We start from the raw sequence: 54,044 nt of genomic DNA on the forward strand, positions 1-54,044 counted from the left end.
TCGGAGTTCACCGACGGCGCAGCGGACACCCCGCCACCACCACTGCTGCTACAGGCAGTGAGCACCACCATGGAAGCGGCCCCGACGGCCAGCCATCCTCTGCGCATCTCGCTCATCCTTCACGCTGATCGTCCGTGTGACACGGGGGAAGCCGCAGCCGACAGGGCGTGACCGACCTTCCGGGCTGCTCGGCTGCTTAACGTAGACGTCACATCGCGGCCATGTCCATAGAGCGGTCAACATTGATATCCACCAGTTTTGTTGCCGAACAAGGCTCGATTTACTAAAACTTTGCTTAACCGACTGTCGAATCAGCCTTCGTTATCGGACCGCGACCGGGAATCGCTGGACAACGTTGTCAAGGCGGGCGAGAATCACCGGGTACGATCCGGCAGCGCCCTGCCCAGCACCGTGGCGCTCCCTTGCCACACCCGCGGAGACGTCACAATGAGTTACGACATGGCCGGTACCGCCGTCACAGCCGGACCCCACGGGTCCACGCCGGACGGCGCCGCCCCCGGGCCGCTGATCGCGGCCCTCGACATCGGCGGCACCAAGATCGCCGGAGGGCTGGTCGGCACCGACGGCGCCCTGCACCACCAGCTCCAGGTGCCGACCCCCGCCACCGGCGACCACCGCGAACTGATGGCCGCCGTCGACCGCGTCCTCGACGACCTCGCCCGCCACCCCCACTGGCCGCACGTCCGGGCCCTCGGCATCGGCAGCGCCGGGCCGGTCGACACCGCCCGCGGCACCGTCAGCCCCGTCAACCTCCCCGGCTGGCGCGAGTTCCCGCTCCGGGACGAGGCCGGGCGGCACCCCGCCGCCGCCCACCTGCCGGTCACCCTCGGCGGCGACGCCGTCGCGATGACCGCCGCCGAGCACTGGCAGGGCGCCGCCCGCCCCTACCGCAACGCCCTGTGCCTGGTCGTCTCCACCGGCGTCGGCGCCGGCCTCGTCCTCGACGGCACCCTGCACCCCGGCACCACCGGCAACGCCGGGCACCTCGGCCACATCACCGTCGACTACAACGGCCGCCCCTGCCCCTGCGGTTCACGCGGCTGCCTCGAAGGCCTCGCCTCCGGCACCGCCATCGCCCGCACCGCCGCCGAACTCGGCTGGACCCCCGGCCCCGACGGCGACGCCACCGCCACCGCCGTCGCCCGCGCCGCCCACGGCGGCGACCCGCTCGCCCTCACCGCCTTCGACCGGGCCGCCCGCGCCCTCGCCGCGGGCATCGCCGCCACCGCCACCCTGGTCGAACTCGACGCGGCCGTCGTCGGCGGCGGCGTCGCCCGGGCCGGTTCCGTGCTCTTCGAGCCGCTCGCCCGGCACCTCAGCAGCTACGCCACCCTCGCCTTCACCCGCCACCTCGCCCTCCACCCCGCCCGCCTCGGCACCGACGCCGGCCTGATCGGCGCCGCCGCCCTCACCCTCCACCACCTGCCCGCCCACTCCTGAACCCCGCCCCGTCGTGCCCCTCCCCCGCACCTCCGGGGGCGGGGCGCGACGTCGCGTGCGCGGCGGACCCCTGCCGCTCCGGGACGGCAGCGCCCTCGACCGGTCGGGCCTCCCCGGCGGTTCCTCCGCGACCACCACGCACCCGGATCCGCCCGGCGCCCGCTCGGCCTTCCCGAGGTCCGCGAGGTCCAGCTCGCCCCCCGCCCGGGCGCGGGGAGCCGGGCGCGCCCCTCCCCCCTGCCCGGGTGCGCCCCTCTCCTCCCGCACCCCCCGTCCCCGGCCGCCGGGCGGACGGCCCCTCCCGTAGGATCGGGAGGACGACCCTTCTGCTGGGCACCCCTTCTGGTACGGGAGGACCACCGCATGACGGAACGCAAGCCCCCCGGTGTGACCTTCGAGAGCTGGGTCGACCGGCAGATCCGCGAGGCCGCCGAGCGCGGCGCGTTCGACGACCTGCCGGGCACGGGCAAGCCGCTGGCCAACGAGCAGCAGCCGTACCACGAGATGTGGTGGATCCGGGAGAAGATGGAGCGCGAGGGCCTCTCCTACCTGCCGCCGTCCCTCGCCCTGCGGGCCGAACTCCGCGAGGCCCTGGACACCGCCCGGCTGGCCCCGACCGAACCCCTGCTGCGCAGTCGCCTGACCGAGGCCAACGCCCGCATCGAGGCCGCCCTGCGCCGCCCGATCGAGGGCCCCCCGCTGGGCCTGTCCCCGGTGGACGTCGAAGCGGCCGTCACCGAGTGGCGCCGCTCCCACCCCTGAACCGCCGCCCCTCCCCGCGCCCCCAGCAGGCCGGCCGCACAGGGTCCGGACGGCCTCGTCGACCGACCCGGGCTCCTGCCGGTCGTCGTCGTCCGCCGTCCACGGAACGCCTGTCGTCATCGTTCTCCCCCTTCTCCCCTTCCGGCACGGAAGCCTCCGAACTCCCGCTCCGGGAGCAGCGGTTGGCGCCTCCGCCCGGTGTCCGGCCTCTCCGCAACCACCCGAACGCGGCCCTGCACGGGCCGCCTCGGCGGTGAACCCGCCGTCGCGCACCGAGGACTGGGTAAGGTGGGGGGCGTGGTGAGTCCCGAGTCGGACGAGGTGGGGGCTTTCGGTTCCGCCGTCAGCCCCTCGAACGTCCTGAACGCCTGAACACCCGCGCGCCGCACGCCGGGTGACCCACCCGCGCGCCCGTACGCCTGCGCGCCGCGGGTTGCGGTGGCGGTCGGGCGGCGGGGTTGGCCGTGGTGCCGAGACGAGGTCCCTTCGGTCCCCCTCAGCTCGGAGTCGCGTTCGATGCCTCTCGCCCTGTACGTCCTCGCCCTGGCGGTGTTCGCCACCGGTACCTCGGAATTCCTCCCGGCCGGTCTGCTGCCGGAGATCGCCGCCGGTCTCGACGTGTCCGTCGGGGCGGCGGGCACGCTCGCGTCCGCCTTCGCGCTCGGGATGGTGGCGGGTGCGCCGCTGATGGCGGCGTGGGCCCGGCGGTGGCCGCGCCGGGCCGGGCTGTTCGGGTTCGTGGCGGTGTTCGCGGCGGCGCACGCGGTGGCTGCGGTGACGGGGTCGTTCGCGGTGCTGTTCGCGACCCGGGTGGTGGCGGCGCTGGCGAACGCCGGGTTCCTGGCGCTGGCGGTGGTCACCGCGGCGGCGCTGGTGGCGCCGGACCGCAAGGGGCGGGCGGTGGGGGTGCTGCTGTCGGGGACGACGGCGGCGACCGTCGTGGGGGTTCCGGCGGGAGCGCTGCTGGGCCAACTGCTGGACTGGCGAGCCGCGTTCTGGGCGGTGGCGGCGCTGTGCGTTCCGGCGGCGGTGGGGGTGCTGCTGGGCGTCCCGGCGGGGGCGGACGCGTCGGCGGCCCCGCCGTTGCGCACCGAGCTGGCCCAACTCGCCCGTCCGCGGCTGTGGTTGACGCTGCTGCTGGCGGCGCTGGTGAACGCGGGGACGTTCGGTGCGTTCACCTTCCTGGCCCCGGTGGTGACCGGCCCGGCGGGGCTGGGGCGGGGCTGGGTGCCGGTGGTGCTGGTGCTGTTCGGCACGGGCACCTTCCTGGGGGTGAGCGCGGCGGGGCGGCTGGCCGACACCCGGTCCCGTCAACTCCTCTACGTGGGTGGCCCGTTGCTGCTGATCGGCTGGCCCGCGCTGGCGGTGTGCGCGGGGCGTCCGGCGCTGCTGCTGCCGTTGGTCCTGCTGCTGGGCGCGCTGTCCTTCGCGGTCGGCGCGACGCTGGTCACCCGGGCGCTGTACGAGGCTCCGAGCGCGCCGACGATGGCGGGCGGGTACGCGACGGCCGCGCTGAACCTCGGCGCGGCCGCCGGTCCGCTGCTGGCCGCCACCACCCTGCCGTCCGCGACCGGGCCGTTCCGGGCGGCCGCGGCGCTGGTCGCGGCCGCGCTGCTGCTCGGGGTGGTCGGCCGTTCCCTCACCCGCGGCTGAGCCGCCGCCCGCCCCGACCTGCGGCGGTTCGTGAACCCCGGGGCCGGGGACGCCCCCGCCCGGGGCGACGGTACAGTGCTCGCGACCATCAATCGGAAGATCACATTCCGCTATGCGAGGGGGCGCCGTGCCGAGCACCGAGCAGGACCGGGAGAGAGCGCAGTCGATCGACAGCCTGCGGTCGATCTGGGCGGCGGGCGGACAGCCGCAGCCGGTGCCGCCGTGGTACCGGCGGGTGACCCGGAGGCAGGCCGGCGCCACGGCGGCCTGCCTGGCCGTGCTGCTGCTGGCGTACCTGGCGATCCGGTCGGTGGACTCGGAGGTCACGCAGCACCGGGTGGCACTGCCGACCGAGCTCGCGGGCCTGCCCCGGGCCGCCGAGGACCAGGACCTGCGCACCCTCCGGTCCGAGTACGAGGCGCAGCAGAGCAGGCGCTACGCCCTGCGGGCCGTCCAGGTGCAGGGGTACGGGCGGCCGGGCGCCACCGGCCTGCGGGAGAGCGAGCTGCTGGCGGTGGCGATGGAGGGCTCGTTCCCGGACGCCGCGCAGGCCGCGACCGCGATGCTGGGCGGCTACTCGCCGACCGGCGGCTCGCTGCGGGACGGCACGCCGGTGGCCGGGATGCAGACCTACGCCCCGGGCCCGCTCGGCGGCACGATCGCCTGCGCGACGGTCGGCGAGCCAGACTCGGCGTCGGCGGTCTGCGCCTGGGCGGACGGCAGCACCCTGGGCGCCCTGGTCGACCGCACCGGCGAACTGACTGCGGAGCAACTCGCCGACCGTACCCGGCAGTTGCGCGCCCTGACCGAGCAGCCCGCCTGAGGCCCCGCCCGCTTCGTCACTTCAACCCGCCGCTGCTGTGCAGGAGTTGGCCGTTGACCCACTGGCCCTGCGGCGAGCAGAGGAAGTCGACCAGGTGGGCGGCGTCCCGCGGGGTGCCGATCCGGCCCAGCGGGGTGTGCCGGGCCGTGTCGGCCCGGTGCTCCTCGCTCATCCAGCCGGTGTCGGTCGGGCCGGGGTCGACCACGTTGGCGGTCACGCCGAGGTGGGCGAGTTCGCGGGCGGCGGCGCGGGTGATCCGGTCCAGGGCGCCCTTGCTGGCCCCGTAGGGGAGGTTGCCGACGGTGTGGTCGCTGGTCAGGGCGACGATCCGGCCGGTGCCGAACGCGCCGGTGAAGCGCAGGCCGAACTCGCGGATCAGCAGCCAGCTCGCCCGGGCGTTGACCGCGAAGTGCCGGTCGAAGCTCTCCACCGTGGTGTCGAGCAGCCCGGAGTCGACGGATTCGGCGTGGCTCATCACCAGCGCGGTGACGGGGCCCAGCCCGGCCTCCACCCGGTCGAACAGCTGCCCGGGCGCGGCCGGGTCGGCCAGGTCGGCGGGCACCGCGAGGTGCCGCGCCCCGTGCGCGCCGATCAGCGCACCGACGGCCTCCACCGCCCCGTCCTCGACGCCCCAGACCATCCGGGCGTCGTAGGGCGTCCAGTAGCTGTAGGCGATGTCCCACCCCGAGGCGGCGAGCCGCTCGGCGATGCCCGCGCCGATGCCGATCGTCCGGCCGACGCCGGTGACCAGGGCGACGGGGCGGGTGGCGGGGTCCGTTGTCTGCTTCACGACCGCCGATCCTGACCGTCCGTCAACCCGCCCGACAAACCCTTTTCCGCCCTACTCCCCCTCGGCCCTACTCCCCCTCGGCGTGCAGCACGGCCCGGACCGGCCCGTCGGGGTGCACGGTGAGCCGGTACGCGGTCCCTGCCGGGGCCTCGGTGATCTCCGCCCGGTACGCGGGCAGCAGCTCCTCCAGCAGCAGCACCATCTCGCGGACGGCGAACTGCGCGCCCAGGCAGGCCCGCGGCCCGAGGCCGAACGGGAAGTACGCACCGGGAGCGGGCCGCCGCTCGGCGTCCAGGAAGCGCTGCGGGCGGAACTCCTCCGGCTCCGGCCACAGCTGCGGGTCGCGGTGGGTCAGGTAGGGGGAGAGCAGCACGGTCGTCCCGGCCTCGATCGGGAGGCCGTCCAACTCCCCGTCCTCGGCGGCGTACCGGGGCATCAGCCAGGCGACGGGGTACAGCCGCAGCGTCTCGTCGACCAGGGCCCGGATCGCGGCCGCCCGCTCGGCGGACCCGGCCGGTCCGGCGGCCAGGGCCCAGGACCGCTGCTCGGGGTGGGCGTCGAGCAGCAGGAACAGCCAGCTGAGCGCGGTGGCGGTGGTCTCGTACCCGGCCACCACCAGCGTCATCAGCTCGTCGCGCACCAACCGCTCGGTGTAGTCCGGCAGTTCGGCGGCCGCCCGGAGCAGCACCTGCACCAGTCCGGGCTCCTCGGCCTCCCCGGCGAGGGCGATGGCGTGCTCGGCGACCCGGTCGACCTGCTCGTTGGCCTCCGTGAAGTCGACGGTGGTGTCGCCGGTGGCGGGCGCGAACGCGGGGATGGCGGCGAAGCCCTCGCTGGCGGCGACCAGCCGCCGGTGGGTCTCCGGGTCGAGCGGGTGCGCGGTGAGCGAGCGCCAGATCACGTCCAGCGAGAAGTACCGCAGGTCGGCGTCGATCTCGCGGGTCTCCCCGCTGCGCGCCGCCTCCTGCCAGCGCGCGGCGGCGGCCGCCACCCCGGCCCGGATCTGCGGCTCGTACGCCCGGATCCCCCGGACGGTGAACTGCGGCTGCAGCAGCTTGCGTTGACGCCGCCACGGCTCGCCCGCGGCGCACAGCAGCCCGTCCCCGAGCAGCGGCTTGACCCGGTGCCCGCGCTTGACGTAGTCGTCCGGCTGCCTGGCCAGCACCTGCTGCACCTGTGCCGCCCCGGTGACCAGGACGACCTTCCGCTCCCCGATCCTGAATCCGGCGACCGGCCCCAACTCCCGCACCATGGACATCAGTTCGACGACCCGGCCGCCCCCGGCCCGCCAGCGGGCGAGCGCCTCGGCGTCGAGTTCGGGAAGGACGCTGGTCGCGGCCGTGGCCAAGGCGGTCTCCTGCCGTGCGGGGTCGAGCGGTGCGGACACCGACCACCCTAACGCCGGGTCAGACCGCCTGCGCCCGCTCCCCGACCCCGCCGGAAGCCCCGCCGGAAGTCCCGGAGGCGCACCCCGCGCACCGTCCGAGCCCCCGTGCTCCCCCGCTCACTCCGGCCGCCGCTCCCCCAGCACCCCGTCCAGCAGTCCGTGCAACCGCTCCTCGCCCAACTGCGGGTTGGCGGCCGCCCCTTCGCGCAACTCCGGGTCGGCGAGCAGCTCGGCGACCCGCTCCGCCCCCAGCCGCGGGTTCGCGGCGGCGGCCAGTCCGACGGCCCGCTCCGGGTCGGCCAGCAACGCCTCCAGGTCGCCGTCGAACTCCGGGTCACCGGCGGCCAGTTCGCGCACCTCGCGGTCGACGTGGCGGGTGAGTCCGGCGGGCAGCCCGGCCCGCGGGAAGGCGGGGCGCATCCGCAGGCGCTCCCGGTGCGCGGGGTGGCGCAGGTAGGCGTCCAGCAGCAGCGCGGGCGGCGCGTCGGGGTGGTGCAGGGCCAGCAGGTCGCGCACCTGCTCGTCCTCGTCCGCGGCGAGCCGGCGGACCGTCGGCCCGTCCAGGTGGGGGCAGGTCGCGGCGGCCCGGCGCAGCAGCGGCAGCGGCGAGAGGGCGCAGGCGAGGTACCAGGCCGGGTCGGGGACGTCGAGGGGCTCGTCGAGGTCCCCGAAGTCGGCCCTGCGGTAGCCGTACGGACTCTCCCGGGGCGAGGTCTCGTCCAGCACCCGCCCGCGGGCGGGGTCGCGCGGTGCGGGGTCGGCGGCGGCCCGGGCGGCGACCTCGGGGTCGGCGTCCGCGGCGAGGAGGTCGATCAGGTCGGCGGTGAGTCCGGGGTGCCCGGCCAGCCGGTGGCGCACCCGGCGGTCGGGGTCGGCGGCGAGCTGCACCATCGACGCGGGGGCGAGCGCGGGGTGTCGGGCGACCGTCGCGCGGATGCCCGGGTCCGGGTCGGCGGCGAGGGTGCGCACGGCCTCCGGCGGCAGGTGCGGGTTGCGGGCGAGCTCCGGGAGGCACCGGCGCTGCGCGAACGCGTCGGCGATCACCTCGGACGGCAGGGCGCCGCCCTGGTAGAGGTAGGAGCGCTCCCGTTCCGAGGTGATCTGCCCCCACTCCCCGGGGGTCACGTGCCGCGGCCCGGTGGCGCGTTCGGCCGCGGCCCGGACCCGGGGGTCGGGGTCGGCGAGCAGCGCGGCCTGCTGCGCCGGTGGCAGCCCGCCGATGAACGGGCACGCCTGGAGGCGCAGTTCGGGTTCGGGGTGGCCGGCCATCCGGCGGCGGAAGGCGTTCCTGATCACACCGATCCCGTGCATCTCCATGAGGATCTCGTTGCGGGTGAGCAGGTGCGTCTCCCGCGGGAAGGTCCCGAGCAGCACCAGTTCGACCGCCTCGTCGGGCAGCGGCCGCGGGCGCAGCCGGGCACTCCGGCTGCCCACCGCCTGGAGCGCCACCAGGTCCACGGGGTCGCGGGCCAACCGCAGGCAGTGCGCGTCCGCCAGCCAGGGGTTGCGCGCCACCCCGCTGCGCACGCCCCGCTCCGGGCAGTCCAGCGCCAGCTCGACGAAGTCCGCGGGCAGCGGCCGCAGCCCGAACCCCTGCCAGGCGGGCCGCCCCGCGGGGACCAGCAGCCTCCGCAGCACGGCCGTCCCGGCCCGGGGGTTGGCCACCACACCACGCAGCAGGTCGGCGCCCGCCTCTTCCGGCTCGTTCACCGCGCCATGCTGTCACGCCCGGCCGACCACGGGCCCCGGCCACCGGCCACTGCCACCCCCGCAGCGGCCCCGCCGCGACCGCGACACCGCCCCGCGCCGCCGCCGCGGGTGAGAGATGTCTCAGCACTCCACCGCGGTCCGGCGGAATACGCCGCCTCCGCCGGGGGCCCGTACCCCGTGCCACCCGTTCCCCACCCGCCCCGCACCCCCTTTATGCAGGGCTTATTCACAGATCGGGCGGTCACGGCGGGGACGGTCGGCCCCTCGTCCCGGGGCCTTCGGCGTGCCATACTCCTTCACCATGACCGGCTTCCACGCGACCAAGGCCCTGCGGGGCGCGGTGTTCACCGCGCTCGCCGTGCCGCTGGCCGCGTTCGGTCAGGTGGCGATCACCGGGCGCGCCCTGCCGCTGACCCTGGTCGCGGCGGCGAGCGTCGCGGTCTTCCTGCTGGCGGTGCTCCTCGACGGGGCGCGCCGCCGCTTCCTGCTGCTGTCCTCCGTGCTGGTGCCGGTGGAGCTGCTGCTGAACACCGCGTTCAACCTCGGCCAGGACGCCTGTGCGCGGCCCGCCCGGGGCATGGACCTGCTGGTCTGCGGCGGCGACTCGGTGAGCGGTTCGGAGCTGTTCGCGCAGTGGACGCACGGCTCGGCGGGCCTGGTGCGCCTGCTGGTGCTGGCCGTGCACCTGGCGCTGGCGCTGGCCGCCGCGGCCTGGCTGCGGCTCGCGGACGCGGCGGTCGCCGGGGTCACCGAGGCGCTGTCCGCCCTGGCCCGCCTGCTGCCCGCCCCGTGGCGCGCCCTGCTGCTGGCCGCCCGCCCGGGCTGCCCGGCCGCGCTGCTGCCGTCCCCGGGCACCGAACCCGCGGCCCGCCGTCCGCAGGTCCTCCTGCTCTCCCCCGCTCCGCGTCGCGGTCCCCCGCAGTTGGCCCTCGCCAGCTGACGGACCGTCACCCGGACGCGTTCCGTCCCGGGCGCCCATGCGCCCCTCCCCTTCCCCCAGCCAGCACCCGGCCGCGCCGCGCCCCCGTCCCCGTACGGGCCGCGACGGGCGCCGCCGCGCGGTGCCGAGGAGACGACGGACACCATGACCAGCACCCCGAAGAACCAGAACCCGCACCGGAACACCACCGCCCGCGAGCGCCTCAAGCAGACCCAGCAGGCCGAGGCCCGGGCCGCCCGGCGCCGCCGCGGCCTGACCGTCGGCGTGTCGATCGCCGCCGCCGTGGCCGTGGTCGCGGGCGGCACCGCCCTCGCGGTCTCCACCGGCTCGAAGGGCGACGGCCCCGCCGCGTCGGCCGTCGCGCCCGCCAACGTCTCCGCCGCCGACGACACCGTCGTCGTGTACGGCAAGGCCGACGCCCCGCACACCCTGTCGGTGTACGAGGACTTCCGCTGCCCGGTCTGCCGGGCCTTCGAGACCTCGGCCGGCAAGAGCGTCCAGCAGCTCGCCGACCAGGGCGACTACAAGATCGAGTACCACCTGGCCACGTTCCTGGACAACAACCTGGGCGGCAAGGGCTCCAGGACCGCGCTGGCCGCGGCGGGCGCGGCGCTGAACGAGGGCGTCGACAAGTTCAAGGCCTTCCACGACGTGCTGTACGCCAACCAGCCCGCCGAGAGCGAGGACGGCTTCGGCGACGTCAACCACCTGCTCGACCTGGCCGGCCAGGTGCCCGGCCTGAAGACCGACGCGTTCACCAAGGCCGTCACCGAGGGCACCTACAAGGGCTGGGCGGCGAAGGTCTCCACCGCGTTCAACAAGAGCGGCGTCTCCGGCACCCCGACGGTCGAGCTGGACGGCAAGCAGCTCTCCGTCATCGGGCAGGACGGCAAGCCGCTCACCGGCGAGCAGTTCACCGCCCTGGTCCGGCAGACCACCGGCGGGTGACCCGGTGACCACCGCCCGCACCCCCGTCCCCGCCACCCGCGGCTACGCCTGGCTCCTGCTGGTCACCGGCCTGATCGGCCTGGCCGCCTCCGCCGTCCTCACCCTCGACAAGCTCAAGCTGCTGGAGAACCCGGCCTACCGGCCCAGCTGCAACATCAACCCGGTCATCAGCTGCGGCTCGATCATGCGCACCGCCCAGGCCGAGGCCTTCGGCTTCCCCAACCCGCTGATCGGCCTGGCCGCGTTCGGCGCCCTCGCCGCCATCGGCGCGGGCCTGGTCGCGGGCGCCGCGTACCGCCGCTGGTTCTGGCTCTCCCTGCAGGCGGGCACCCTGCTCGGCCTCGGCTTCGTCGCCTGGCTGATCGACCAGGCCCTGTACGAGATCGGCGCCCTCTGCCCCTACTGCATGGTCGTCTGGGCCGTGGTCATCACCGCCTTCTGGTACACCACCGTCCACAACCTCCGCACCGGCACCCTCCCCGCCCCACCCGCCCTCCGCCGCCTCGCCGCCCTCCGCCTCCAGTGGCTCGTCCCGGTCGGCGCCTACCTGGTGATCGCCCTGCTGATCCTCAACCGCTTCTGGTACTACTGGTCCACCCTGCTCTGACCCGGCCCGCTCCGGACGGCTCCCACCTGCGCTTCCGCAGCTGGGGGCCGTCGGCGTGCGCCCTGCGGCGCCGTCCGAGCACACCGCTGCGAACGGGACACCGGTTCACGGACCGCCCGCTCAGGAGCGGTAGCCCGGCAGGAGTCGGCGGGCCTGTTCGGCGGCGCGGTCCAGGCCCGCCTTGACGCCCTCCCGGTCGTCGAGGATGCTCACCAGCTCGGCGCCGAACAGGTCGTACAGCGAGCCGTACTCGGCGAGGGCGGCCCGGGGCCGGCCGACCGGCAGCACCTTGCGGAAGCCGATCACGCCGGGGTTGGCCTCCACGTAGGAGGTGGTGGCGTCGGACCGGGTGGGCAGCGTCGAGTTGCGCACCGCGGTCCAGGTCTGGGCGTTGGCAGAGGTCATGAAGGCGATGAACTTCTCGGCGGCTGCCCGGTGTTCGGCGTCGGAGGCGGCGGAGGCGACGAGGTTGTGGCCGCCGAGCGGCGAGCCCGCCCGCCCCGAGCCGCCGGCCGGCACGGGCGCGATCCCGAGGTTGTCCCGGTCGTCGAACGCCGCGCCGCGGGTGACGTTGGCGTTCTCCCACGGTCCCTCGACGACGGCGGCGACCCGACCGGCCGAGAACGCCGCGAGCAGCGCGGAGCGGCCCTGGGGCGTGCCGTCGTCCTTGGTCACGCCGGGTGCGGAGAGGAGTGCCTTCAGTCCGGTGACCGCCTTGACCGCGGCCGGGGAGTTGACGGTGATCGTCCGGTCGGGGACGTCGACCAGGTCCACGTCCTCGCCGTACAGGAACGGCATCGCGTAGTACCCCTGGACGTGCAGGGCGAAGCCGTCGGCACCCGTCCGCGCCTTGATCGCCGCGGCCGCGGCCTTGAGGTCGGACCAGGTGGCCGGCGGCCCGGAGAGGCCCGCCGCGGCGAACAGCCGCTTGTTGTACAGCAGCGCCAGGACGTCGGTGGACTGCGGCACGGCGTACAGCCGCCCCTCGTAACGGGCCTGCTCGATCAGCTGGGGTTCGAACTTCGCGACGTCCGCCGCGGCCTCGGTCCCGTCCAGCGGGACCAGCCGGCCCGCCTGCGCCAGTCCGGCCGTCCAGCCGACGTCGGCGCGGAGCACGTCCGGCGCGTCCTTCCCGCTCGCGGCCTCGAACCGGGCGCGGGCCTCGGTGAACGGGACGCTGACGTACTCCACCTTGATGCCCGGGTTGACCTCCTCGAAGTCGTGCACCAACGTGCGGAAGGTCGGACTTTCGGTCACCGGGTCGGAGGTGTCCCACCAGGTGATGGTGACGGCGGGTTCGGGGCGTCCCGCCGACGAGGTGGTGGCGGGGCCGCAGGCGGTCAGCACGAGGGCGACCGCGAGCGCGAGGACGGCGGGCGGGCCGGCACGTCGCACGGTGACTCCTGTCGGGGGTGGGTCGTCGGACGGAACGGCCGAATCCCAACACGTGTTCGCAAGGCGTGACAACAGTTTTCGCAAAATTGTGCAAACTGTTCCGCCGGGCAGCCGTCCCGACCCCGACGCGCCGCACCCCCGACAGGCGTCCCCGGTCAGCCCTGGCCGGTCGCGGTGGCGGCCGGGTCGCAGGTGAGCAGGCCGGTCACGTAGTTCATGGTGGTGCCGTAGCCCGCGTAGGTCATCCAGCCGTCGGCCTGGATGACCTGGCACGGGGAGACCGTGCCGTCCTGGTACTGGACGGCGACGGCCTCGGCGTCGGAGCAGCCGTTGTGGACCTGGGTGTACCGCCAGCTCGGGTAGTACTCCACGCACGACGGCGCGGGGGTGCTCTCGACAGCAGCGGCGGAGGAGGCGGCCGCCAGCGGGGCGAGCACACCGACGGCAGCGACGGCGGCGACGGCGAGGGAGCGGGGAATCCGGCGAAGGGCGGTGGTCGTGTTCGTCATGCCGGCAGCGTCCTTCACCTCCAAGATCTTGCGCAAGTGTCTGAAAACTCTTTCAGTCATTCTCGTCCGACGAGCGGCCCGGGTGCTGAACCCCCTGCTCATGCGCCGTTCCCCGGCCGTTCTCCAGGGCCGCCGCGCCGAACGGGCGAAGGCGTACGAAGCATGTCCCTCCGGTGAAAACCGATCACGGACGGAGGGCGGGACCTCGGCCGGAAACCGACGGTCGCCGGGTCGGCACCCGCCCGGGCTCTCGACGCGCCGCGACTGCCGACCCCCTCTCAGCAGCGTCCGAGGGGGAGCGTCGGAGCCGGCACGGCGTGCGGCGCGAGGAGGATGTGGGCCGGGTCGAGCAGGGAGACGAAGCGGTCGACCAGCGGGTTGGTGCAGTTCGGCGACCAGACCGCCGAGACCTCGGCGATGCCGGTGCGCGGGGTGACCGGCAGGTAGTCGACGCCGGGGTAGCGGTTGGACATGCCGGCGCCGGACAGCGAGACCAGACCCTGGGCGGCCACCGCCAGCGCGAGGGCCATCGGGTCGGTGACCTCGCAGACCACCTCGGGGGTGAACCCGGCCCGGCGGCACAGGTCGAGGGAACGGTCGAAGACCACCGGCTTCGAGGACCGGCCGATCATCGCGAACCGTTCGCCGGCCAGCTCGGCCAGCCGCACCTCGCCGGTCCGGCCCGCGGGGTGGCCGGCCGGCAGCAGGGCGAGCAGCGGGTCGTCGAACAGCACCCGGCGGGCCAGGGCTCCGAACTCCTCGGGGTGGGTGACCCGGTGGAGCGCCACGTCGACCTCGTCACGGCGCACGGACGCCAGCTGCTCCAGGCCGCCGACCTGGCGCACCGACACGGTCACCCCGGGATGCCGGGCTCCGAGTTCGCGCAGGGCGGGCATCACCATGTCGTACAGGCCGCCCCAGGTGACGCCGACCCGCAGCATTCCGGCCCGGCCGGCGGCCACCGACCGTACGGAGGCGTCGAGTTCGGCCGCCTGGGCGAGCAGGCGCTGCGCGCCCGCGAGGAGTTCGGCGCCCGCGGTGGTCAGGCGCAGCGGCTGCGAGGTGCGGTCCACCAGCGTCGCGGACAGGCGCCGCTCCAGCAGGCGGATCTGCTGACTGAGCGCGGGTTGGGAGAGGTGCAGGCGCCGGGCGGCGGCGGTGAAGTTCCGCTCCTCGGCCAGCGCGACGAAGTAGCCCAGCAGGCGCAGGTCCACGCCGACTCCCATTGCTCGCGCTTATCGCTCGGAAAGGGCCAAGTATTGGACTCCCGGGAGCCGTTGCTCAAGTCTGGACGCACCAAGGCCGAACCGCCCCGCTCCGGAGGACCCGCGCATGACCGCCACCGCCCGCACCGCCCGTCGCACCACGCTCCTGGGCGCCGGCACCCTGCTGCTCGCCGGGGTCGGCGTCGGCGCGGCCGCCGCCTCCCCGCACGACGTCCCGCCGCCGGTCTCCGTCGCCACCACCGGCACCTTCTCCTTCCACCCGTGCGCCTCCGGCACCCCGGCCGCAGACTCCTGCCTGACCGACCACGTGACCGGCGCCCTGCCCGGCCTCGGCTCCGTGAGCGGCGTGTTCGAGGTGCACATCGCCACCTCCGCGGCCGCGGCGGACGGCTGTGCGCCGATCGACAAGCACGGTGCGTTCACCGTTCCCGGCCGGGGCACGGTCGAGGTGCGGGCGACCGGCGTGTACTGCAGCGCGCACGCCACCGCCGCCTACGAGTACCGGGTGACCGGCGGCACCGGGGAGCTCACCGGCGCGGGCGGCCGCGGCCAGTGGCTGGTCCCGGCACCGGCCTCCTTCGCCGACGGCAACGGCAGCGGGACCGAGTACTTCTACGGGACGCTGCACGGCTGACGGAGGGTCCGCCCCTGCGGCCGGGCCCCGTGGGCCCGGCGCGGACGGCCCGGTTCACAGCGCGGCGAGGAGCTGTTCGGTGACGGTGTGCAGGCGCAGGGCGGCGGCCGGGTCGAACGCGGGGGTGTCGGTGCGGATGCGGCGGCCCTCCAGGACGGCGGTGAGGCCGGGGGCGGGGGCGTCGAGGTGGGGGAGGATCTGGGCGACGGCCGCGGTGGCGGGTTTGGCGTGGGCGCGCAGGTGGCTGACGTGGGCGGCGGTGGCGGGGTCGTACTCGCCCGCGAAGCCGGTGGCGGTGACGCCGGGGTGGTTGACCACCTGGGGGACGTCGGGGTGCAGGTGGGCGAGGTGGGTGGCGAGCAGGTCGCAGAGGGCTCCGCCGTGGCCGAGGGCACCGGTGCCGGGGTAGTTGCGGCGTAGCTGGAGGTCGTCCCAGCGGACGGGGCCGCCCTGGCCGGCGGCGCCGAAGTTGAGGACCACGGGGCGTGCGGCGCGCCGGAGTTGGGGCAGCAGGCCGTGGGAGAGCAGGTGGCGGCTGAGGTAGTAGAGGGCGAAGTTGCTCTCCAGGCCGTCGGCGGTCTCGACCCGGGTGGAGCGGTGGTAGCGGGCACCGAGGACGAGGAGGTCCACGGCCGGGTGGTGGGTGGCGACGTGGTCGATCAGGCGGCGGTTCTCGGCGACCAGGCTGAGGTCGGCGGCCAGGAAGTGGGCGCGCTCCCCGGCACCGCGCCGGTGGGCCTCGGCCCGGAACGCCGCGCCCTTGGCCGGGTCGGTGCCGACCACCAGGACGTGGTGCCCGCGGTCCAGGTAGGTGGTGGCGAGTGCGCGGCCGATGCCGTCCGTACCGCCGGTGATCACTGCTGTGGCCATGGTTCCCCTCCGCGCCCCGAATGTTTTGATGAATCAAAGCATCTGCGCGTGGAGCAGGCAACTGCCCTGCTCGGCACGTGAGTTGCCCGGCCGTCCGGTCGCCCGGCCGTCCGGTCGCCCGGACCGGCCCGGTACGCTGGGCGGGTGACCGCGACCCCCACCCCACCGTCCACCGCCCCGGAGCTGGCGCGGCTGGAGACGGCGCTGTCCGCGCTGGTCCGGTGGAGCGAGAGCAAGCACGTCCGCGCCGAGGTGGCCCGCCTCGCCGGGTGCGACCTGCCGTCCAGCGCGCTGCGGCTGCTGGAGCACTTCGCGGCGGCCGGCCCGATGCGGGTGTCGGACATCGCCGAGTGCCTGCGCATCGACGTCTCGACGGCCTCGCTGCAGCTGCGCCGCCTGCGCGCCGACGCGCTGGTCGTCCGCCGCACCGACCCGTCCGACGGCCGCTCCGGGGTGATCGCGATCACCGAGGAGGGCCGCCGGGCGCTGGCCCGGATCCGGGCGGCCCGCTGCGGTCTGCTCGCCGAGGTCTTCGGCGCCACGCCCCCGGAGCAACTCGGCCGCGCCGCGGACGTGTTGGGTCTCGTCCAGGAGCACATGCTGGCGGCCGCGGCGGAGTACGCGCCCCCGGTCGGCCCTGCCACCGACCCCGCCGCCGACCGGTCGGCGGACGCCCCGTGAACACCCGCCACCCCGCCCCCGGGCTCACGGTCTCCGGGCCCGACACCGCTCCCCCGCTGGTCCTGGTGCACGGCATCCGGCTGTCCGCCACGATGTGGCGCCCGCACGTCCGCCGGCTCGTCCCCGACTTCCGGGTCAGCACCCCCGACCTGCCCTGCCACGGCGCCCTCACCGAGCACCCGTTCACCCTGGACGCGGCCGTCGCCACCGTCCGCCGGGCCGTCCGGGAGGCCCGCGAGGCGACCGGACGGCCCCCGCTGCTGGTCGGCCTGTCCCTGGGCGGGTACGTCTCGCTCGCCCACGCCGCCCGCCACCCCGGGGAGGCGGCCGCGCTGCTGCTGCACGGCTGCACCGCCCGCACCAGTGGCCCGCTGCCCGCCCTGTACGCCACCGCCGGACGGCTGAACGACCGCCTGGGGCCCGAGCGTTCGGCCCGGCTGCAGGCCCGGGCGATGCGCCGGATGCTGCCGCCGGAGTCCGCCGAGGCGGTGCTGGCCGGGGGCTTCCACCTGCCCGCGCTCACCCAGGGCGTCGCCGAGCTGCGCCGCCACGACTTCCTCGCCCTGGCCGCCCGGCTGACCGCCCCCACGCTCTTCCTGAACGGCCGCTCCGACCTGCCGTTCCGCGCCGACGAGCGCCGCTTCCTGGCCGCCGTCCGGGCCGCGGGCACCCCCGCCCGACTGTTCCACACCCGCGGCGGCCACCTGCTCAGCCTCACCGACCCGGACCGCTTCGCCACCCTGCTGCGCCGCGCCCACCGGCACCTCCTGCCGGAGCCGGGCTGAGCGCCCGCCCGGGCTCAGCCCCGCAGCCGGTACACCACCGCCCGCCGCCCCGGCCCCGACGCCACCTGCGGGTCCAGGAAGTCCTCCGCCGGGTCGTGCACCATGCCCAGCCGCCGCGCCACCGCCCGCGAGGGCGCGTTCGCCCCGGCGATCACCGCCAGGATCTCCGGCAGCCCCAACTCCCGGAAACCGTAGTCGAGAACGGCCCGTCCGGCCTCGGTGGCGTAGCCGTGCCCCCAGGCGTCGCGGTGCAGCCGCCAACCGGCCTCGACCCCGTCGAAGGGCATCTCCGCGTCCACCGGGTCGAGTCCGGCGAAGCCCAGGAACCGCCGCTCGGAGCGGAGTTCGACCGCCCACCAGCCCCAGCCGCGTTCCGCCAGCTCCGCCCGGAAGTGCTCCAGGGACGCGGCCGACTGCTCCCGGTCGAGCAGAGTGCCGAAGTAGCGCCGGACCTCGGGATCGGCGTTCAACTCGGCCCACCGGTCGAGGTCTTCGTCCCGCCACTGACGCAACAGCAGCCTGGACGTGGTCAGTTCGGCAACTGCCATGGTGAATTCCTCTCTCCGCCGCGGCTGTTCAGCCCTGTACCGCCCCGGCCAGCACCTCGGCGGCCAGCGCGTCCGACGCGTCCAGGACGGCGGCCAGGCTCGCCGGGTCGGTGCCGCCGGGGGCGAAGAGCTGCTGGGCGCGCCGGGCGAACTCCGGTGGTGCGCACGGCAGTCGACCGGCCGAGGCGATCGCGCCCTTCTCGTTGACCAACCACTGCCCGGCCCGCGCGTGCAGCACGTGCACCAGCAGCCCGACGGCCCGGAACAGGCACCCGGCGACGTAACCGGCGTCCCCCCGCACGGCTCCCTTGCGCGCGTTGGCCAGGGCGAACGGCGCCTCCCAGGCCGCGTCCGACTCCAGCGTCCGCGCCAACGCGGCCGGGAACGCCGCGACGTCGGCCTGCAGCGCGGTCAACTCGCCCTCGGGGTCGGCCAGGACCCGGGCGAGCGCGAGTTCGCCCGGGTAGGCGTAGGAGGGCACGCCGTACGGGTGCCCGGCCTGCTGGCCGGTGACGTAGCGGCCCGCGCGGGCCTCGGCGGCGTGGTGGCGCACCCGCTGCACGTCCCGGTACAGCCAGTCGACCCGGACCGGGCCGAGGTCCAGCCAGGCGCCGCCGTCCACCCAGGGGCCCCAGCCGCCGGGCTCGGTGACCTCGACGGGCCGCCCGCACAGTTCGGCGGCCAGCTCCCGCAGGGCTCCGGTGTCGAGCTCGCCGGGGCGGTAGTACAGGCCGAGGTCGTAGTCGGATCCGGGGCGGTGCGCCCCGCGCGCCCGGCTGCCGCCGAGGCAGACCCCGACGATCCCGCCGACCTGCGCCAACCGCCCGGCGATCCGGTCGAGTTCCCCCTCCCCCAGCTCGCCCTCGCCCGCCGCCGCCGTCGCTCCACCACCGTGCTCAGTCATCGTCCGCCACGATGCCGCACCGCCCCCTCCGCCGCCAGCCGTTTTCCCCCGGTCGGCCGCAGCACCCGAACGGCCCGGCGCCGGAACGCGAAAGCGCGCGGTGGGGGCGCCGCACCACCCCCACCGCGCTGCCGGACGCCACCCGCGAGGTGTCCGGCTAGGACCCGGACGGTCCCGGGGGCCGCCCCCGTCGTGACACGGCCCCGCTCCCGTCCGACCCCGGCTCAACCGGCCGTGCAGGCCACCCCGTTGAGGGTGAAGCCGCTCGCGGCGGCTGCGTTGCCGGTGTGGTTGGCCTGGAAGCCGAAGCTCGTGGAGCCCCCGGCCGGAATCGCCGCGTTGTACGACAGGTTGCTCGCGGCGACCTGCCCGGTGGCCGGGCTGACGGTCGCGTTCCAGGCGTTGGTGACGGTCTGCCCGCCGGGCAGCGTGAAGGCCAGCTTCCAGCCGTTCACGTCGCTGCCGCCGGTGTTGGTGACCGTCACGTTCTCGGTCAGGCCGGTGTTCCAGGCGCTGACCTGGGTGCTGACCTTGCAGGCCGCGCCGGTCGGCGGCACCGACGGCGAGGCGGAGGAGGACGGCGACGAGGACGGCGAGCTCGACGGCGAGGTGGAGCCCGACGGGGACGGCGAGGTGCCGCCGCCGAGCGCCGTCACCGTCGCGTTGTACGCGGCCTTCGGCTGGTAGTTGTCGTCGTACATGGTGGCCGCGCCGTAGCCGGAGAAGAAGCCCGGGATCCAGGAGTCCGGGTCGCCGACGCCCCACTGCGAGACGCCCACGCAACCGCTCACCGCGAGGCAGGAGTTGACCACGTAGGCGTAGTCGGTGGCCTGCTGGGCGAGGTTGGCGGCGCTGGCCGGGACGGGCATCCGGTCGTCCAGCTCGGTGATGGCGACGTTGACGCCGAGCGCGGTGAAGCGCTGGATGTTGGCCTTCAGGCTGCTGGGGACCTGGCCGACGATGAAGTGGCTCTCGAAGCCGACGCCGTCGATCGGGACGCCCTGCTGCTTGAGCGAGGACACCAGCTGGTACATGGCGTCGCTCTTCGCGCCGAGGCCCTCGATGTTGTAGTCGTTCAGGTAGAGCTTGGCGTTCGGGTCGGCGGCGTGCGCGGTGCGCAGCGCGTCGGCGATGTAGCCGGAGCCCATGGCGTTGGTGAAGGCGTCGGTGCGCAGCGTGCCGTCCTCGTTGAACGGCTCGTTGACGACGTCCCAGGAGTAGACCTGGCCCTTGTAGTGGGTGGCCTCGGTGGTGATGTGCTTCTCCATCGCGGCCTGCACCTGGCTGGTGGGCAGGCTGCTGACCCAGTTGGGCAGCTGGCTGTGCCAGACCAGGGTGTGGCCGCGCACCCGCATGCTGTGGGCCTTGGCGAAGGAGACGATCTGGTCGCCGGGGCCGAAGTTGAAGTTCCCGGCGGAGGGTTCGGTGGTGTCCCACTTCATCTCGTTGCCGGGGGTGACCATGTCGAACTGGGTGCCCGCGATGGCGGTGATGGTGGAGCTGCTCAGGTTGGACTGGGTGAGGGCGGTGCCGAAGTAGCTGCCCTTGGCCTCGGCGAGGTCGCGCAGGGTGGTGCCGGCGGCTCCGGCGGGACCGCTGCCGACGGTGGCGGCGGCCAGCAGTCCGCCTGCTGCGGCGAGGGCGAGCACCGCGAGGGCGCGCCCGGGCCGGCGTGCTGCGCGCAACTGTGCAGCCATGGTTCGTCCTTCCGGGGGTGGGTGGGGTGCACGGACCGTACGGCGGGGCGTACGGGCCCGGCAACGGAGGCCCGGAGGGGGCCGGCCACCTGCCCGGTACCGAAATTTTCGACGTCCGTTCGACTGCCGTTCGACGCTCCCCGCCCCGACCTGCGGCGGTCTCCCGAAAACGACGCGGCGGCCGCGGCCCGGCGTACCGGGTCCGCGGCCGCCGCAACCGGCCCGCGGGGTGCGAAAGTTACAGCGCTACCGCACGTCAGCGGGCTGCGGCACCGGGACGGCGGCGAGTTCCTTGCCCATGCAGACGCTCTGCTCGTGGTCCTTGTAGTAGCCGAACTTGCGGATCTCGGCGTAGCCCTCGGAGGTGTAGAGCGCGATCGCCTCGGGCTGCAGGGTGCCGGTCTCCAGCACCAGCCGGGTGCGCCCGGCCGCGAGGGCGCTGGCCTCCAGGTGGCGCAGCACGGCGCGGGCGTAGCCCCGGCCGCGGGCCTCGGGGACGACGTACATCCGCTTGAGCTCGGCGTCGGTGTCGCGCAGGCCGTCCTCGTCCTGCTCCTTGGCGCGCCACCCGCCGCAGGCCACCGGCCGCCCGTCCTGGTAGCCGATCACGAACAGCCCGGCGGGCGGGTCGAAGTGGTCGGCGCGGATGGCGGTCTGGTCGCCGTCGCCGTACCTGCGGACGTACTCCTGCTGGACGTCGGCGGCGAGTTGCTGGGCGTCGGGGTGTCCGAAGCCGGTGGTGCGGATCTCCATGGCGCCCAAGGGTACGGGCCCGCTCCCCGGCGGCGGGGTGCGGGCCCGGGCCCCGGGTTCAGGGGCGGGTGAGGCGGGCGATCAGGTCGTCCTTGCCGAACATCCGGGCGGCGTCCAGCGCGGAGGGCGCCCCGGCGTGCGGGTCGGCGCCGTGGGCGAGCAGCGCGTCGACGACCTCGGTGGCCCCCTTGAAGACGGCGCCTGCCAGCGGGGTCTGGCCGCGGTCGTTGGCCCGGTCGGCGTCGGCGCCGCGCTCCAGCAGGACGGTGACGGCGGCGGCGTGGCCGTGGTAGGCGGCGAGCATCAGCAGGGTGTCGCCGCGGTCGTTGGTGAGGTTGGCGGGCGTCCCGGCGTCGAGGTAGGCGGCGAGCAGCGGGGCGTCGCCGGTGCGGGCGGCGTCGAAGAGCCGGCCGGCCAGGGCGATGACCTCGGCGTCGTCCTGGGTGGTGCCCTCGCCCTGCGCGGTGGGGTCGGTCATGAGGAGGTGTTCCGCCTTCCGGGTGGGCGGCCGTGCGGGGCCGCGGCTCGTCCTGGTCGTGCCACCGCGAACGCTAGCCGACGGCGCGGCGCTCCGGTACGGCGTGGTGCGGCGGGGCCGTTCGGGCGAATTCCGGGTGCGCGGGGCGGGGGCGCGCCCGGCGCGGGGACGCCTGACTGCGCCGGTGCGATCCACTGGCCCCGGGCGTCGCCGAACCGCGGGACGTATACCGCCGATCCGGGTGCCCGGGTGAGATCCACCCGTTTGCCGCACCCCATCATCTATTACTTCTTGTCACCATTGAGGCACTTTCCGTTACACCGTCCCCGCCCCTCGTGAGGAGCAATCCCGTGATTCTCTCCATCTCCGGCATCGTCCTGTTCGGCGTCATCGCCTTCCTCTTCTTCCGCCGGGACGGGTTGAAGATCTCGCACGCCCTGGTGTGCGCGCTGTTCGGCTTCTACGTCGCGGGCTCCTCGATCGCCCCGAGCATCCAGGCGGGCGGCGCGAGCCTGGCCAGCCTGATCGGCGGCCTGAAGTTCTGAGCGGTCCCTGCTCCTCACGGCCCGGGCGCGGACATCCCCACCGCCCCGGGCCTTCTGCCAACCCCGCCCGGCCGGTCGTCCCCCGCCGGCCCCGCTCCCGTCCCCTGCCTGCCCTCCCCTGCCCTCCGGAGCCCGCATGTCCCTCACCCGCCACCTCACCCGGGGCCGCGACCTCGCCCGCAGCGCGGGCGACCACGCCGCCGACGTGTTCGCGCCGCTGGCGCTGATCGGCCGCGGCCTGCGCCGCCACGCCGACTGGGCCAAGGCCCGCTGGGCGGCCACCCCGAAGGAGCGGCGCGGTCCGACGCTGCTGGTCGGCGCGGCCGTGGTGCTCGGCGTCTTCCTGCTGCCGCACGGCCCGCTGCTGGCGATCGTCGCCGTGCTCGCCTCGGCGGCCTGGGTCGGCCGCACCCCCAAGGCCCCGGCGGAGCCCGAGCCGGACCCGGCCGACGTCAAGCTGCCCGCCCTGTACGCGGCGCTCACCCCGTACTTCGGCGGCTACGACGACCCGGGCGCGCTGTACCGGGTCGAGGGCGACTGGAAGGCGGCGTTCGGCGGCTGGGAGTTCGACGCGGACGGACGGCTGGCCGCGCTGGAGATCGCCTACCCGGCGTACTTCACCGACACCGAGCCGGCCGCCCGGGCCCGGATCGAGCAGGTGGTGCAGGGCAAGGCGGGGCGCTCGCGGGAGTACCGCTTCGACTGGGACGAGGAGTTGAACCGGCTGCGGGTGTCGGCGCTGGCCCCGCTGCCCGCGGACATCGCGGCGCAGCGCTTCGTGACCGCGCCGGGCGAGATCGTGCTGGGCTTCACCGACGGCGCGGGCAGCCACCGCACCATCCCGGTCGAGCAGGGCGGCGTGACGGAGCAGCAGCCGCCGGTGGTCTGGCGGGTCGGTCCGCGCTCGGCGGAGCCGCACCTGCTGGCGCTGGGCGCGCCGGGCCACGGCACCTCGACGCTGCTGCGCTCGATCGCGCTGCAGGCGCTGCCGCTGGGCGACCTGGTGGTGGTGGACGGGGCGAGCACCGGCGAGCACGCCTGCCTGGTGAACCGTCCCGGCGTGCACACGGTGGAGACCAGCCTGCACGGGGCGCTGGCGGCGCTGGAGTGGTGCGCGCAGGAGACCGAGCGGCGACTGGTGGCGCTGAACGCGGCCCGGCACCACGGGCTGGCGGCGCCCGCGGACGTGACCCGGCCGCTGTGGATCCTGCTGGACCGGCTGACCGAGCTGTCCGAACTGGCGCACGCGGAGGGCCGCACCGATCCGCAGGAGCTGCTGGAGGTGCCGCTGCGGCACGGCCGGGCGGCCCGGGTGACGGTGGTGTTCGTGGACGCGCTGGACGCCCGCGACCGGATCTCCCCCACCGTGCGCACCTGCACCCGCGCCCGGGTGGTGCTGGGCCCGGTGAACGCCGACTCCGGCGCGGCCGCGCTGGGCGGCCCGCTGGACATCGCCCCCGCCGCGCACACCCCGCCCGGCCGCGGCTACGCCCGGATCGGCACCGCCGCCCCGGTCCGGCTGCAGGTCCCGGTGACCGTCGACCCGCTGGACGAGGACGCCCCGGCCCCGCTGCGGGACGCGGTGGTGGCGCTGCTGCCGCACCGCGACACCCGCACCGAGGCGCCCGCCCCGGCGCCGCTGGTCGCCGAGCTGGTGGAACCGGTCCGGGCGGACCTGGCCAAGGACCCGGCGCCCGCCGGGGAGTCCGCGCCGGGCCGCCCCCGTCCGGTCTGGTAGGCCCCGTCCGGCCCGGTGGTCCCCGTCCGGTCCGGTGGGAGGGTCGGACGGGAGGAGCGGTCGTCCGGGCGAACTTCGGCGGGCCACATGTGCACAAAATGTGACACGCCGGGTGATAACACCGCTCAGATGTGACAAAACGGGCCACCATGGGTACAAACAGGGGCGGCACGACAGGCGACGTATGTCCCGACGGGAATCTTCGTCGGAGGTCGAGCGTTGGACCCAGCGACGAAGACAGCGACCACTAGTCCTGTGGGCAAGAAGCCCGGGAGGCACGATTCATGAGCGAGCGAGCTCTCCGCGGCACGCGACTCGGGGCGACCAGCTACGAGACCGACCGCGGCATTGACCTGGCACCCCGCCAGACCGTCGAGTACGCATGTCAGAACGGACACCGCTTCGAGGTCCCGTTCTCGGTCGAGGCGGAGATCCCCGTGGTGTGGGAGTGCCGCTTCTGCGGCCAGGAGGCCGCCCTCCTCGACGGTGAGGAGCCGGAGGAGAAGAAGACCAAGCCCACCCGCACCCACTGGGACATGCTGATGGAGCGCCGTACCCGCGAGGAGCTGGAGGAGGTCCTGGCCGAGCGCCTGGCCGTCCTGCGCTCGGGCGGGATGAACCTGGCGATCCACCCGCGCGACTCGCGCAAGTCCGCCTGACGGGCGGGCACCGCACCAACGCCGAAGGGCCCCGGTTCTCCACCGGGGCCCTTCGGCGTTTGGTGCACCCGTCGTCGGCGCGCCCGTCAGGGCGCGATCGGCGGCCGGTACCCGGTGTCCGGTCCGGAGGGGCCGGAGGGTCCGCGCCCGGCGGGCGGGTCGACGACCTCGCCCTGGACGACCTTGCCGTCGGGCCGGTGGATGCGCAGCTGCTCCTGCAGCCGCATCGCGTCGGCGAACCGGTCCGCGCCGACCGGGGCGGTGGAGCGCAGCACCGAGCCGGTGATCCGGCGGCCGACCGCGCGCCACAGCGCGCGGGTCGGCGGCAGCAGGAAGGTCACGGCCAGCAGGTCGGACAGGAAGCCCGGGACCAGCAGCAGGACGCCCGCCAGCACCGTCATCGAGGTGCCGGTCTGCGGCTGCGCGGACTGCGGGTCCTTGGACAGCTCGACGGCCGCCCGGAACGCCCGGGCCCCGGCGCGCTTGATCACCGTGCCGCCGAGGAACACCCCGCCGACCAGCAGCAGCAGCGTCAGGAACCAGCCGATCCACCCGGCCACCACCGTCAGCAGCCAGATCTCCAGCACCAGCCAGGCGACGACCAGCAACGGCACGGTGCGGGCGAGCCTGCCTCGGCGGGCCGGGCGGGCCGGGGTTGCTTGCTGGGACACGGTACGGATCCACTCCATCGCGGTGCTCTCCGCGGCGACCGGCCTGCCCGGCCGCGTCCACGGCACCACCCAGCACAACGGCCCCGGGGCGCGCGGTGTTCCGCGGCGCGCCCCGGGGCCGTCGGCCCGTCGCTGCTCAGACGGCGTGCTGCACCTCGCGCTCGCCCTCCGCGGCCCCGCGCCCGTCCCGGCGCCGGCGCACCGCGCCGGTGGCCGCGAACGCGCAGGCCAGCACGCCGCCGAGGGCCAGCACCCACTCCGGCCCGGCGCCGACCCGGTCGGCGAGCGTCCGGCCGTCGCGCAGCGGCACCACCGCGTTCAGCACGGCCTGCTCCATCTCGCCGGTGCGCTGCTGCACGCTGCCGTCCGGGGCGATCACCGCGGAGACGCCGCTGGTGGCCGCGATCAGCACCGCCCGCCCGTGCTCGACGGCCCGCAGTCGGGACATCGCGAGCTGCTGCTCGGTCTGGCCGGTGTTGTTGTATGTGGCGTTGTTGGTCTGCACGACGATGACCCGGCCGCCCTGGTTGACGGCGTCCCGGACGATCTCGTCGTAGGCCACCTCGAAGCAGATGACGTCGCCGATCCGGGCCGGGCCCAGCTGCATCACGCCGTTGTGGGTGCCGGGGTAGAAGTCCCGGGCGACCCGCTGCAGGCGGCTGATCACCTTGGACAGCTCCTGCCGGAACGGCACGTACTCGCCGAACGGCACCGGGTGCTGCTTGGTGTAGGAGGCGCCGGGGCCGGTGGCCGGGTCCCAGACGATGCCCTCGTTCTGGACGTGCTGCTCGTCGGGGCCGTCGACCAGGGCGCCGACCAGGGTGGGCACGCCGACGGCCTTGACCGCCTCGTCGATCCGGGCCCGCGCGGCGGGGTCGGTGAACGGGTCCAGGTCGGAGGCGTTCTCGGGCCAGATCACGACGTCGGGCTTGGCGACCCGGCCGGCCGCGACGTCCGCGGCGAGCTTCTCGGTGGCGGTGGCGTGGTTGTCCAGCACCTCCATCGGGCGGCCCAGGAAGTCCATGCCGGGACGGTCCACGTTGCCCTGGACGAGCGCGACCTTGACGGTGTCGTCGGCCGAGGTCGGCACCGGCACCGCGTAGCCGACCAGTACCAGGGCGAGCGCGCCGACCGCGCCGACGGCGGTGCGCCAGGGCAGGTCGGTGTCGGTGCGGCGGGCGCGGGCGGCGCTCAGCGCCGCCCAGGCCAGCAGGGTGCCGCTGCCCGCGACCGCGAAGGTCACCAGCGGGGCGCCGCCGAGCGCGGCCAGCGGGGTGAGCGGGCTGGCGGTGTTGGCGAACGCCAGCCGGCCCCACGGGAAGCCGCCGAACGGCAGCCGGTCGCGCATCCACTCCTGGGTGACCCACAGCAGCGCGCCCCACAGCGGCCAGCCGCGCAGCTTGGAGGTCAGGGCCGTCCCGGCGCCCATCAGGGCCAGGAACAGCGCCTCGATCAGCGACAGGCCGACGGTGGCGTCCCAGCCGACCGGGCGCAGCCAGGACAGCAGCAGCACGAAGAACGGCACGCCGAGGGCGAAGCCCAGCCAGGCGCCGTGCCGGGCGGTGCGGCCGCGGGTGAGCAGGGCCAGGGCGGCCACCGCGAGGATCGACAGCGGCCACACGTCGAACGGCGGGAAGGCGAGGGCCAGCGCCAGGCCGGAGAGCGCGGCCAGGCCGGTCCGGGCCCACCAGGCCCGGCGGCGGCCGGGCGCGGGCGCGGTCCGCGACGGCTGCGGGCCCTCCTCGGCCACCGGCTGCTCCTGCTGCTCGGGCTGCTCCTGCGAAACCGGCAGTGCCACCTGCGCACCACCTCTCTACCTCGGGGCCGTCCCCGTGCGCGGGGCACGGGTCCGACCTCGTTCGACGTCCCAGGAAAGGTACCTCACTCCCCCGGGCGCCCCGTCCGGCCGACGGCCCGTCAGCGGCCGACCGGCGGGCGGTGCCCGGCCCAGGGCAGTGCCTCCTCCAGGGTGCGGGCGACCTGCAGGAGCAGGTCCTCGCGCCAGGGGGCGGCGACCAGTTGGACGCCGACGGGCAGGCCGGTGGCCGCGTCCCGGTGCAGCGGGAGCGAGATCGCGGGCTGGCCGGTGACGTTGAACAGCGAGGTGAAGACGCCCATCGGGTAGGAGTTGCGGACGGCGGCGGCCGGGTCGGCGGCGGTGCCGGTGCGCCAGGCGCCGATCCGCGGCGGCAGGCAGGCCATGGTGGGGGTGACCAGTAGGTCGTGCCGGGCGAGGAAGTCCTCGACCAGACGGCGGGAGAACCGCTGGGCGCTCTGCACGGCCTGCGCGTACGCCCAGGAGTCGACGGCGTGCGCGGCCCGGCGTAGCGCCCGGTTGTGCGGTTCGACCAGGTCGGGGTCGGTGAGCGGGACGGCGGCGGCGCCGGTGTTCCAGATCGCGGTGAAGGCGGCGACCAGTTCGGCGGCGGGCGGCAGCGGCAGCGGGGCGTCGACCAGGTGGTGCCCGGCGTGCTCCAGGGCGCGCAGCGCGCGTTCGACGGCGGTGCGGCAGGCCGGGTCGACGGTGATCCCCTCGACCGGGGAGTCGGTGAGGTGCCCGATCCGCAGGCCGGTCGGCGGCGCCTGGTCGCACGCGGCGGCGTACGGGCGGGCGGGGGCGGGCGGGGACCACCAGCTGCCGGGGTCGTGCCGGGCCAGCGCGTCCAGGACGGCGGCGGTGTCCTCGACGGTGCGGGTGACGGCGCCGCCGGTGGCGAGGCCCTCGACCAGGACGGTGGCTCCGGCGACCCGGCCGCGGGTGGGTTTGAGGCCGACCAGGCCGGTGCAGGAGGCGGGGATGCGGATCGACCCGCCGCCGTCCTCGGCGTGCGCGAGCGGGGCCGCCCCGGCGGCGACGGCGGCGCCCGCTCCGCTGGAGGAGCCGCCGGGGGTGCGGTCGGGGTCCCACGGGTTGCGGGTGATGCCGAGGGCGGGGCTCTCGGTGAACGGCAGCGCCCCGAACTCGGAGGTGGTGGTCTTGCCCATCGGCACGAACCCGGCCGCCAGCAGCCGCCCCACCGCCGGGTCGGTGGCGGCGGCGGGCTCCCGCGAGGTGGCGAGCGAGCCGTGGGTGGTGGGCCACCCGGCGACGTCCGCGAGGTCCTTCACCGGCAGCGGCACGCCCAGGAACGGGGGCAGCCGCTCGTCCTTCCCGGCCGCCAGCACCCGGCGCTCGGCGGCCCGGGCGGCGGCCAGCACGGCCGCGTCGTCGCGGAAGCAGAAGGCGTTGAGCACCGGGTCGAGGCGGTCGGCGCGCCGCAGGTACGCCTCGGCGAGCTCGACCGGGCCGAGTTCGCGGCGGCGGACGGCCGCGGCGAGGTCGAGCGCCGGGGTGAACGGGTCGAACGGGTCGAACGGGTCGGTGGGCATCGCGCTGTCCTCTCCTCGCGTGGTGCCCCCACCCTGCGCGCCCCGTCCGCCCCGGGTCTTGGACGAATGTCCGGCCCGCCGGGCGTCAGGCGTCGAGCAGGTGGACGGTGCGGCCGCGGACGACGGTGCGCAGGCAGGTGGGCAGCGGCTCGCCGGGGGTGAGGTCGGGCAGGCCGGGGGTGCCGGAGCGCGGGTCGGTGGACCAGCCCGCGATGCGGGTGTCGGGGGCCTGGACGACCAGGTCGGTGGTGGCCCAGATCGCGTAGGAGGCGACGGCGCCGGGGACGAGCACGCCGTCGGCGTCGTGGCCCAGGGCGCGGTGGCCGCCGCGGGTGTGGGCGGTGAAGGCGGCGCGCACCGAGATCCGGTGCTCGGGGGTGCGGTGGAAGGCGGCGGCCCGGACGGTGCCCCACGGGTCGAGCGGGGTGACCGGCGCGTCGGAGCCGAAGGCCAGCGGGATGCCGGTGCGCAGCATCGCCGCGAAGGGGTTGAGGGCGGCGGCGCGCTCGGCGCCGAGGCGGGCGGCGTACATGCCGTCGGGGCCGCCCCAGGCCGCGTCGAAGGCGGGCTGGACGGAGGCGGTGAGGCCGAGTTCGGCGAACGCGGCGAGCGTCTCGTGGGTCAGCGCCTCGGCGTGCTCGACCCGGTGCCGGGCGGCCTTGACCCGCTCCAGGCCGAGCTTGTCGGCGGCGGCCCGCACGCCCGCCACGACGGCGCCGATCGCGGCGTCGCCGATGGCGTGGAACCCGGCCTGCAGGCCCGCCTCGGTGCAGGCGGTGACGTGGTCGGCGATCTCGGCGGCGCTCAGGTAGGCGACGCCGGTGTGCGGGGCGTCGGTGTACGGGTCGTGCAGGCAGGCGGTGCGCGAGCCGAGGGCGCCGTCGACGAACAGGTCGCCGCCCGCGCCGACCGCGCCGAGGCGCTTGGCGGTCTCGACGCCCTCGGGGCCGAGTTCGCCCCAGTAGCCGTACACCTCGGGGCCGTCGGTCCCGGCGGCGAGGGCGAGCAGCGCGGCGAGGTCCTCGGCGGAGGAGATCTGCGGCCCGGCGCACTCGTGCAGGGTGCCGATGCCCAGTTCGGCGGCCCGGCGCAGGGTGGCGAGCTGGGCGGCGCGGCGCTGTTCGGCGGTGAGGTGGGCCAGCGCGGCCTGCCGGACGGCGTGGTGGGCGTCCCGGGTGAGCGGGCCGGTGGCGTCGTACCCGGGGAGCGCCTCCAGACCGGGGACGAGGGCGCGCAGGGCGCTGCTGGCGAGGGCGGAGTGGACGTCGGTGCGGGAGAGGTAGAGCGGGGCGCCCTTGGCGGCGGCGTCGAGTTCGGCGAGCGCGGGGGCGCGGTGCTCGGGCCAGCGGGTCTCGTCCCAGCCGTGGCCGATCAGCGCGCCGCCGGTGTGGGGGGCGCAGAACTCGGCGGTGCGGCGCAGGGTTTCGGCGAGCGAGGTGCTGCCGGTGAGGTCGAGGCCGGTGAGGGCGAGGCCGGTGGAGGTGGCGTGCACGTGGGCGTCGACGAAGGCGGGGGTGACCAGGGCGCCGTCCAGTTCGACGATCTCGTCGGCGGTGTCGGCGTACGCCGCGGCGGCTCCGTCGCTGCCGACCCAGGCGACGTGCCGGCCCTCGACCAGCATGGCGGTGGCGAAGGGGTCGGCGGGGCTGTAGACGTTGCCGCCGCGCAGCAGCACGGTCCGGTCGGTGCGTTCGGTCATGGCGTCCAGTCTCGCACCCCGGACGGCCTGGTCAGAGCTTCGGGGGGCGGGCCTCGTACGGGGTGGAGAGGACGACGGTGGTGCGGGTGGAGACGCCCGCGGCGGAGCGGATCCGGGCGAGCAGGTCCTCCAGGTCGCCGGGGCCGGGGACGCGGACCTTGAGGATGTAGTTCTCGTCGCCCGCGACGCTGTGGCACGCCTCGATCTCGGGGAGGCCGACCAGGCGTTCGGGGGTGTCGTCGGGCGCGCTGGGGTCGAAGGGCTTGACCGAGATGAACGCGGTGAGCGCCAGGTCGACCGCCTCGGGGTCGACGATGGCGGTGTAGCCGCGGATGACGCCGCGCTGTTCGAGGCGGCGCACCCGCTGGTGCACGGCCGAGGTGGACAGGCCGGTGGCCTTGCCCAGGTCGGTGTAGCTCATCCGTCCGTCCTGCAGCAGCAGCTGGACGATGCGCTGGTCGAGTTCCTCCACAAGGCGTCAACCTACTCGATCGCGGGCGGGCCGTGCAGACAGCTCACCGGGGGCGCATCCGGGGGGCACATGCCAACGGAATGTGGCGAGGAACACAGGGAATGCATCACCGTGCGCCGGAGTGCAGGGTTATGACGTCCCGTCATGGGGAAGTGCTGCTGGTGGCCCGGACAACGAGAGGCTCCGGCCGGATCCTAGGGGGATCAGAATGCCTTCCACCGACCAGCGTTCCGACGTCGAGGACGAACCCGGCGCGCCCGAGACCTCCTTCGGGACGGACCCGGGCGCGGCCGACACCTGGGAGATCGTCCGGGTGCACTGCCCGGCGTGCGACCGCCCGATCGCCCTGATCGGGGACGAGGAGCGCCTGCCGCAGCACGCGGTGCTCACCTCCGCGTGGAACCCCTTCCAGCCCGCGATCTGCCGGGGCACCGGCGCGCCGACCGCCGACCTGCCCGAGTGCGAGGAGCGGCCCGAGCAGGACGGCCTGGACAACCTGGTGACGCTGCCGACGGCGCTGGACTGGCGCACCCAGCCGTTCTCGCACGCCGGGGCCCACCGCGCGGTGCGCGCGTCCGTGCCCGCGCAGCGCGACCGCCGCGCGGCCTGAGCCCGCGCGCACCCGAGGAACCGGGCCGTCCCCGACGGCCCGACGTCCCGGCGAGGGCGCCGCACGCGGTGCCCTCCGGGATCACCCCCGCGGCCCCGGCCCCCGTACGCTGGCCGGATGGACGCCGACTCCCCCGACCTGTCCGCGCTGGCCGCGGAGCTGCTGGCGCTGCCGCCCTCGCTCGGCCCGGTGCGGCTGGTCGCGGTGGACGGGCACGCGGGCTCCGGCAAGACCACCTTCGCGGGGCGGCTGTCGGCCGCGCTCGGCGGCGCGCCCGTGGTGCACCTGGACGACCTGGCCACGCACCGGGAGCCGTTCGGCTGGCCGGGGCGGCTGCGCGCCCAGGTGCTGGAGCCGCTGACGCGCGGGGTCGCGGCCCGGCACGCGGTGTACGACTGGACGGCGCGGGAGTTCGGCGCCGTCCGGGAGGTGCCGGTGGCGCCGGTGGTGCTGCTGGAGGGGGTGGGCGCGGGCCGGCGGGCGGTGCGGCCCCACCTGGCGGCGCTGCTGTGGATGGAGCTGGACCAGGCGGCCGCGCGGGCCCGCGGGGAGCTGCGGGACGGTCCGGAACTGGCCGAGTTCTGGGCCGGTTGGTCGCGTGCGGAGCAGGCGCACTTCGCGGCGGACCCGAGCCGTCCGCACGCGCACGTCCGGGTCGACGGGGTCACCGGGCGAATCCTTCGGAGCACCCTGAGTGAACCGCGTAGACCCCCCTTGACCTGCGGCGTCGCCAGGATCTAAGTTCTGCGTGTCGCGGAAATCAGTTGAATCCGCAACCACAGACACGGCGCCTCCGGCTTGTTCCCCCGTGAGCCGGAGGCGCCGTCCTGCCTCCCGGCCCGTGCGCCGGTGAGCGATCGTCTCGCGCCATTCGAGCCGCGCGGCACCCTTACGGATCAGCGCCGCGCCGGTACCATGCCACGCAGGCGCGCAGAGGAGCGCCCCGAGGTCTGGCGGGGGGCGTCAGTGACGGTGGAGAGTTCCGGCGGGAAGGGTCCCGCGGCGGGGGGTCCGGATCCGGACGCCGACCGCGCCTGGTCGCGCGCCATGGACGCCTACACGGCCGGTTCGTACGCCCGCGCGGAGGAGGAGTTCCGCGCCGCGGTCTACGTCGACCCCGGCATGGCCGACGCCTGGCTGGGCCTGCACGCGCTGCGCAGCGACACCGCGGGCGCCCTGCTGGCGATGCACCGGCACCGGGACCGCTTCGGCGAGCAGCGCGAGCGCCACCGCCGCCCGCTCAGTTCCTGGTACTGGCTGGGCTGGTGGGTGCAGCCGGTGCTGGAGACCCCGCAGGACCTCGCGCTCGCGCACGCCTCGCACTGGCTGGACGGCCGTCACCTGGCCGAGCTGGAGCAGGCCCTGACGGCCTGTCCCCCGCCCGAGCGGGAGCCCGCGGTGCGCTTCCTGCACGCCTGCCGCTCCTACCTGCTCAAGGACTGGGAGCAGCTGATCCGGGACACCGACCGGCTGCTGGACGACCCGCTGCTGGGCATCGAGGCGGGCCTGTTCGCGGGCATGGCGCGCGTCCGGCTCGACATGTGCGCGCAGGCCCAGCGCCCGCTGGCGGCCTCGCTGGCGCGCTGCCGCTCCGAGCAGCCGCAGCGCAAGGAGCTGCGCTACTGGCTGGCCCGGGCGTACGAGGGCGCCGGGCGCAGCGCAGCGGCGCTGCCGCTGTACCGGGCGGTGCACCGGGCGGACCCGGCGTTCATGGACACCGAGCAGCGGCTGGCGGCGATCGCCGCGGAGGACGGGCTGCTGGACGGCGAGGCGTTCGGCGAGTACCGGGGCGTGGCGGCGCCGCCCGGCAGCGGCGCGCTGGAGGAGCTGGAGCCGGTGGAGTTCCGCGGCGGCTCCGGCGGGGTCAGCGCGGCGGCCTGCGCCGAGGAGGAGGACGACGGCCCGGCCGCCGCCGAACCGGGCCGGGCGCAGCTGGCCGAGCGGGCCGGGGCCGCGGCGCCGCCGCCCCGGCTGGCCAACTGGCCCGCCGCGCAGGCCGTTCCGCCCGCCGGGCCGAACCCGGCCCCGGCCGCCCGGCTGGAGCTGGACCGGGCGCTGGCCGAGCTGGAGGCGATGGTCGGCCTGGACCCGGTCAAGCGCCAGGTGCGGGCGCTGTCCGCGCAGTTGCGGATGGCCCGGCTGCGCGCGGACCGCGGGCTGCCGGTGCAGCCGCCGAAGCGGCACTTCGTGTTCTCCGGCCCCTCGGGCACCGGCAAGACCACGGTCGCGCGGATCCTCGGCCGGGTCTTCCACGCCCTCGGGCTGCTCTCCGGCGACCACCTGGTGGAGGCTCAACGGGCCGACCTGGTGGGCGAGTTCCTGGGCCAGACGGCGGTGAAGGCGAACGAGCTGATCGACTCGGCGCTGGACGGCGTGCTGTTCATAGACGAGGCGTACTCGCTGGCCAACTCCGGCTACAGCAAGGGCGACGCGTACGGCGACGAGGCGCTGCAGGTCCTGCTGAAGCGGGCCGAGGACAATCGGGACAGGTTGGTCGTCATCCTCGCGGGGTACCCGGACGGCATGAATCGACTACTGGCAACGAACCCGGGCCTGAACTCCCGCTTCACCACCCGGGTCGACTTCCCCTCCTACCGGCCCGCCGAACTCACCGACATCGGCCTGAAGTTGGCGCAGGCCGACGGCGACGGCTGGGACGTGGACGCGGCCGAGGAACTGTCCTCGATCTGCGGGCACGTCGTCGCCGAGGGCTGGATCGACCAGCTCGGCAACGGCCGCTTCGTCCGCACCCTGTACGAGAAGTCCTGCGCCTACCGCGACCTGCGGCTGTCCGGCCAGCGCGGCACGCCCTCCCGTGAGGACCTGGCGACGCTGCGCCTGCCGGACCTGCTGCAGGCGTACGGAGAGCTGATCGACGGCCGCCCGTGAGAGGCCTGCGCAGGGCCCGGCCGGAGCGGTCGGAGGACGTCCCGGCGCCGAGGGGCGGGGACGGGCGGAAGTCCGGTGCGGGGCGGTCGGGGGACGACCCCGCGCCGCGCCGGGCGGAGGAGCGGACGGCCGGGCGCCGAGGGGTGCCCTGGTACGTCTCCCTGCCGGTCACGCTGGCCGTGATCCTGGCACTGTTCCTGGGGATGGCGAACCTGGGCTGGCTGCCGGGTCTGCCGAACCCCTTCGCCGAGAAGACCGTCGACCGCAGCCAGCCCGCGGTCCTCAAGTCGGTGCGGGACATGAGCCGTTACAACGCGGCCACCGGCGACTTCCAGGTCATCGTGGACCTCGCGAACGAGGCCAAGTTCCTGCCGTCGGCGATCCTGGGCACCCGCAGCCTGTACGTGGGCACCGGCAGCGTCGAGGCGTACGTGGACCTCGGCAAGCTGGGGCCGGACGCGGTGAAGGTCTCCGAGGACCGGCGGACGGCGTCCATCACCATTCCGCACGCGCAGCTCGCCGAAGCGGCGCTGGACGTCAAGCGCTCCTACATGTACTCGCAGGAGCGCGGGCTGTTCGACCGGCTCGGCGACCTGTTCTCGGACAGCAGCGCCGACGACCAGCACAAGGTGGAGCTGCTGGCCGTCGGCAAGATCGACAAGGCCGCGAAGGAGACCGGTCTGACCACCACCGCGGAGAACAACACCAAGGCGATGCTGACGGGCCTGCTGGGCTCGCTGGGCTTCACCCAGGTCACGGTCACCGTGGCCTGAGCGCCGCCGGAACGCACGGGCGGCCGGCCCCCGCCGAGGGGGCCGGCCGTCCGGGTGCGGGCGTCAGCGCTGGGCGGCGGCGGGCGGCCGGTGGTCGGGGTCGTGCACCTCGCCGACCAGTTCCTCCAGCACGTCCTCCAGGGCGACCAGGCCGAGCTGGCGCCCGTCCGGGTCGACCACCGCGGCCAGGTGGGCGGCGGCGCGGCGCATCGCGGCGAGCGCGTCGTCCAGCGGCAGGCCGGAGCGCAGCACGGTGATCGGCCGCCACAGCCGGGCCGGGACGGGCGCGGTCAGGTCGTCGACCTCCAGCGAGTCCTTGACGTGCAGGTAGCCGAGGACGGTGCCCTGCTCGTCGGCGACCGGGAAGCGGGAGAAGCCGGTGCGCACGGCCAGGCGCTGGATCTCCTCGCCGGTGACCTCGCGGCCGACGGTAACCAGCTGCTCGGGGGCCAGCAGCACCTCGGTGACCGGGCGGCTGCCCATCTCCAGGGCGTCCTCCAGGCGTTCGCGGCGGCTGTCGTCGAGCAGTCCGGCCTCGCCGGAGTCGGTGAGCATCAGCAGCAGCTGCTCGCTGGTGGCGACCGAGTCGACCTCGTCCTTGGGCTCGACCCGGAACAGCCGCAGCACGCCGTTGGCGAAGGCGTTCAGGAAGGCGATGAACGGGGCGAGCAGGCGGGCCAGGCGGTCCAGCGGCGGGCCGAGCCAGAGCGCGGCCCGCTCCGGGCCGGCCAGGGCCAGGTTCTTCGGCACCATCTCGCCGACCACCATGTGCAGGAACACCACGATGCTCAGCGCGATGACGTAGCTCAGCAGGTGCATCGCCGAGTCGGGCACGCCGAGCGCGTGGAAGGCGGGCTCCAGCAGGTGCGCGATGGTGGGTTCGGCCAGCGCGCCCAGCAGCAGCGAGCAGACGGTGATGCCGAGTTGGGCGGCGGCCAGCATCGCGGAGACGTTGGACAGCGCGTGCAGCACGGTGCGGGCGCGCCTGTCGCCCGCCTCGGCGAGCGGTTCGATCTGGCTGCGGCGCACCGAGATGACGGCGAACTCGGCGCCGACGAAGAAGGCGTTGCCGAGCAGCAGGAGCAGTGAGAAGGCGAGTTGCAGGGCGCTCATCGGTGGTGGTCCTGGTCCTCGTGGTCGTCCTCGTGCACCCGGCGGACCTCGACCCGGCTGGTGCGGTGCCGGTCGACGGCGGTCACGGTCAGCTCCCAGCCGGGCAGGTGGGCGCTCTCGCCGACGGCGGGGAGCTTGCCGAGCAGGTCGGCGAGCAGGCCGCCGAGCGTCTCGTACGGGCCGTCGGGGGCGTTCAGGCCGATCTTGGCGAGCTGGTCGAGCCGGGCCCGGCCGTCGGCGTCCCAGACCGGCAGTCCGTCGCGCGGGGCGAGCGGGCGCAGGTCGGGGGTGTCGGCGGGGTCGTGCTCGTCCTGGACCTCGCCGACCACCTCCTCGACGATGTCCTCGATGGTGGCGACGCCCGCGGTGCCGCCGTACTCGTCGACGACCACGGCCATCGGCTCGCGGCCGCGCAGCAGGTCGAGCAGCCGCTCGACGGGCATGGTCTCGGGCACCAGCAGCGGCGGGGCGGCCAGGTGGCGGACCCTGGTGTGGTCGCGCCGCCCGGCGGGGACGGCGAGGGCGTCCTTGAGGGTGACGGTGCCGGTGACCTCGTCGAGGCTCTCGGCGTACACCGGGAAGCGGCTCAGCCCGGTGGCCCGGGTCAGGTTGAGCACGTCGGTGGCGGTGGCGTCCTCCTGCAGGGCGGCGACGTCGATCCGCGGGGTCATCACCGACTCGGCGGTCAGCTCGCGCAGGCCCAGCGTGCGGACGAACAGCGTCGCGGACTGCTCGTCCATCACGCCGGCCTGGTACGAGTGCCGGGCCAGTGCGACGAGTTCGTCGGCGGTGCGGGCGTGGCCGAGCTCCTCCTGCGGTTCGACGCCGAAGGCCCGGACGATCCGGTCGGCGGAGCCGTTGAGGAAGGCGATCAGCGGCCGGCAGGCGGCGGAGAACGCGCGCTGCGGGCCGACCACCGCGTAGGCGACCTGGATCGGCCGGGAGATCGCCCAGTTCTTCGGGACGAGCTCGCCGATCACCATCTGGATCACGGTGGCCAGCACCAGGCCGACGATCACCGCGGTGCCGCGGGCCGCCGACTCGGGCAGGCCGACGGCGGTGAACACCGGCGTGAGCAGCACGGACAGCGCCGGTTCGGCGAGCATGCCGACCACCAGCGAGGTGATGGTGATGCCGAGTTGGGCGCCGGAGAGCTGGAAGGACAGCTTGTGCAGGGCCTTGGACAGGCTCCCGGCCCGTCGGTCGCCGTCGGCCGCGGCGCGTTCCACGGTGCCGCGGTCGGCGGTCACGAACGCGAACTCGGCGGCCACGAACAGGCCGTTGGCGAGGATGAGCAGGAAGGCCGCGAGCAGCAGGAGCCAGGCGGTGGTCATCGGGCCGCCCGCCTTTCCTGACGGGGAACGTGCACGGCGGCGCGGGTACTACCGGACGGATCGTCCATCGAGGGGAGGTGTCACTCCTCTGGTCGCGGGCGGACGCGGGCAGCCCGGTTCTCGGGTGGGCTTTGCCGCGGTTTTACCAGCGTAGACGATACCCGAACGCTTCCCGGGGCCTGTTCGACCCGTCCGTCCGGTGGCGTGTCAGGGCTGCTGCTCCCGGACCCCGGCGGCGTGCTGCTCGACCAGGTCGCGCAGGGCGCGGGCGGCGGCGACGGCCTGCGCCCGCCCGCCGCCGGGCTGGATGCCGACGGCGGCCAGCGCGGTGCCGTCCGCGAGGTCGAGCACCACCCAGGGGTCGCCCGCCCGGAGGTTCACCCGGACCACCTCGGCCCAGGACAGCCGGCGGCTGCGGACGAAGTTGACCACGGTCAGGCCCGCCTCGTCGGCGACCACCTTGGGGCGGGCCAGCATCAGGCCGACCGCGGCGAACAGCAGGCCGGAGCAGACCATCATCGCCCGGTCGTTGAACTGCCAGCTCTCCGGCAGCGCGACGGCGAGCACCGAGAACAGCACCACCAGCGCGGCGCACAGCGGGTAGAGCACGGCGCGGTTGCGGCGGGGCGCCCAGGTGACGGGCAGGGCGGTGGCGGCGGGGGTGGACACGGGTGGCTCCAGGGTGGGGGCCGCGGTCCGGGCGGGGCCGGGGGTGGCGGCCCCCGCCCGGTGGCGGGTCAGATGCGGCAGGCGTGGATGTTGGTGACCAGGATGGCGCGGGCGCCGATCGCCCACAGGTCGTCCATGATCCGCTGGGCCTCCTTGCGGAGCACCATCGAACGGACCGCGACCCAGCCCTCGGTGTGCAGCGGCGAGACGGTCGGCGACTCCAGGCCCGGGGTGAGGGCGACGGCCTCGCCGACCTTCTCCGCGCGGATGTCGTAGTCCATCAGCACGTAGCGGCGGGCCACCAGCACGCCCTGCAGGCGGCGCAGGAACTGCTCGACCGCGGCGTCCTCGCCCGCGCCCTTGGAGCGGATCACCACGGCGTCGGAGACCAGGATCGGGTCGCCGAACACCTCCAGGCCCGCGTTGCGCAGGCTGGTGCCGGTCTCCACCACGTCGGCGATCACGTCGGCGACGCCCAGGTGCACGGCGGTCTCGACCGCGCCGTCCAGCTTGGTGACGGTGGCCTTCACGCCGTGCTCGGCGAGGTGCTGCTCGACCAGGCCGGTGTACGAGGTGGCGATCCGCAGGCCGTCCAGGTCGCGGACGTCCGCAAGCTCGGTGCCGACCGGCTTGGCGAAGCGGAAGGTCGACCCGGCGAAGCCGAGCGCGAGCACCTCCTCGGCCTCCGAGGCGGAGTCCAGCAGCAGGTCGCGGCCGGTGATGCCGACGTCGAGCCGGCCGGAGCCGACGTACACGGCGATGTCGCGCGGGCGCAGGAAGAAGAACTCGACCTGGTTGTCCGGGTCGACCAGGACGAGTTCCTTGGCCTCCTTGCGCTGCCGGTAGCCGGCCTCATGGAGCATCTCCGCCGCGGGACCCGAGAGCGAACCCTTGTTGGGGACGGCGATGCGGAGCATGAGTGGCGAACCCTTCGCGTTGGCGATCAATGGGGGGTGGGGCTTAGAGGTACTTGTAGACGTCTTCGAGCGTCAGCCCGCGGGCGAGCATCATCACCTGGACGTGGTAGAGGAGCTGCGAGATCTCCTCCGCCGCCTCCTCGGGCGACTGGTACTCGGCAGCCATCCAGACCTCGGCGGCCTCCTCGACGACCTTCTTGCCGATCGCGTGGACGCCCTGCTGCACGAGCTGGGCGGTGCGGGAGGTCGCGGGGTCGCCGGTGGCGGCCTTCTGCTGGAGCTCGGCGAAGAGCTCCTCGAATGTCTTGGAAGCCATGATGGGCTCACCTTACGGGGTGCGGGCTGACGGACGGTAAACGGTTTCGCACCGTGGACAGTCGGATGGACGGCCGGACGGCCTCACGCCTTGGACAGCGCGCGCAGCGCGGCCGCGGTGGCCACCGCCGCGGTGACCGCCTCGTGGCCCTTGTCCTCGGCCGAGCCGGGCAGCCCGGCCCGGTCCAGGGCCTGCTGCTCGGTGTCGCAGGTGAGGACGCCGAAGCCGACCGGGACGCCGGTGTCCACCGACACCTGGGTCAGGCCGAGGGTGGCGCCCTGGCAGACGTAGTCGAAGTGCGGGGTGCCGCCGCGGATCACCACGCCCAGCGCCACCACCGCGTCGTAGCCCGCGTCGGCCAGCCGCCTGGCGGCGACCGGCAGCTCGAAGGTGCCGGGGACGCGGACCACGGTCGCGCCGCCGTCCGCGCCGAGCTCCGCCAGGGCGCGCCGGGCGCCGTCCAGCAGTCCGTTCATCACCTGCTCGTGCCACTGGGCGGCGACGACCGCGACCCGCAGGTCGGCGGTGTTCTCCAGGTTCTCGGGGGACAGGACGGGGGCTCCGTGGCCGGCCATGGTCGTCTTCCTCTGTTCGTTCGGTGTCGGTGCGCTGGTGCGGGTGCGGTTACTTGCCGTCGTCGTCGAGCCACGGCAGGTCGTGGCCCATCCGGTCGCGCTTGGTGCGCAGGTAGCGCAGGTTGTGCTCGCCCGCGGCGGTGGGCAGCGGGCGGCGGGCGGCGACCTTGAGGCCGTGCTCGGTGAGCGCGGTCTGCTTGGCCGGGTTGTTGCTGAGCAGGGTCAGCGAGCGCACGCCGAGGTCGGTGAGCATCTGCGCGGCGATCGAGTAGTCGCGGGCGTCGGCGGGCAGGCCCTGGTCGAGGTTGGCGTCGACGGTGTCCAGGCCCTGCTCCTGCAGCTGGTAGGCGCGCAGCTTGTGGGCCAGGCCGATGCCGCGGCCCTCGTGGCCGCGCAGGTAGAGCACCACGCCGCGGCCGGCCCCGGCGACGGCGGCCAGCGAGGCCTGCAGCTGGGGGCCGCAGTCGCAGCGCAGCGAGCCGAACACGTCGCCGGTCAGGCACTCGGAGTGCAGCCGGACGAGGACGTCCTCGCCGTCGGGGAGGCGGCCGTCCGCGTCCAGGCCGCCCGCCACCAGGGCCAGGTGCTCGGTGCCGTCGATGGTGCCGCGGTAGCCGACGGCGGTGAACGTGCCGTGCTCGGTGGGCAGTTGGGTGACGGCGGCGCGGTCGACGTGCAGTTCGGTGCGGCGGCGGTAGGCGATCAGGTCCTCGATCGAGATGATCGCCAGGCCGTGCTCGCGGGCGAAGGCGTGCAGTTCGGGCAGCCGGGCCATGGTGCCGTCGTCGTTGACCACCTCGGCGATGCCGCCCGCCGGGGCGAGCCCGGCGAGGCGGGCCAGGTCGACGGCGGCCTCGGTGTGGCCGGGGCGGACCAGCACGCCGCCGTCGACGGCGCGCAGCGGGAAGACGTGCCCGGGGCGGGTCAGGTCGGCCGGTTCGGTGCCCGGGCTGGCCAGCAGCTTGACGGTGCGGGCCCGGTCGGCGGCCGAGATGCCGGTGGAGACGCCCTCGCGGGCGTCCACCGAGACGGCGTACGCGGTGCCCTTGCGGTCCTCGTTGACCCGGGTCATCGGCGGCAGCTTCAGCCGGTCGAGCTCCTCGCCGGTCATCGGGACGCAGATCACGCCGGAGGAGTACCGGACGGTGAAGGCCAGCAGCTCGGGGGCGGCGGCGGAGGCGGCGAAGACGATGTCGCCCTCGTTCTCGCGGTCCTCGTCGTCGACCACGATCACGGCGCGGCCGAGCGCGATGTCGGCGATCGCGCGCTCGACCGGGTCGAGGGCGAGCGGCTCGGCGGGCAGCGGGTGGTCGGCGGGCTCGGTGCCGGCGGGCTCGGTGCTCATGCGGTGGCTCCCTTGGCGAGCGGGGCGGTGCGGGTGGCCCGGGCCTTCGTCCACCAGCTGGCCAGGCCGGCCACCACCAGGACGAAGTAGACGGTGAAGGTGAGGGCCGAGAAGACGTAGCCGTGGGTGTACGAGTACGGGACGCTGACCAGGTCGACGGCGATCCAGGCGAACCAGAACTCGACCCAGCCGCGGGCCTGGGCGTACATCGCGGCCAGCGTGCCGACGAAGATGTACGCGTCCAGCAGCGGGTTCCAGGACAGCTTCGGGAAGGCGTCGAACAGCGCGGCGACGGCGGCGGTGCCCGCCGCGGTGGCGGCGACCAGGACGGCCCGCTCGGTCCAGGTCGCGAAGCGGACCGCGACCTCGCCGGTGTCGCGGCGCCCGCGGTTCCACTGCGTCCAGCCCCAGAGCGCGGTGACGATGACGATCACCTGCTTGCCGATCAGGCCGGGCACCTGCCCGCCGAGGAAGACGGTGATCAGCACCGCGCCGGCCAGCAGCTGGGCGGGCCAGGTGAGGACGGAGCGGCGCCAGCCCAGGGCCAGGGCGCCGAGCCCTATCAGGTTGCCGACCATGTCGGCGACCTTCACCTGCTCGCCGAAGGCGGTGAAGGCCAGGTCGCGGAACGCACTCACTTGGAACCCCCCAGGGTGTCGGGCAGCGCACGGGTGTCGAGCAGCCGCTCGACGTACTTGGCGAGGACGTCGACCTCGAGGTTGACGGGCTCGCCGACCTGCTTGGCCCCCAGCGTGGTGAGGGCGAGGGTGGCGGGGATCAGCGAGACGGTGAACGAGTCGAGGGCGGCCTCGACGACGGTGAGGCTCACTCCGTCCACGGTGATCGACCCCTTCTCCACCAGGTAGCGCGAGATCGGCTGCGGCAGGCTGAAACGCAGCACCTCCCAGCGCGGATTCCCGTCCGCGTCGAGGTCGCCGGGCGCGCGGGAGAGCAGCGTGCCGGTGGCGTCGACGTGCCCCTGCACCAGGTGGCCGCCGAGCCGGGCGCCGAGCGCCATCGCCCTCTCCAGGTTGACCCGGGAGCCGGGGCGCAGCACGCCGAGGCTGGAGCGCTGCAGCGTCTCGCGCATCACGTCGGCACTGAACTCGCCGCTGCGGGCCGCCAGTTGCTCGTTGTCGTCGAGGACGGTCAGACAGACGCCGTTGACCGCGATCGAGTCGCCGTGCCGGGCGTCGGCCGTCACGACCGGACCGCGCAGGCGGATGCGCGAGGATTCGCCGATCTCCTCGATGGAGACGACCTCGCCGAGCTCTTCGATGATGCCGGTGAACACCCGGGTTCTCCTCGCGCTTGGGGCGCGGACTCCGGGGCGGCTCGTGGGAGTTGACTGCGGACGCATGCCCGACGGGGCGCACCCGGGGCGCCTGGGCTTCCTCGCCGAGGCACGGGTTCGCTGCCGTCCTGCTTCGCGCACCCCGGCCCTCGGGTGGGCCGCGGTGCTGAACACGCTTCGTCCGCCGCGCACGCCTCCCATCCGGACTTTAACCGTCGGTCCAGGAATTTCACCTGGTCAACCGGCCGCTGGCTGCGGACGGGTCGCGGACTGTAACCGCCGGTTCGGATTTTCACCGACCCCGGAGTGCGCTGAACGTCACTGGTACTGCACCCACATTGTTGCACGCGCCGGTGGTCGGGCCGCAAGGACGTGTCCTGTGGCCTGGTTCACGTCGGCGGCGCACGGTGGGAGGGAATAGTTCTCCGTACGGAGGGCTCCCGGCCGAGGAGTTGAGCCGCGATGGCGATGTTCATGGACGTCCACCACGGAATGGCGGGCATCACCGCCGAGCAGTTGAAGGCCGCGCACGAGGCGGACCTCGCGGTGCAGGGCGAGGAGGGCGTGGAGTTCCGGCAGGCCTGGGCCGACCCGGACTCGGGCACCGTCTACTGCCTGTCCTCCGCCCCGACCCGGGAGGCCGTGCAGCGCGTGCACGAGCGCACCGGGCACCCGGCGGACGAGGTGCACCCGGTGCCGCTGCAGGTCTGAGACCCCCCTGGCGGCGGGGGCGTGAGCGGCGGTAGCGTCGGGGCACGTGATCTTCGACGCCCTCGCCGCGGACGCGATCCGCGAACCGGCCCGTCTGCGGGCCCTGTACGAGCAGCCGAGCGAACTGGTGCGGCGCAAGCAGGTGGACCGCCTGCACGAGTCGGCGCGCCGGCTCATCGGCTGCTCCTCGCTGGTCTTCCTGGCCACCGCCGACGCCGAGGGCAACTGCGACGCCACTCCGCGCGGCGGCCCGCCCGGCTTCGTCGCGGTGCTGGACGAGCGCACCCTGGCGATCCCCGACGCCACCGGCAACCGGCGCCTGGACAGCCTGCACAACATCGCCGCCACCGGCCGGGCCGGGCTGGTCTTCCTCGTCCCCGGCCGGGCCGCCACCCTGCGGGTCAACGGGCGGGCCTGCGTCAGCGAGGACCCGGAGCTGCTGGCCCGGCTGACGCCGGTGGGGAAGCCGCCGCGCACCGCGATCGTGGTGGCCGCGGACGAGGTCTACCAGCACTGCCCGAAGGCGCTGCTGCGCGCCTCCGCCTGGCGGCCCGAACAGTGGCTGCCCGCCGACGCGGCGCCCAGCTCGGCCGAGATCACCCTCTCCCACCTGGGGGACCCGGCACTGACCCTGGAGCAGGTGCTGGCCGCGGAGGAGGAGTCGCTGCGGCTGCGCTACGAGTGAGCGGGGGGCGGCGCCGGACGGGGGTGGGTGCATGCTGGGGGGACGGGGTTCCCGCATAGGCGGAACTTTGGGGGGTCATAGCTTCGGCTTATGACGACATAAGCCGGAGCCCCGTACCGGGCGCGCCCGCCGGCCGCAAGGCTGGGCGGTACGCGCCCCGAGTCGAACAGGAGTACCTGCCCATGCCCCGCCCCGTCCGGGTGGCCATCGTCGGTTCCGGCCCCGCCGGGATCTACGCCGCCGACGCGCTGCTGAAGTCCGAGCTGGCCGCCGCCCCCGGCGTCTCCATCGACCTGATCGAGCGCCTGCCCGCCCCCTTCGGCCTGATCCGCTACGGCGTCGCCCCCGACCACCCCCGGATCAAGGGCATCATCACGGCCCTGCACCAGGTCCTCGACAAGCCCCAGGTCCGCCTGCTCGGCAACGTCGACTACCCCGGCGACCTCTCGCTCGACGAGCTGCACCGCTTCTACGACGCCCTGGTCTTCGCCACCGGCGCCGAGGCCGACCGCGACCTGAACATCCCCGGCATCGAGCTGGACGGCTCGTACGGCGCCGCCGACTTCGTCTCCTGGTACGACGGCCACCCCGAGGTGCCGCGGACCTGGCCGCTGGAGGCCGAGCAGGTCGCCGTCCTCGGCGTCGGCAACGTCGCGCTCGACGTCGCCCGCATCCTCGCCAAGACCGCGGACGAGCTGCTGCCCACCGAGATCCCGCCGAACGTGTACGAGGGCCTGGCCGCGAACCGGGCCGTCGAGGTGCACGTGTTCGGGCGGCGCGGGCCCGCGCAGGCCAAGTTCTCGCCGATGGAGCTGCGCGAGCTCGACCACTCCCCCACCATCGAGGTGGTCGTCGACCCCGAGGACATCGACTACGACGAGGGCTCCATCGCCACCCGGCGCGCCAACAAGCAGGCCGACATGGTCGCCTCCACGCTGGAGAACTGGGCGATCCGCGACGTCGGCAACCGGCCGCACCGCATCCACCTGCACTTCTTCGAGAACCCGGTCGAGGTGCTCGGCGAGGACGGCCGCGTCGTCGCGCTGCGCACCGAGCGCACCGAACTCGACGGCACCGGCAACACGGTCGGCACCGGCACCTTCCGCGAGTGGCCCGTCCAGGCGGTCTACCGGGCGGTCGGCTACCGCTCCGACGAACTGCCCAAGCTGCCGTTCGACGCCCTCAGCGCGACCGTCCCGCACGAGGCCGGGCGGGTCCAGGAGAACGGCGCCCACCTGCCGTCCGTCTACGTCACCGGCTGGGTCAAGCGCGGCCCCGTCGGCCTGATCGGCCACACCAAGGGCGACGCCAACGAGACCGTCGCCTGCCTGGTCGCCGACCACGCCGCGGGTCTGCTCCGCGAGGCGGCCGAGCCGTCCGAGGACGCGGTCGTCGACTTCCTGCGCAGCCGCGGCGTCGACTTCACCACCTGGGAGGGGTGGCACCACCTGGACGCCCACGAGAAGGCCCTCGGCGCGGCCGAGGGCCGCGAGCGGGTGAAGGTCGTCGAGCGGGTGGGCATGCTGGACGCCTCGCGCAGCGACCGGGCGGCGGAGCGCAACAACCTGCGGTAGCGCGGGGGGACGCACGGCCGGATCGCGAGAGGTGCGGGGCGCTGCCCCGGGTCGCGGTCCGGCCGTGCGCGCTCGGTCGGCCGCGCGGTTCCCCGCACCCCGGTTCCGCAGCGTCCGGTCCACCGGCGGGCGGGCCGCCCCGTCGGTGGACCGGACGCTGCGGAAGGGTCAGCCCTCCGTCGCGCCGGTGCGGTGGCGGTCGTAGTGGCGGGCGACCCGGGCGCGGTTGCCGCAGGAGGTCTTGCACCACTCCTGGCGGCCGTGCGCCTTGACGAAGTAGCGGACGCAGCGCGGGGCCTGGCAGGCCCGCAGGTTCGGGCGGTCGGGGCCGGCCAGGAAGTCGATGACGGCGCGGGCCAGGGCGGCGAGCAGGCGGGCCCGGGCGTCGGGGGTGGTGGAGAGCGGGCGGATCCGGGCCGGGGATCCGTCGGCGGCCCAGTCCAGCTGCGGGACGACGGGGTCGAGTGCCGCGGCGGCGTTGAGCTGCGCCAGGGCCCGGTCGGCGGGCATCAGCCGGTGCGCGTCGGCGCGGCTGGCGGGGCCGGGGCTGACCGCGCGGGCGAACAGGGCGCGGGCGGCCCGGCGCAGGGCGATCAGCTCGGTGTGCAACTCCTCGTCCAGGGGCGGGAGTTCGGTGGTTCCGGTGAAGCGTTCGGCGTGTTCGGCGAGCCAGGCGGCCGCACCGGCGGGTTCGGCCAGGTCGTCGAGCACGCCGCCGTCGCCGTCGTGGCGGACGGTGCCCACCAAGTCCAGTGCGGGCCGGTGCGGTTGCTGCGCGCCGTCGTCGTCCGCCATGGTCCCTCCTCGCCGTTGCCGCCCGTCCGCGTTCTCCCTTGCCGAGCGGATCGCCCCTACCCTAGGGTCACTAACGCCAAAGCGAAAGCCAACCATTAGGACGTGGCGAAGGAGCCCGATGACCCTGCTGCTGGCCCAGATCAGCGACCTCCACCTCGACGGCACCGGGCGCGCCACCGAGCGCGCCGCCCGCGTCGTGCACCACCTGCGCGGGCTGGCCCGTCCCGTCGACGCCCTGCTGGTCACCGGCGACATCGCCGACCACGGCGCGGAGGACGAGTACCGGGAGGCGGCCGAACTGCTCGCCGACCTGCCCTTCCCCGTCCTGTCCTGCCCCGGCAACCACGACGCGCGCCCCGCCTACCGCAAGGCACTGCTCGGCGAGGAGCCGGACACCACGCCGGTCAACCGGGCGCACCTGGTCGGCGGCGCCGCGGTCCTGACGGTCGACTCGACGATCCCGGGGCGGGACGAGGGCCTGCTGGAGCCCGCGACGCTCGCCTGGATCGACCGCACCCTGAACGGACTCCCGCCCGGCACACCGGCGCTGATCGCCTTCCACCAGCCGCCGGTGGCCCTGCACCACCCGCTGCCCGACGCGTACGCCCTGCAGCGCCCCGAGGACCTCGCCGCCCTGCTCGACGCCCACCCCGAGGTCGTCGCCCTGATCACCGGACACGCCCACACCGCCGCCGCGTCGACCTTCGCCGGACGCCCGCTGATCGTCGGGCCCGCCATCACCTGGACGCTCCAACTCCCCTGGGAGACGGAGGACTTCATCGGTCGCGACCAGCCGCCCGCACTCGCCTACCACGTCCTGGACGAGGAGCGGCGACTCACCACGCACTACCGCGTCGTGCTCTGAGCGCCCCGCCCCGGAGGCGCCTCCGCGGCCACCCCGCGCACCGCCGCCGGCCCCTGCGAGCGGCGGCGGGGCGGGTGTCACCGGGGCCCGGCCGGTCGGCGGTTTCTACAGAGGTGTAGAACAAAGGCGTCCACCCCGGGACCGTCCGAAGGAGACCCGCCGAGATGACCGACCCCGCGGCCGTCGCGCCCTGGCACTGGTCGGCGTTGGCCGACAGCTGGACCCCGGAACCGGTGGTCCTCGCCCTGTGCGCCGCGCTCGCGGCCGGCTACCTGGTGGGGGCGCGCCGCCACCGGGCGGGCGGGGGCGGCCGCTGGCCCTGGTACCGCACGATGGCGTTCCTGGGCGGGCTCGCGGTCTGGGGCTGGACGACCTGCTCGGGCCTCGGGGTGTACGAGCGGGTGCTGTTCACCGACCGGGCGGTGCAGTTGGTGCTGCTGCTGATGCTGGTCCCGATGCTGCTGGCGCTCGGCGCGCCGGTCTCGCTGCTGGCCGCGGCGCTGCCGGAGGCGGGCCGCGGGCGGCTGCGGGCGGCGCTGTCCGGGCGGGTCTCGCGGGTGCTGATGTTCCCGCTGGTGTCGACCGTGCTGCTGGTCGCGCCGCCCTGGCTGCTGTACTTCACGCCCTGCTACGGGCACACTCTGACCAGCCCGGTCTGGAACACCGGCTTCCACCTGGTGCCGGTGCTGCTGGGCCTGCTCTACTTCTGGCCGCGCCTGCAGCTGGACCCGGTCGCGCACGCGTACCCGCTGCTGATCGGCGTGGTGATCACCTTCGTGGAGGTGGTCTTCGACGCGGCCCTCGCACTCGTCCTGCTGTACGGCGGGCACGTGGTCGCCGAGCCGTACTACACGGCGCTGGCCCGCAGTTGGGGGCCCGGTCCGGCCCGGGACCAGTTCATCGGGGGCAACGCGATCTGGATCCTCGGCGACCTGGTCGGCCTGCCCTTCCTGTGCGCGCTGGTCCGCCGGATGGTCGTCACCGGGCGCGCCGAGACGGCGGCGGTGGACGCGGCGCTGGACGCGGCCGAGCAGGCGCGGGCGGCGCGGGCCGGGGCGGAGGAGTCGGCCGGGGCGGGCGGGGTGGGCGAGGCGGACGGGGAGCGGCCGTGGTGGCTGGACGACCCCACCCTGCGCCACCGCTACGGGGGCTGACCCCGGCGGTGCGACGCAGCTCACGGGCCGGGTGCGCCGCGCCGCGGGAATGCACCTGCGGGCCCCCGGGTTGCACCGGGCGTACGGTTGAATACCCAGGGGGGTATCGACGAGAGGTCCGACGACATGACGCACGCGCCCGGCATCACCGCCACCCTCACCGGCACTCCCTTCGCGGAGGCCGCCGAGCAGGTCCGCACGGCCCTCGCCGAACAGGGTTTCGGCGTCCTCACCGAGATCGACCTGACGGCCACCCTGCGCACCAAGCTCGGCGTCGAGCTGGAGGACTACCTGGTCCTCGGCGCCTGCAACCCCCCGATCGCCCACCGCGCCCTGGAGGCCGACCGCCGGATCGGCCTGCTGCTGCCCTGCAACGTGGTGCTGCGCGCCGTCCCCGAGGGCGTCCTGGTCGAGGCCATGGACCCCCAGCTGATGGTGCAGTTCACCGGACGGCCCGAACTCGCCGAGGTCGCCGACGAGGCCGCCGCCCGCCTGCGCGCGGCGCTCGCCTCGCTGGGCGGCTGAGCGACCGACCGGCCGGCTGACCGACCGGCCGCCCGGGGCACCCCCGCGCAGGGGACGCCCCGGGCGCAGCACGACCTCCTGGATACCCCCCAGGGTATTATTCGTTCCCTCGCGCTTGGAGAGAGACCAGTGAACCGCCCCTCCCCCGCCCCGGCGGCCCCCGCCCCGGTGGCCCCGGCCGCCCCGCCCCGGCCCGGGCTGCTGGGCCGACTCGGCGTGTGGTCCGTGCACCACGTCAAGACCGTGCTGGCCGGTTGGCTGGTGCTGGTGATCGGGCTGGGCGCGTTCGCCCCGCAGGTCACCTCCGCGCTGTCCGGCGCGGGCTGGCAGGCCGACGGCTCCGAGTCGGTGAAGGTCCGCACGCTCGCCGAGGAGCACTTCGCGGGCAACGCCTCGTCCGCGCTCCAGATCGTGGTGGCCGCGGACCGCCCCGTCACCGAGCCCGCCGTCCAGCAGACCATCACCAAGGCCGGCGAGATCGCCGCCGCCGACCCGCGGATCTCCACCGTCGTGGCGCCGCAGCCCGGCGCCACCATCAGCCAGGACGGCCGCACCGCCCTCCTGCTGGCCGGCGCCGCCGCGTCCCCGGACGACATGGTCCGCGCCGCCGACGACCTCAAGGAACCGCTGAACGCGCTGTCCACCGACGGGATCAGCGTCCACGCCACCGGCGCGTCCGTGCTGTGGAGCGACTTCAACACCGCCAACCACGACGCGATGATGAAGTCCGAGATCATGTCCTGGCCGGTCACCCTGGCGATCCTGGTCCTGGCCTTCGGCTCGCTGGTCGCCGCCGGACTGCCGCTGCTGCTCACCATGGCCGGCCTGGCCGCCTCCGCAGGCTCGCTGGTCCTGATCAGCCACCTGTTCCCGGTCTCCATCTGGGCGATGAACTTCGCCATGATGTTCGCCCTCGCCCTCGGCATCGACTACGCCCTGTTCCTGGTGGTCCGCTTCCGCAGCGCCCGGACGGGCCGCTCGCTCAGCAGCGCCGGGGCGGTCGCGGAGACCATGGACACCGCGGGCAAGGCCGTCCTGCTCTCCGGCGCGACCGTGCTGGTCAGCCTGTCCGCCGTCATGCTCGTCCCCTCCCCCGCGTTCCGGTCCATGGCCGGCGGCATCATGCTCGCCGTCCTGTTCGTGCTCGCCGCCACCCTCACCCTGCTGCCCGCCGTCCTCGGCAAGCTCGGCCACCGCGTCGACGCCCTCGCCCTGCCCTGGGTCAAGACCGGCGAACACCGCTCCCCGCGCTTCGCCGCCTGGGGCGAGCGCCTGTGGAGGCACCCGCTGCGCTGGGGCGCCCTCGCCCTGGCCGTGCTCATCGCCCTGGCCGCGCCCGTGATCGGGCTGCGCACCGCGATGCCCTCGATCACCGTGCTGCCCACCGACGCCAGCGCCCGGGCCGGCTACACCGCCGTCCAGCAGGCCTTCGGCCCCGGCGCACCCGGCACCCTGCAGATCCTCACCCCCGCCGACCAGGCCGACACCACCGCCCACGCGATCGCCGCGAACCCCGGCATCGCCGGCGTGATGCCCGCCCAGAACGCCGCCGACGGCTCCGGCTGGTCGATGATCCAGGCCGTCCCCACCGTCGACCCCTCCAGCCCCGACCTGTCCGGCACCGTCCACTCCCTGCGCGACGCGCTTCCCGCCGACGCCCTGGTCGGCGGCGCCGCGGTGGAGAACCTCGACCTGCAGCACCTGCTGACCGAGAAGACCCCGCTGGTGATCGGCGTCGTCATGGCGCTCGGCTTCGTCCTGCTGCTGTTCGCGCTGCGCGCCCCGCTGATCGCCGCGCTCGGCACCCTCGCCAGCCTGCTGTCCACCGGCGCCGCGTTCGGCGTGGCCCGGCTGGTCTTCCAGGACGGCCACGGCGCGGGGCTGCTCGGCTTCAGGTCCCAGGGATTCCTGGACGGCTGGGCACCGGTGTTCTTCTTCGCGATGATCTTCGCGATCGCGATGGACTACACCGTCTTCCTGCTCGCCTCCGCCAAGGAGCACTACGAGCGCACCGGCGACCCCAGGGAGGCCATGGTCGGCGCCCTCGCCCACTCCGGCCGGGTGATCTTCGCGGCAGCCGGCGTCATGGTCGCGGTGTTCTTCACCTTCGCCCTCTCCGGCCCGCTGCCGCCCAAGGAGATGGGCATCGTCCTCGGCGTGGCCGTCCTGCTCGACGCGGCCCTCGTCCGCCTGGTCCTGCTGCCCGTCATCCTCCGCCTGACCGGTCGCGCCGCCTGGCACACTCCCCGGTGGCTGGACCGCGTCCTGCCCCGGATCCCGTTCTCGCACTCCTGATCCCCGTTCGTCCCCCTGTAGAAGCAGAAGGAGCACTCCCATGTGTCGTCGCGTCACCTGCAAGTCCTGCGGCAGGCCGAGTTTCGCCGGGTGCGGCATGCACGTCGAACAGGTCCTGGCCGGGATCCCGAAGTCGCAGCGCTGCTCGTGCGCGGCGGACGCGAAGGCGGCCAAGGCCGCGAAGAGCACCGCAGCACCGACCGGCTCGTGGTTCTCCCGGCTGTTCGGCCGGAGCTGAGCAGCCCGCGAGCGCGCCCCGCCCACCGTCAGGGCGGGGCGTTCGCGTTGTCGGGGGCGGTTGGGAGGATGGCCGCTCCGGACCACGCCCGCCGACCGATGCCGAGGACGCATGAGCAACCGCACCGCACCGTCCGCCGACCCCGCCGGTCTGCCGGCCCTGGTCGCCCTGCTGCGCGGAACCCTGGAACGGCACTCCGACGCGGAGGAGCTGTGGCAGCCGAGCATCCCGCCCGGGGCCGCCCCCGGAACGGTCGGCCCCGAGGTGCCGGGGCCGGTCGCGGCGCTGCTGGAGCTGACGGACGGGCCGTGCTTCGGCCCCGTCGGGCAGGTGTTCAGCAGCGACCAACTGTCCTGGCGCCAGTGCCGGGACAACCTGGTGGGCGCCGCCCCCCCCCGGCGGCGGCACCCTCGCGGACGCCTCGCACTTCCACTTCTTCGGCGAGGTGCACGGCAACCCGCTGCTGTACGACCACACCGACGGCAGCGTGTGGCGGGTGCCCGAGGAGGGCTTCGTCTGGTACACGGGCTGCCGCCTGGAGCGGATCGCCGACGGCGTCGAGGAGTTCTTCAGCACGTGGGCGGCCTCCCCGCGTTACCTCGACCTCGTCCGGGGCACCCCCGACGAACCGGACGACTGGTACCGGCTGCTGCGGTTGGCCGGGCTGGCCTGACGCAGCGGCCCCGGGCGCGGGCCGGGCTCAGGCGAGCAGGGCGGCGACCTCGGCGAGGGAGCGCACCCGGGGGACGTCCGCGGGCGGTTCGGCGCCGGGGGCCGGGGTGCGGTCGAGCCAGATGCCGAGCAGTCCGGCGGCGGTGGCGGCCCGGGCGTCCAGGTCGAGGCGGTCGCCGACGTACGCGGTGCGGGCGGGGTCGGTGCCGAGGGTGCGGCAGGCGAGGTGGAAGATCGCCGGGTCGGGCTTGGGGCGGCCGCACTCGCCGGAGGCGGTGGTGTGCGGGGCGAGCGCGCCCAGGCCGATGGCGTGCAGTTTGCTGCGCTGGATCGCGCCCTCGCCGTTGGTGATCACGCCGAGCCGCCGCCCCGCGCCCAACTCCCGCACCGCGTCCGGGACGTCGGGGTAGGCGCGCCAGGACGCGCGGTAGCACCGCAGGTAGCCGGCGAACCAGGCGTCGGCGCGTTCGGCCGACCACGGGCCGAGGCCGAGGTGCGCGGCCAGCGCGACCGCCCGGGCCCGGCGCTGCTCCTGGACGGTCAACTCACCGGCCAGGTAGCGGTCGTACTCGGTGCGCTCGACCCGGCGCCAGAACCGCAGCACCTCGTCCTGGTCGAACTCCGGTGCGCCCGGGGCGGGTTCGCCGTCGGGGCGGTGTCCGGAGGGCTCCGCCAGCTCCGCCGCGACCCCGGCCAGGACGGCCGCCTCGGCCGCCGCGTCGTGGTCCAGCAGGGTGCCGTCGAGGTCGAACAGCACGGCTTCGATCATCCTGGCCTCCTCCGGGCGTCCACCCTACCGGCCACCGGGGCCGGGCCCGGCGGCGTCCTGCTCGATCTCCAGCAAGGCGTCCACCAGGCGCGCGGGCCCGGCGACGTGCGCGGGGTGGGCCTCGCCGAGGGCGGCGACGGGGCGCCAGCCGTCGCGCTGCGCGGCGAAGGCGAGCGACCAGGTCTCGGCGCCGGTGTCGGCGCGGTGCAGGTGGAGCACGCCCTCGGCGGTGCGGGTCAGCCAGCGGGGGGTGTGCAGGCCGCGGCGGTAGCGCTGCCAGTGGTGCTCGGACCAGAGCAGGTCGGGCACCGGGTGGGGCCGGGGCAGCCGCATCGGGGTGAGCGGGCGCGGGGCGGGGCGCAGCGGCGGCGGGAACGCCCAGTCGGGGAGGGGTTCGCGGGCGGCCAGCCAGTGGGCGGGGATGCCCGCGGTGCCGGTGCGGGCGGCGACCACGCCGCCGGTGATCGCGGCGACGGTGTCGACGTCGCCGCCCGCGCCGATCGCGGCCCACACCGCGGCCGGGTAGTCGGTGAGCCAGTGCGCGGCGCACCACAGCGCGTACGGGACGGTGTCGGCGGCGCTGGTGCGGCTGCCGTTGCCGAGCACGGCGGCGGCCGCGGCGGGGTCGCTGCGGTCGGTCAGCCGGGCGGCCTCGGCCAGGCCGCGGCGTACCGTGCCGGTCGGGGTGAGGGCCGCGACGGCCTGCAAGTACCGTGCGGGCGTCGTGGGTTCGGTGCGGGCCCGGACGGCGAGGGCGGCGGCGACGGCGACCGCGATCGCGCCGTCCACGGCCTGCGGGTGGGTGTGGGTGGTCACGGCGGTGTCGGCGGCCGGGCGGACGGCGGCGGCCGGGTCGGCGGCGTGCGCGGCGCCGAGCGGGGCGACCCGCATGGCGGCGCCGTTGCCGAACGAGCCCTGGCCGTCGAAGAGTTCGGCGGCCAGGCGGCGCGCGTCGCCGCCCTCCCGGACCAGCCGCAGCATCCGGTTCGCGGCCGGGCCGTAGCCGCGGTCGAAGTCGTGGTGGCGGGCGAAGGCGTGGGTGAGGTCGAAGGTGTCGATGCTGCCGCGCTCGTGCTGGGCGGCGTACACCGAGCAGGCCATCTCGGTGTCGTCGGTCCACGGCCAGGGGCCGGGGGGCTCGGTGCGCGCGTCGAGGTGGGCGCGGGCGGTGTCGGGGACGAAGAACTGGGCGCCGAGCGCGTCGCCGACGGA

55 protein-coding genes and 1 riboswitch (1 of these 56 running past the window's edge) are annotated in these 54,044 nt (G+C 75.0%); of the genes, 26 read left to right on the top strand and 29 right to left on the bottom strand.

The window, feature by feature from the left end; all coding sequences use genetic code 11:
• Window positions 1–447 precede the first annotated feature (447 nt).
• The 4 genes from QSK52_RS32595 to QSK52_RS32610 all read left to right on the top strand — a co-directional run bounded on the left by QSK52_RS32595 (window position 448) and on the right by QSK52_RS32610 (window position 4,699).
• Window positions 448–1,461: an ROK family protein gene (locus tag QSK52_RS32595; protein WP_285739836.1), complete on the top strand. Its 1,014-nt coding sequence runs from the start codon at window positions 448–450 to the stop codon at window positions 1,459–1,461.
• A gap of 363 nt (window positions 1,462–1,824) precedes the next feature.
• Complete coding sequence (locus QSK52_RS32600) at window positions 1,825–2,223, top strand: DUF1992 domain-containing protein (protein ID WP_285739837.1); 399 nt, start codon at window positions 1,825–1,827, stop codon at window positions 2,221–2,223.
• A 516-nt stretch (window positions 2,224–2,739) separates the two neighbouring features.
• The gene (locus QSK52_RS32605) at window positions 2,740–3,876 is read left to right on the top strand and encodes a Cmx/CmrA family chloramphenicol efflux MFS transporter (RefSeq protein ID WP_285739838.1); all 1,137 of its coding nucleotides are present in this window, start codon (window positions 2,740–2,742) and stop codon (window positions 3,874–3,876) included.
• Window positions 3,877–4,003: 127 nt separating this feature from the next.
• A complete protein-coding gene (locus QSK52_RS32610) occupies window positions 4,004–4,699 on the top strand; it encodes a hypothetical protein (protein WP_285739839.1) in 696 nt (231 codons plus the stop codon).
• A 16-nt stretch (window positions 4,700–4,715) separates the two neighbouring features.
• Here QSK52_RS32610 and QSK52_RS32615 read toward each other — a convergent pair whose 3' ends face one another.
• The 3 genes from QSK52_RS32615 to QSK52_RS32625 all read right to left on the bottom strand — a co-directional run bounded on the left by QSK52_RS32615 (window position 4,716) and on the right by QSK52_RS32625 (window position 8,586).
• A complete protein-coding gene (locus tag QSK52_RS32615) occupies window positions 4,716–5,489 on the bottom strand; it encodes an SDR family oxidoreductase (protein ID WP_285739840.1) in 774 nt (257 codons plus the stop codon).
• 67 nt (window positions 5,490–5,556) lie between these two features.
• Window positions 5,557–6,837 carry a cytochrome P450 gene (locus QSK52_RS32620; RefSeq protein WP_285739841.1) on the bottom strand — a complete coding sequence of 427 codons (1,281 nt, stop codon included), beginning with the start codon at window positions 6,835–6,837 and terminating at the stop codon, window positions 5,557–5,559.
• Window positions 6,838–6,993: 156 nt separating this feature from the next.
• The gene (locus QSK52_RS32625; protein WP_285739842.1) at window positions 6,994–8,586 is read right to left on the bottom strand and encodes a hypothetical protein; all 1,593 of its coding nucleotides are present in this window, start codon (window positions 8,584–8,586) and stop codon (window positions 6,994–6,996) included.
• 301 nt (window positions 8,587–8,887) lie between these two features.
• Between QSK52_RS32625 and QSK52_RS32630 the strand changes: the two genes are divergently transcribed.
• The 3 genes from QSK52_RS32630 (at window position 8,888) to QSK52_RS32640 (ending at window position 11,081) form a co-directional block, all read left to right on the top strand.
• Window positions 8,888–9,526, top strand: a complete 639-nt coding sequence (locus tag QSK52_RS32630; protein ID WP_285739843.1) for a hypothetical protein — start codon at window positions 8,888–8,890, stop codon at window positions 9,524–9,526.
• Between the two features lie 144 nt (window positions 9,527–9,670).
• A complete protein-coding gene (locus QSK52_RS32635) occupies window positions 9,671–10,474 on the top strand; it encodes a DsbA family protein (RefSeq protein WP_285739844.1) in 804 nt (267 codons plus the stop codon).
• Between the two features lie 4 nt (window positions 10,475–10,478).
• Window positions 10,479–11,081 (top strand): vitamin K epoxide reductase family protein, encoded by a 603-nt coding sequence (locus QSK52_RS32640; protein WP_285739845.1) that lies wholly within the window; start codon window positions 10,479–10,481, stop codon window positions 11,079–11,081.
• A 120-nt stretch (window positions 11,082–11,201) separates the two neighbouring features.
• Here QSK52_RS32640 and QSK52_RS32645 read toward each other — a convergent pair whose 3' ends face one another.
• From QSK52_RS32645 to QSK52_RS32655, 3 genes are all read right to left on the bottom strand, one after another.
• Window positions 11,202–12,476: an extracellular solute-binding protein gene (locus tag QSK52_RS32645; protein WP_285739846.1), complete on the bottom strand. Its 1,275-nt coding sequence runs from the start codon at window positions 12,474–12,476 to the stop codon at window positions 11,202–11,204.
• A 155-nt stretch (window positions 12,477–12,631) separates the two neighbouring features.
• The gene (locus QSK52_RS32650; protein WP_285739847.1) at window positions 12,632–12,985 is read right to left on the bottom strand and encodes an alpha-amylase; all 354 of its coding nucleotides are present in this window, start codon (window positions 12,983–12,985) and stop codon (window positions 12,632–12,634) included.
• 278 nt (window positions 12,986–13,263) lie between these two features.
• The gene (locus tag QSK52_RS32655; protein ID WP_285739848.1) at window positions 13,264–14,211 is read right to left on the bottom strand and encodes a LysR substrate-binding domain-containing protein; all 948 of its coding nucleotides are present in this window, start codon (window positions 14,209–14,211) and stop codon (window positions 13,264–13,266) included.
• A gap of 106 nt (window positions 14,212–14,317) precedes the next feature.
• Between QSK52_RS32655 and QSK52_RS32660 the strand changes: the two genes are divergently transcribed.
• Window positions 14,318–14,845, top strand: coding sequence for a hypothetical protein (locus QSK52_RS32660; protein WP_285739849.1), 528 nt, complete (start codon window positions 14,318–14,320; stop codon window positions 14,843–14,845).
• Window positions 14,846–14,899: 54 nt separating this feature from the next.
• Here the strand turns inward: QSK52_RS32660 and QSK52_RS32665 are convergent, their stop codons facing one another.
• The gene (locus tag QSK52_RS32665) at window positions 14,900–15,715 is read right to left on the bottom strand and encodes an SDR family NAD(P)-dependent oxidoreductase (protein ID WP_285739850.1); all 816 of its coding nucleotides are present in this window, start codon (window positions 15,713–15,715) and stop codon (window positions 14,900–14,902) included.
• Window positions 15,716–15,859: 144 nt separating this feature from the next.
• Here QSK52_RS32665 and QSK52_RS32670 point away from each other — a divergent pair, with 144 nt between their 5' ends.
• Together QSK52_RS32670 and QSK52_RS32675 are read left to right on the top strand one after the other, a co-directional pair.
• Window positions 15,860–16,396 (top strand): MarR family winged helix-turn-helix transcriptional regulator, encoded by a 537-nt coding sequence (locus QSK52_RS32670; protein WP_285739851.1) that lies wholly within the window; start codon window positions 15,860–15,862, stop codon window positions 16,394–16,396.
• Window positions 16,393–17,181: an alpha/beta fold hydrolase gene (locus QSK52_RS32675; protein ID WP_285739852.1), complete on the top strand. Its 789-nt coding sequence runs from the start codon at window positions 16,393–16,395 to the stop codon at window positions 17,179–17,181. Before QSK52_RS32670 ends, QSK52_RS32675 begins: the two co-directional genes overlap by 4 nt.
• A 14-nt stretch (window positions 17,182–17,195) precedes the next feature.
• On the opposite strand, the gene QSK52_RS32680 is transcribed toward QSK52_RS32675, so the two are convergent.
• The 5 genes from QSK52_RS32680 to QSK52_RS32700 form a co-directional block, all read right to left on the bottom strand.
• Window positions 17,196–17,729: a GNAT family N-acetyltransferase gene (locus QSK52_RS32680; RefSeq protein ID WP_285739853.1), complete on the bottom strand. Its 534-nt coding sequence runs from the start codon at window positions 17,727–17,729 to the stop codon at window positions 17,196–17,198.
• Window positions 17,730–17,757: 28 nt separating this feature from the next.
• On the bottom strand, window positions 17,758–18,633 hold the full coding sequence (locus QSK52_RS32685) for a nucleotidyltransferase domain-containing protein (protein ID WP_285739854.1): 876 nt from the start codon (window positions 18,631–18,633) through the stop codon (window positions 17,758–17,760).
• Between the two features lie 224 nt (window positions 18,634–18,857).
• Window positions 18,858–20,330: an endo-1,4-beta-xylanase gene (locus QSK52_RS32690; protein WP_285739855.1), complete on the bottom strand. Its 1,473-nt coding sequence runs from the start codon at window positions 20,328–20,330 to the stop codon at window positions 18,858–18,860.
• A 246-nt stretch (window positions 20,331–20,576) separates the two neighbouring features.
• Entirely contained in the window at window positions 20,577–21,083 is a 507-nt protein-coding gene (locus QSK52_RS32695; RefSeq protein WP_285739856.1) for a GNAT family N-acetyltransferase, read from the bottom strand.
• 58 nt (window positions 21,084–21,141) lie between these two features.
• Window positions 21,142–21,561: an ankyrin repeat domain-containing protein gene (locus QSK52_RS32700; protein WP_285739857.1), complete on the bottom strand. Its 420-nt coding sequence runs from the start codon at window positions 21,559–21,561 to the stop codon at window positions 21,142–21,144.
• 350 nt (window positions 21,562–21,911) lie between these two features.
• Here QSK52_RS32700 and QSK52_RS32705 point away from each other — a divergent pair, with 350 nt between their 5' ends.
• From QSK52_RS32705 to QSK52_RS32715, 3 genes are all read left to right on the top strand, one after another.
• Window positions 21,912–22,106, top strand: coding sequence for a hypothetical protein (locus QSK52_RS32705; RefSeq protein ID WP_014134294.1), 195 nt, complete (start codon window positions 21,912–21,914; stop codon window positions 22,104–22,106).
• Window positions 22,107–22,242: 136 nt separating this feature from the next.
• The gene (locus QSK52_RS32710; protein WP_285739858.1) at window positions 22,243–23,844 is read left to right on the top strand and encodes a hypothetical protein; all 1,602 of its coding nucleotides are present in this window, start codon (window positions 22,243–22,245) and stop codon (window positions 23,842–23,844) included.
• A gap of 284 nt (window positions 23,845–24,128) precedes the next feature.
• Window positions 24,129–24,503 (top strand): RNA polymerase-binding protein RbpA, encoded by a 375-nt coding sequence (locus tag QSK52_RS32715; protein ID WP_014134296.1) that lies wholly within the window; start codon window positions 24,129–24,131, stop codon window positions 24,501–24,503.
• An 86-nt stretch (window positions 24,504–24,589) separates the two neighbouring features.
• Here the strand turns inward: QSK52_RS32715 and fxsA are convergent, their stop codons facing one another.
• From fxsA to QSK52_RS32740, 5 genes are all read right to left on the bottom strand, one after another.
• Window positions 24,590–25,174 carry an FxsA family membrane protein gene (gene fxsA, locus QSK52_RS32720; protein WP_285739859.1) on the bottom strand — a complete coding sequence of 195 codons (585 nt, stop codon included), beginning with the start codon at window positions 25,172–25,174 and terminating at the stop codon, window positions 24,590–24,592.
• 136 nt (window positions 25,175–25,310) lie between these two features.
• A complete protein-coding gene (gene lnt, locus QSK52_RS32725) occupies window positions 25,311–26,972 on the bottom strand; it encodes an apolipoprotein N-acyltransferase (protein WP_285739860.1) in 1,662 nt (553 codons plus the stop codon).
• 119 nt (window positions 26,973–27,091) lie between these two features.
• Window positions 27,092–28,543: an amidase gene (locus tag QSK52_RS32730; RefSeq protein WP_285739861.1), complete on the bottom strand. Its 1,452-nt coding sequence runs from the start codon at window positions 28,541–28,543 to the stop codon at window positions 27,092–27,094.
• A gap of 85 nt (window positions 28,544–28,628) precedes the next feature.
• Complete coding sequence (locus QSK52_RS32735; protein ID WP_285739862.1) at window positions 28,629–30,242, bottom strand: amidohydrolase; 1,614 nt, start codon at window positions 30,240–30,242, stop codon at window positions 28,629–28,631.
• A gap of 31 nt (window positions 30,243–30,273) precedes the next feature.
• Window positions 30,274–30,714 (bottom strand): Lrp/AsnC family transcriptional regulator, encoded by a 441-nt coding sequence (locus QSK52_RS32740; RefSeq protein WP_176185772.1) that lies wholly within the window; start codon window positions 30,712–30,714, stop codon window positions 30,274–30,276.
• Window positions 30,715–30,922: 208 nt separating this feature from the next.
• Between QSK52_RS32740 and QSK52_RS32745 the strand changes: the two genes are divergently transcribed.
• The 4 genes from QSK52_RS32745 (at window position 30,923) to QSK52_RS32760 (ending at window position 34,986) form a co-directional block, all read left to right on the top strand.
• On the top strand, window positions 30,923–31,324 hold the full coding sequence (locus QSK52_RS32745) for a hypothetical protein (RefSeq protein WP_285739863.1): 402 nt from the start codon (window positions 30,923–30,925) through the stop codon (window positions 31,322–31,324).
• 117 nt (window positions 31,325–31,441) lie between these two features.
• Window positions 31,442–32,065, top strand: a complete 624-nt coding sequence (locus QSK52_RS32750; protein ID WP_285739864.1) for a uridine kinase family protein — start codon at window positions 31,442–31,444, stop codon at window positions 32,063–32,065.
• 306 nt (window positions 32,066–32,371) lie between these two features.
• Window positions 32,372–34,213, top strand: coding sequence for an AAA family ATPase (locus QSK52_RS32755; protein ID WP_285739865.1), 1,842 nt, complete (start codon window positions 32,372–32,374; stop codon window positions 34,211–34,213).
• 143 nt (window positions 34,214–34,356) lie between these two features.
• Window positions 34,357–34,986: a DUF4230 domain-containing protein gene (locus tag QSK52_RS32760; protein ID WP_285739866.1), complete on the top strand. Its 630-nt coding sequence runs from the start codon at window positions 34,357–34,359 to the stop codon at window positions 34,984–34,986.
• A 63-nt stretch (window positions 34,987–35,049) separates the two neighbouring features.
• On the opposite strand, the gene QSK52_RS32765 is transcribed toward QSK52_RS32760, so the two are convergent.
• The 9 genes from QSK52_RS32765 to QSK52_RS32805 all read right to left on the bottom strand — a co-directional run bounded on the left by QSK52_RS32765 (window position 35,050) and on the right by QSK52_RS32805 (window position 42,549).
• The gene (locus tag QSK52_RS32765) at window positions 35,050–36,099 is read right to left on the bottom strand and encodes a hemolysin family protein (protein ID WP_285739867.1); all 1,050 of its coding nucleotides are present in this window, start codon (window positions 36,097–36,099) and stop codon (window positions 35,050–35,052) included.
• A complete protein-coding gene (locus QSK52_RS32770) occupies window positions 36,096–37,433 on the bottom strand; it encodes a hemolysin family protein (protein ID WP_285739868.1) in 1,338 nt (445 codons plus the stop codon). The genes QSK52_RS32765 and QSK52_RS32770 overlap by 4 nt, the downstream gene beginning before the upstream one ends.
• A 207-nt stretch (window positions 37,434–37,640) precedes the next feature.
• Window positions 37,641–38,102: a PH domain-containing protein gene (locus QSK52_RS32775; RefSeq protein WP_285739869.1), complete on the bottom strand. Its 462-nt coding sequence runs from the start codon at window positions 38,100–38,102 to the stop codon at window positions 37,641–37,643.
• A 68-nt stretch (window positions 38,103–38,170) separates the two neighbouring features.
• The gene (gene hisG, locus QSK52_RS32780) at window positions 38,171–39,019 is read right to left on the bottom strand and encodes an ATP phosphoribosyltransferase (RefSeq protein WP_285739870.1); all 849 of its coding nucleotides are present in this window, start codon (window positions 39,017–39,019) and stop codon (window positions 38,171–38,173) included.
• Between the two features lie 43 nt (window positions 39,020–39,062).
• Window positions 39,063–39,335, bottom strand: coding sequence for a phosphoribosyl-ATP diphosphatase (locus QSK52_RS32785; RefSeq protein WP_033250629.1), 273 nt, complete (start codon window positions 39,333–39,335; stop codon window positions 39,063–39,065).
• A gap of 83 nt (window positions 39,336–39,418) precedes the next feature.
• The gene (ribH, locus tag QSK52_RS32790) at window positions 39,419–39,910 is read right to left on the bottom strand and encodes a 6,7-dimethyl-8-ribityllumazine synthase (protein WP_285739871.1); all 492 of its coding nucleotides are present in this window, start codon (window positions 39,908–39,910) and stop codon (window positions 39,419–39,421) included.
• Window positions 39,911–39,959: 49 nt separating this feature from the next.
• A complete protein-coding gene (locus QSK52_RS32795) occupies window positions 39,960–41,255 on the bottom strand; it encodes a bifunctional 3,4-dihydroxy-2-butanone-4-phosphate synthase/GTP cyclohydrolase II (protein ID WP_285739872.1) in 1,296 nt (431 codons plus the stop codon).
• Window positions 41,252–41,893 carry a nicotinamide mononucleotide transporter family protein gene (locus tag QSK52_RS32800; RefSeq protein WP_285739873.1) on the bottom strand — a complete coding sequence of 214 codons (642 nt, stop codon included), beginning with the start codon at window positions 41,891–41,893 and terminating at the stop codon, window positions 41,252–41,254. The genes QSK52_RS32795 and QSK52_RS32800 overlap by 4 nt, the downstream gene beginning before the upstream one ends.
• A complete protein-coding gene (locus QSK52_RS32805) occupies window positions 41,890–42,549 on the bottom strand; it encodes a riboflavin synthase (protein ID WP_285739874.1) in 660 nt (219 codons plus the stop codon). Before QSK52_RS32805 ends, QSK52_RS32800 begins: the two co-directional genes overlap by 4 nt.
• Window positions 42,550–42,734: 185 nt before the next feature.
• Window positions 42,735–42,862: riboswitch (FMN riboswitch) on the bottom strand.
• 149 nt (window positions 42,863–43,011) lie between these two features.
• On the opposite strand from QSK52_RS32805, the gene QSK52_RS32810 reads away from it, so the two are divergent.
• The 3 genes from QSK52_RS32810 to QSK52_RS32820 all read left to right on the top strand — a co-directional run bounded on the left by QSK52_RS32810 (window position 43,012) and on the right by QSK52_RS32820 (window position 45,519).
• Window positions 43,012–43,260, top strand: a complete 249-nt coding sequence (locus tag QSK52_RS32810) for an SCO4226 family nickel-binding protein (RefSeq protein WP_285739875.1) — start codon at window positions 43,012–43,014, stop codon at window positions 43,258–43,260.
• Between the two features lie 46 nt (window positions 43,261–43,306).
• Complete coding sequence (locus QSK52_RS32815; protein ID WP_285739876.1) at window positions 43,307–43,945, top strand: MSMEG_1061 family FMN-dependent PPOX-type flavoprotein; 639 nt, start codon at window positions 43,307–43,309, stop codon at window positions 43,943–43,945.
• A 182-nt stretch (window positions 43,946–44,127) separates the two neighbouring features.
• Window positions 44,128–45,519, top strand: a complete 1,392-nt coding sequence (locus QSK52_RS32820) for an FAD-dependent oxidoreductase (RefSeq protein ID WP_285739877.1) — start codon at window positions 44,128–44,130, stop codon at window positions 45,517–45,519.
• Window positions 45,520–45,687: 168 nt separating this feature from the next.
• Here the strand turns inward: QSK52_RS32820 and QSK52_RS32825 are convergent, their stop codons facing one another.
• Window positions 45,688–46,314, bottom strand: coding sequence for a CGNR zinc finger domain-containing protein (locus tag QSK52_RS32825; protein WP_285739878.1), 627 nt, complete (start codon window positions 46,312–46,314; stop codon window positions 45,688–45,690).
• A gap of 118 nt (window positions 46,315–46,432) precedes the next feature.
• On the opposite strand from QSK52_RS32825, the gene QSK52_RS32830 reads away from it, so the two are divergent.
• From QSK52_RS32830 to QSK52_RS32855, 6 genes are all read left to right on the top strand, one after another.
• A complete protein-coding gene (locus QSK52_RS32830; protein WP_285739879.1) occupies window positions 46,433–47,179 on the top strand; it encodes a metallophosphoesterase in 747 nt (248 codons plus the stop codon).
• 164 nt (window positions 47,180–47,343) lie between these two features.
• Window positions 47,344–48,333, top strand: a complete 990-nt coding sequence (locus tag QSK52_RS32835; protein ID WP_285739880.1) for a cytochrome c oxidase assembly protein — start codon at window positions 47,344–47,346, stop codon at window positions 48,331–48,333.
• A gap of 126 nt (window positions 48,334–48,459) precedes the next feature.
• Entirely contained in the window at window positions 48,460–48,858 is a 399-nt protein-coding gene (locus QSK52_RS32840; RefSeq protein WP_285739881.1) for a DUF302 domain-containing protein, read from the top strand.
• A gap of 129 nt (window positions 48,859–48,987) precedes the next feature.
• The gene (locus tag QSK52_RS32845; protein WP_285739882.1) at window positions 48,988–51,153 is read left to right on the top strand and encodes an MMPL family transporter; all 2,166 of its coding nucleotides are present in this window, start codon (window positions 48,988–48,990) and stop codon (window positions 51,151–51,153) included.
• Between the two features lie 40 nt (window positions 51,154–51,193).
• Window positions 51,194–51,391, top strand: a complete 198-nt coding sequence (locus QSK52_RS32850; protein WP_285739883.1) for a hypothetical protein — start codon at window positions 51,194–51,196, stop codon at window positions 51,389–51,391.
• 445 nt (window positions 51,392–51,836) lie between these two features.
• The gene (locus QSK52_RS32855) at window positions 51,837–52,064 is read left to right on the top strand and encodes a hypothetical protein (protein WP_285739884.1); all 228 of its coding nucleotides are present in this window, start codon (window positions 51,837–51,839) and stop codon (window positions 52,062–52,064) included.
• Between the two features lie 27 nt (window positions 52,065–52,091).
• On the opposite strand, the gene QSK52_RS32860 is transcribed toward QSK52_RS32855, so the two are convergent.
• Window positions 52,092–52,832: an HAD family hydrolase gene (locus tag QSK52_RS32860; protein WP_285739885.1), complete on the bottom strand. Its 741-nt coding sequence runs from the start codon at window positions 52,830–52,832 to the stop codon at window positions 52,092–52,094.
• A gap of 24 nt (window positions 52,833–52,856) precedes the next feature.
• Window positions 52,857–54,044, bottom strand: partial view of an ADP-ribosylglycohydrolase family protein gene (locus QSK52_RS32865; protein ID WP_352230341.1) — the 3' portion only. It continues 54 nt past the right edge of the window; the window shows 1,188 of its 1,242 coding nt (coding positions 55–1,242); its start codon lies off the right edge, out of view; its stop codon occupies window positions 52,857–52,859.

Origin of the sequence: Kitasatospora phosalacinea (genome assembly GCF_030268885.1) — a bacterium.
Taxonomy (GTDB): Bacteria; Actinomycetota; Actinomycetes; order Streptomycetales; family Streptomycetaceae; genus Kitasatospora; species Kitasatospora phosalacinea_C.

What these genes read in the sequence shown, in the direction of transcription:
- QSK52_RS32595 (WP_285739836.1), top strand. Translation starts at nt 448, where the DNA reads ATGAGTTACGACATGGCCGGTACCGCCGTCACAGCCGGACCCCACGGG.
- QSK52_RS32600 (WP_285739837.1), top strand. Translation starts at nt 1,825, where the DNA reads ATGACGGAACGCAAGCCCCCCGGTGTGACCTTCGAGAGCTGGGTCGAC.
- QSK52_RS32605 (WP_285739838.1), top strand. Translation starts at nt 2,740, where the DNA reads ATGCCTCTCGCCCTGTACGTCCTCGCCCTGGCGGTGTTCGCCACCGGT.
- QSK52_RS32630 (WP_285739843.1), top strand. Translation starts at nt 8,888, where the DNA reads ATGACCGGCTTCCACGCGACCAAGGCCCTGCGGGGCGCGGTGTTCACC.
- QSK52_RS32635 (WP_285739844.1), top strand. Translation starts at nt 9,671, where the DNA reads ATGACCAGCACCCCGAAGAACCAGAACCCGCACCGGAACACCACCGCC.
- QSK52_RS32650 (WP_285739847.1), bottom strand. Translation starts at nt 12,985, where the DNA reads ATGACGAACACGACCACCGCCCTTCGCCGGATTCCCCGCTCCCTCGCC.
- QSK52_RS32655 (WP_285739848.1), bottom strand. Translation starts at nt 14,211, where the DNA reads ATGGGAGTCGGCGTGGACCTGCGCCTGCTGGGCTACTTCGTCGCGCTG.
- QSK52_RS32660 (WP_285739849.1), top strand. Translation starts at nt 14,318, where the DNA reads ATGACCGCCACCGCCCGCACCGCCCGTCGCACCACGCTCCTGGGCGCC.
- QSK52_RS32665 (WP_285739850.1), bottom strand. Translation starts at nt 15,715, where the DNA reads ATGGCCACAGCAGTGATCACCGGCGGTACGGACGGCATCGGCCGCGCA.
- QSK52_RS32680 (WP_285739853.1), bottom strand. Translation starts at nt 17,729, where the DNA reads ATGGCAGTTGCCGAACTGACCACGTCCAGGCTGCTGTTGCGTCAGTGG.
- QSK52_RS32685 (WP_285739854.1), bottom strand. Translation starts at nt 18,633, where the DNA reads ATGACTGAGCACGGTGGTGGAGCGACGGCGGCGGCGGGCGAGGGCGAG.
- QSK52_RS32690 (WP_285739855.1), bottom strand. Translation starts at nt 20,330, where the DNA reads ATGGCTGCACAGTTGCGCGCAGCACGCCGGCCCGGGCGCGCCCTCGCG.
- QSK52_RS32695 (WP_285739856.1), bottom strand. Translation starts at nt 21,083, where the DNA reads ATGGAGATCCGCACCACCGGCTTCGGACACCCCGACGCCCAGCAACTC.
- QSK52_RS32700 (WP_285739857.1), bottom strand. Translation starts at nt 21,561, where the DNA reads ATGACCGACCCCACCGCGCAGGGCGAGGGCACCACCCAGGACGACGCC.
- QSK52_RS32710 (WP_285739858.1), top strand. Translation starts at nt 22,243, where the DNA reads ATGTCCCTCACCCGCCACCTCACCCGGGGCCGCGACCTCGCCCGCAGC.
- QSK52_RS32715 (WP_014134296.1), top strand. Translation starts at nt 24,129, where the DNA reads ATGAGCGAGCGAGCTCTCCGCGGCACGCGACTCGGGGCGACCAGCTAC.
- QSK52_RS32730 (WP_285739861.1), bottom strand. Translation starts at nt 28,543, where the DNA reads ATGCCCACCGACCCGTTCGACCCGTTCGACCCGTTCACCCCGGCGCTC.
- QSK52_RS32735 (WP_285739862.1), bottom strand. Translation starts at nt 30,242, where the DNA reads ATGACCGAACGCACCGACCGGACCGTGCTGCTGCGCGGCGGCAACGTC.
- QSK52_RS32745 (WP_285739863.1), top strand. Translation starts at nt 30,923, where the DNA reads ATGCCTTCCACCGACCAGCGTTCCGACGTCGAGGACGAACCCGGCGCG.
- QSK52_RS32750 (WP_285739864.1), top strand. Translation starts at nt 31,442, where the DNA reads ATGGACGCCGACTCCCCCGACCTGTCCGCGCTGGCCGCGGAGCTGCTG.
- QSK52_RS32755 (WP_285739865.1), top strand. Translation starts at nt 32,372, where the DNA reads ATGGACGCCTACACGGCCGGTTCGTACGCCCGCGCGGAGGAGGAGTTC.
- QSK52_RS32765 (WP_285739867.1), bottom strand. Translation starts at nt 36,099, where the DNA reads ATGAGCGCCCTGCAACTCGCCTTCTCACTGCTCCTGCTGCTCGGCAAC.
- QSK52_RS32770 (WP_285739868.1), bottom strand. Translation starts at nt 37,433, where the DNA reads ATGACCACCGCCTGGCTCCTGCTGCTCGCGGCCTTCCTGCTCATCCTC.
- hisG (WP_285739870.1), bottom strand. Translation starts at nt 39,019, where the DNA reads ATGCTCCGCATCGCCGTCCCCAACAAGGGTTCGCTCTCGGGTCCCGCG.
- QSK52_RS32785 (WP_033250629.1), bottom strand. Translation starts at nt 39,335, where the DNA reads ATGGCTTCCAAGACATTCGAGGAGCTCTTCGCCGAGCTCCAGCAGAAG.
- ribH (WP_285739871.1), bottom strand. Translation starts at nt 39,910, where the DNA reads ATGGCCGGCCACGGAGCCCCCGTCCTGTCCCCCGAGAACCTGGAGAAC.
- QSK52_RS32795 (WP_285739872.1), bottom strand. Translation starts at nt 41,255, where the DNA reads ATGAGCACCGAGCCCGCCGGCACCGAGCCCGCCGACCACCCGCTGCCC.
- QSK52_RS32810 (WP_285739875.1), top strand. Translation starts at nt 43,012, where the DNA reads ATGGCGATGTTCATGGACGTCCACCACGGAATGGCGGGCATCACCGCC.
- QSK52_RS32820 (WP_285739877.1), top strand. Translation starts at nt 44,128, where the DNA reads ATGCCCCGCCCCGTCCGGGTGGCCATCGTCGGTTCCGGCCCCGCCGGG.
- QSK52_RS32825 (WP_285739878.1), bottom strand. Translation starts at nt 46,314, where the DNA reads ATGGCGGACGACGACGGCGCGCAGCAACCGCACCGGCCCGCACTGGAC.
- QSK52_RS32830 (WP_285739879.1), top strand. Translation starts at nt 46,433, where the DNA reads ATGACCCTGCTGCTGGCCCAGATCAGCGACCTCCACCTCGACGGCACC.
- QSK52_RS32835 (WP_285739880.1), top strand. Translation starts at nt 47,344, where the DNA reads ATGACCGACCCCGCGGCCGTCGCGCCCTGGCACTGGTCGGCGTTGGCC.
- QSK52_RS32840 (WP_285739881.1), top strand. Translation starts at nt 48,460, where the DNA reads ATGACGCACGCGCCCGGCATCACCGCCACCCTCACCGGCACTCCCTTC.
- QSK52_RS32850 (WP_285739883.1), top strand. Translation starts at nt 51,194, where the DNA reads ATGTGTCGTCGCGTCACCTGCAAGTCCTGCGGCAGGCCGAGTTTCGCC.
- QSK52_RS32860 (WP_285739885.1), bottom strand. Translation starts at nt 52,832, where the DNA reads ATGATCGAAGCCGTGCTGTTCGACCTCGACGGCACCCTGCTGGACCAC.